This window comes from Escherichia sp. HH41S, from assembly GCF_009820115.1.
GTDB lineage: Bacteria > Pseudomonadota > Gammaproteobacteria > Enterobacterales > Enterobacteriaceae > Escherichia > Escherichia coli_F.
Genome location: NZ_VNXE01000123.1, coordinates 344,200 through 401,870, shown reverse-complemented (window position 1 = coordinate 401,870; position 57,671 = coordinate 344,200). Strand labels below are relative to the sequence as shown.

General features: G+C 48.7%; 57 protein-coding genes and 2 pseudogenes (2 of these 59 only partly in view). 25 read left to right on the top strand and 34 right to left on the bottom strand.

What is annotated here, in order from left to right; translation table 11 throughout:
• The coding region annotated (locus FQZ95_RS26050) for an AIDA repeat-containing protein (protein WP_202384204.1) crosses the window boundary (this coding region is incomplete at its 3' end): on the bottom strand, positions 1–515 show 515 of its 1,162 nt. 647 nt of the annotated region lie to the left of the window's left edge.
• 67 nt (positions 516–582) lie between these two features.
• Positions 583–699: pseudogene (locus tag FQZ95_RS26045) on the bottom strand (ATPase); the annotation flags it as partial.
• Positions 700–964: 265 nt separating this feature from the next.
• On the opposite strand from FQZ95_RS26045, the gene FQZ95_RS26040 reads away from it, so the two are divergent.
• From FQZ95_RS26040 to FQZ95_RS26030, 3 genes are read left to right on the top strand one after another with little or no spacing between them, the layout of a single operon-like run.
• Positions 965–1,117, top strand: coding sequence for a hypothetical protein (locus FQZ95_RS26040; RefSeq protein WP_032183962.1), 153 nt, complete (start codon positions 965–967; stop codon positions 1,115–1,117).
• Between the two features lies 1 nt (position 1,118).
• On the top strand, positions 1,119–1,463 hold the full coding sequence (locus tag FQZ95_RS26035; protein ID WP_000726978.1) for a YMGG-like glycine zipper-containing protein: 345 nt from the start codon (positions 1,119–1,121) through the stop codon (positions 1,461–1,463).
• Positions 1,464–1,466: 3 nt separating this feature from the next.
• The gene (locus FQZ95_RS26030; protein ID WP_000979977.1) at positions 1,467–1,802 is read left to right on the top strand and encodes a YmgD family protein; all 336 of its coding nucleotides are present in this window, start codon (positions 1,467–1,469) and stop codon (positions 1,800–1,802) included.
• Between the two features lie 175 nt (positions 1,803–1,977).
• Here FQZ95_RS26030 and ymgF read toward each other — a convergent pair whose 3' ends face one another.
• The 6 genes from ymgF to ycgZ form a co-directional block, all read right to left on the bottom strand.
• A complete protein-coding gene (gene ymgF / locus FQZ95_RS26025; protein WP_001065863.1) occupies positions 1,978–2,196 on the bottom strand; it encodes a cell division-associated protein YmgF in 219 nt (72 codons plus the stop codon).
• Between the two features lie 131 nt (positions 2,197–2,327).
• Entirely contained in the window at positions 2,328–3,851 is a 1,524-nt protein-coding gene (locus FQZ95_RS26020; protein WP_160530979.1) for an EAL domain-containing protein, read from the bottom strand.
• 333 nt (positions 3,852–4,184) lie between these two features.
• On the bottom strand, positions 4,185–4,433 hold the full coding sequence (ymgC, locus tag FQZ95_RS26015; protein ID WP_001065752.1) for a protein YmgC: 249 nt from the start codon (positions 4,431–4,433) through the stop codon (positions 4,185–4,187).
• Between the two features lie 112 nt (positions 4,434–4,545).
• Positions 4,546–4,812 carry a biofilm/acid-resistance regulator AriR gene (ariR, locus tag FQZ95_RS26010; protein ID WP_000888778.1) on the bottom strand — a complete coding sequence of 89 codons (267 nt, stop codon included), beginning with the start codon at positions 4,810–4,812 and terminating at the stop codon, positions 4,546–4,548.
• Between the two features lie 28 nt (positions 4,813–4,840).
• Positions 4,841–5,113, bottom strand: coding sequence for a hypothetical protein (locus tag FQZ95_RS26005; protein ID WP_032302888.1), 273 nt, complete (start codon positions 5,111–5,113; stop codon positions 4,841–4,843).
• 42 nt (positions 5,114–5,155) lie between these two features.
• Complete coding sequence (ycgZ, locus tag FQZ95_RS26000) at positions 5,156–5,392, bottom strand: regulatory protein YcgZ (protein ID WP_001186982.1); 237 nt, start codon at positions 5,390–5,392, stop codon at positions 5,156–5,158.
• A 313-nt stretch (positions 5,393–5,705) separates the two neighbouring features.
• Here ycgZ and bluF point away from each other — a divergent pair, with 313 nt between their 5' ends.
• The 5 genes from bluF (at position 5,706) to iraM (ending at position 10,140) form a co-directional block, all read left to right on the top strand.
• Complete coding sequence (bluF, locus tag FQZ95_RS25995) at positions 5,706–6,917, top strand: blue light-responsive regulator BluF (RefSeq protein ID WP_160530977.1); 1,212 nt, start codon at positions 5,706–5,708, stop codon at positions 6,915–6,917.
• A 204-nt stretch (positions 6,918–7,121) separates the two neighbouring features.
• On the top strand, positions 7,122–7,853 hold the full coding sequence (gene bluR / locus FQZ95_RS25990; protein WP_000332296.1) for a DNA-binding transcriptional repressor BluR: 732 nt from the start codon (positions 7,122–7,124) through the stop codon (positions 7,851–7,853).
• Positions 7,854–8,073: 220 nt separating this feature from the next.
• Complete coding sequence (locus FQZ95_RS25985; protein ID WP_000373092.1) at positions 8,074–8,478, top strand: DUF1398 domain-containing protein; 405 nt, start codon at positions 8,074–8,076, stop codon at positions 8,476–8,478.
• 830 nt (positions 8,479–9,308) lie between these two features.
• Positions 9,309–9,569 (top strand): biofilm development regulator YmgB/AriR family protein, encoded by a 261-nt coding sequence (locus FQZ95_RS25980; protein ID WP_160530975.1) that lies wholly within the window; start codon positions 9,309–9,311, stop codon positions 9,567–9,569.
• A 247-nt stretch (positions 9,570–9,816) separates the two neighbouring features.
• Positions 9,817–10,140 (top strand): anti-adapter protein IraM, encoded by a 324-nt coding sequence (gene iraM, locus FQZ95_RS25975; protein ID WP_160530973.1) that lies wholly within the window; start codon positions 9,817–9,819, stop codon positions 10,138–10,140.
• A 734-nt stretch (positions 10,141–10,874) separates the two neighbouring features.
• Here the strand turns inward: iraM and trkG are convergent.
• From trkG to icd, 4 genes and pseudogenes are all read right to left on the bottom strand, one after another.
• Positions 10,875–12,332 carry a Trk system potassium transporter TrkG gene (gene trkG, locus FQZ95_RS25970; protein ID WP_160530987.1) on the bottom strand — a complete coding sequence of 486 codons (1,458 nt, stop codon included), beginning with the start codon at positions 12,330–12,332 and terminating at the stop codon, positions 10,875–10,877.
• 250 nt (positions 12,333–12,582) lie between these two features.
• Positions 12,583–12,972, bottom strand: a pseudogene (locus FQZ95_RS26655) (IS5/IS1182 family transposase); the annotation flags it as partial.
• Between the two features lie 312 nt (positions 12,973–13,284).
• A complete protein-coding gene (locus tag FQZ95_RS25965) occupies positions 13,285–14,652 on the bottom strand; it encodes a hypothetical protein (RefSeq protein ID WP_160530971.1) in 1,368 nt (455 codons plus the stop codon).
• Between the two features lie 385 nt (positions 14,653–15,037).
• Positions 15,038–16,288 carry an NADP-dependent isocitrate dehydrogenase gene (gene icd, locus FQZ95_RS25960; RefSeq protein ID WP_000444487.1) on the bottom strand — a complete coding sequence of 417 codons (1,251 nt, stop codon included), beginning with the start codon at positions 16,286–16,288 and terminating at the stop codon, positions 15,038–15,040.
• A gap of 171 nt (positions 16,289–16,459) precedes the next feature.
• Here icd and rluE point away from each other — a divergent pair, with 171 nt between their 5' ends.
• The 8 genes from rluE (at position 16,460) to roxA (ending at position 24,292) form a co-directional block, all read left to right on the top strand.
• Positions 16,460–17,113 carry a 23S rRNA pseudouridine(2457) synthase RluE gene (gene rluE, locus FQZ95_RS25955; protein ID WP_001248686.1) on the top strand — a complete coding sequence of 218 codons (654 nt, stop codon included), beginning with the start codon at positions 16,460–16,462 and terminating at the stop codon, positions 17,111–17,113.
• A 9-nt stretch (positions 17,114–17,122) separates the two neighbouring features.
• Complete coding sequence (gene nudJ, locus FQZ95_RS25950) at positions 17,123–17,584, top strand: phosphatase NudJ (RefSeq protein ID WP_000476093.1); 462 nt, start codon at positions 17,123–17,125, stop codon at positions 17,582–17,584.
• A 53-nt stretch (positions 17,585–17,637) separates the two neighbouring features.
• Positions 17,638–18,744: a tRNA 2-thiouridine(34) synthase MnmA gene (gene mnmA, locus FQZ95_RS25945; protein ID WP_001353282.1), complete on the top strand. Its 1,107-nt coding sequence runs from the start codon at positions 17,638–17,640 to the stop codon at positions 18,742–18,744.
• Positions 18,745–18,779: 35 nt separating this feature from the next.
• Entirely contained in the window at positions 18,780–19,421 is a 642-nt protein-coding gene (gene hflD, locus FQZ95_RS25940; RefSeq protein WP_001297479.1) for a high frequency lysogenization protein HflD, read from the top strand.
• Positions 19,422–19,424: 3 nt separating this feature from the next.
• Positions 19,425–20,795, top strand: a complete 1,371-nt coding sequence (gene purB, locus FQZ95_RS25935) for an adenylosuccinate lyase (RefSeq protein WP_000423751.1) — start codon at positions 19,425–19,427, stop codon at positions 20,793–20,795.
• 168 nt (positions 20,796–20,963) lie between these two features.
• Entirely contained in the window at positions 20,964–21,635 is a 672-nt protein-coding gene (gene phoP, locus FQZ95_RS25930; RefSeq protein ID WP_001265481.1) for a two-component system response regulator PhoP, read from the top strand.
• Complete coding sequence (gene phoQ, locus FQZ95_RS25925) at positions 21,635–23,095, top strand: two-component system sensor histidine kinase PhoQ (protein ID WP_000735420.1); 1,461 nt, start codon at positions 21,635–21,637, stop codon at positions 23,093–23,095. The genes phoP and phoQ overlap by 1 nt, the downstream gene beginning before the upstream one ends.
• 75 nt (positions 23,096–23,170) lie before the next feature.
• Positions 23,171–24,292: a [50S ribosomal protein L16]-arginine 3-hydroxylase gene (gene roxA, locus FQZ95_RS25920; protein ID WP_001295435.1), complete on the top strand. Its 1,122-nt coding sequence runs from the start codon at positions 23,171–23,173 to the stop codon at positions 24,290–24,292.
• A 48-nt stretch (positions 24,293–24,340) separates the two neighbouring features.
• On the opposite strand, the gene pepT is transcribed toward roxA, so the two are convergent.
• Positions 24,341–25,567 carry a peptidase T gene (pepT, locus tag FQZ95_RS25915; RefSeq protein ID WP_032183951.1) on the bottom strand — a complete coding sequence of 409 codons (1,227 nt, stop codon included), beginning with the start codon at positions 25,565–25,567 and terminating at the stop codon, positions 24,341–24,343.
• A 249-nt stretch (positions 25,568–25,816) separates the two neighbouring features.
• On the opposite strand from pepT, the gene potA reads away from it, so the two are divergent.
• From potA to potD, 4 genes are read left to right on the top strand one after another with little or no spacing between them, the layout of a single operon-like run.
• Positions 25,817–26,953, top strand: coding sequence for a spermidine/putrescine ABC transporter ATP-binding protein PotA (gene potA / locus FQZ95_RS25910; protein ID WP_000531596.1), 1,137 nt, complete (start codon positions 25,817–25,819; stop codon positions 26,951–26,953).
• Positions 26,937–27,794, top strand: a complete 858-nt coding sequence (gene potB, locus FQZ95_RS25905) for a spermidine/putrescine ABC transporter permease PotB (protein ID WP_000799401.1) — start codon at positions 26,937–26,939, stop codon at positions 27,792–27,794. The genes potA and potB overlap by 17 nt, the downstream gene beginning before the upstream one ends.
• Positions 27,791–28,585, top strand: coding sequence for a spermidine/putrescine ABC transporter permease PotC (potC, locus tag FQZ95_RS25900; protein ID WP_000580312.1), 795 nt, complete (start codon positions 27,791–27,793; stop codon positions 28,583–28,585). Before potB ends, potC begins: the two co-directional genes overlap by 4 nt.
• Positions 28,582–29,628 carry a spermidine/putrescine ABC transporter substrate-binding protein PotD gene (potD, locus tag FQZ95_RS25895; RefSeq protein ID WP_000759306.1) on the top strand — a complete coding sequence of 349 codons (1,047 nt, stop codon included), beginning with the start codon at positions 28,582–28,584 and terminating at the stop codon, positions 29,626–29,628. The genes potC and potD overlap by 4 nt, the downstream gene beginning before the upstream one ends.
• Positions 29,629–29,841: 213 nt before the next feature.
• Here potD and cobB read toward each other — a convergent pair whose 3' ends face one another.
• From cobB to lolC, 5 genes are read right to left on the bottom strand one after another with little or no spacing between them, the layout of a single operon-like run.
• Positions 29,842–30,663, bottom strand: coding sequence for a Sir2 family NAD+-dependent deacetylase (gene cobB, locus FQZ95_RS25890; RefSeq protein WP_000952736.1), 822 nt, complete (start codon positions 30,661–30,663; stop codon positions 29,842–29,844).
• 15 nt (positions 30,664–30,678) lie between these two features.
• Positions 30,679–31,590 (bottom strand): N-acetylglucosamine kinase, encoded by a 912-nt coding sequence (nagK, locus tag FQZ95_RS25885; protein WP_160530969.1) that lies wholly within the window; start codon positions 31,588–31,590, stop codon positions 30,679–30,681.
• A 28-nt stretch (positions 31,591–31,618) separates the two neighbouring features.
• Positions 31,619–32,863 carry a lipoprotein-releasing ABC transporter permease subunit LolE gene (lolE, locus tag FQZ95_RS25880; RefSeq protein ID WP_001251354.1) on the bottom strand — a complete coding sequence of 415 codons (1,245 nt, stop codon included), beginning with the start codon at positions 32,861–32,863 and terminating at the stop codon, positions 31,619–31,621.
• A complete protein-coding gene (gene lolD / locus FQZ95_RS25875) occupies positions 32,863–33,564 on the bottom strand; it encodes a lipoprotein-releasing ABC transporter ATP-binding protein LolD (RefSeq protein ID WP_001033695.1) in 702 nt (233 codons plus the stop codon). The genes lolE and lolD overlap by 1 nt, the downstream gene beginning before the upstream one ends.
• Complete coding sequence (gene lolC / locus FQZ95_RS25870) at positions 33,557–34,756, bottom strand: lipoprotein-releasing ABC transporter permease subunit LolC (protein WP_000284708.1); 1,200 nt, start codon at positions 34,754–34,756, stop codon at positions 33,557–33,559. The genes lolD and lolC overlap by 8 nt, the downstream gene beginning before the upstream one ends.
• Positions 34,757–35,018: 262 nt before the next feature.
• Here lolC and FQZ95_RS25865 point away from each other — a divergent pair, with 262 nt between their 5' ends.
• The 3 genes from FQZ95_RS25865 to ldtC all read left to right on the top strand — a co-directional run bounded on the left by FQZ95_RS25865 (position 35,019) and on the right by ldtC (position 40,772).
• Positions 35,019–36,092, top strand: coding sequence for an acyltransferase family protein (locus tag FQZ95_RS25865; RefSeq protein WP_160530967.1), 1,074 nt, complete (start codon positions 35,019–35,021; stop codon positions 36,090–36,092).
• Positions 36,093–36,219: 127 nt separating this feature from the next.
• The gene (mfd, locus tag FQZ95_RS25860) at positions 36,220–39,666 is read left to right on the top strand and encodes a transcription-repair coupling factor (protein ID WP_160530966.1); all 3,447 of its coding nucleotides are present in this window, start codon (positions 36,220–36,222) and stop codon (positions 39,664–39,666) included.
• Between the two features lie 143 nt (positions 39,667–39,809).
• Positions 39,810–40,772, top strand: a complete 963-nt coding sequence (gene ldtC / locus FQZ95_RS25855; protein ID WP_160530964.1) for a L,D-transpeptidase LdtC — start codon at positions 39,810–39,812, stop codon at positions 40,770–40,772.
• A gap of 82 nt (positions 40,773–40,854) precedes the next feature.
• Here ldtC and bhsA read toward each other — a convergent pair whose 3' ends face one another.
• Positions 40,855–41,112, bottom strand: coding sequence for a multiple stress resistance protein BhsA (gene bhsA, locus FQZ95_RS25850; RefSeq protein ID WP_000800153.1), 258 nt, complete (start codon positions 41,110–41,112; stop codon positions 40,855–40,857).
• 240 nt (positions 41,113–41,352) lie between these two features.
• On the opposite strand from bhsA, the gene comR reads away from it, so the two are divergent.
• The gene (comR, locus tag FQZ95_RS25845) at positions 41,353–41,985 is read left to right on the top strand and encodes a TetR family copper-responsive transcriptional repressor ComR (protein ID WP_001356845.1); all 633 of its coding nucleotides are present in this window, start codon (positions 41,353–41,355) and stop codon (positions 41,983–41,985) included.
• Positions 41,986–42,047: 62 nt separating this feature from the next.
• Here the strand turns inward: comR and FQZ95_RS25840 are convergent, their stop codons facing one another.
• The 8 genes from FQZ95_RS25840 to hinT form a co-directional block, all read right to left on the bottom strand.
• Complete coding sequence (locus tag FQZ95_RS25840) at positions 42,048–42,587, bottom strand: glycine zipper 2TM domain-containing protein (protein WP_001043462.1); 540 nt, start codon at positions 42,585–42,587, stop codon at positions 42,048–42,050.
• 226 nt (positions 42,588–42,813) lie between these two features.
• The gene (gene ndh, locus FQZ95_RS25835) at positions 42,814–44,118 is read right to left on the bottom strand and encodes an NADH-quinone dehydrogenase (protein ID WP_000211045.1); all 1,305 of its coding nucleotides are present in this window, start codon (positions 44,116–44,118) and stop codon (positions 42,814–42,816) included.
• Between the two features lie 405 nt (positions 44,119–44,523).
• A complete protein-coding gene (ycfP, locus tag FQZ95_RS25830; protein WP_000587933.1) occupies positions 44,524–45,066 on the bottom strand; it encodes an alpha/beta hydrolase YcfP in 543 nt (180 codons plus the stop codon).
• A gap of 22 nt (positions 45,067–45,088) precedes the next feature.
• Positions 45,089–46,114: a beta-N-acetylhexosaminidase gene (nagZ, locus tag FQZ95_RS25825; RefSeq protein ID WP_160530962.1), complete on the bottom strand. Its 1,026-nt coding sequence runs from the start codon at positions 46,112–46,114 to the stop codon at positions 45,089–45,091.
• Between the two features lie 10 nt (positions 46,115–46,124).
• Entirely contained in the window at positions 46,125–46,949 is an 825-nt protein-coding gene (gene thiK / locus FQZ95_RS25820; RefSeq protein ID WP_160530960.1) for a thiamine kinase, read from the bottom strand.
• On the bottom strand, positions 46,930–47,571 hold the full coding sequence (gene lpoB, locus FQZ95_RS25815; protein ID WP_000594311.1) for a penicillin-binding protein activator LpoB: 642 nt from the start codon (positions 47,569–47,571) through the stop codon (positions 46,930–46,932). Before lpoB ends, thiK begins: the two co-directional genes overlap by 20 nt.
• Before the next feature lie 13 nt (positions 47,572–47,584).
• Positions 47,585–47,962: a YcfL family protein gene (locus FQZ95_RS25810; protein ID WP_001225293.1), complete on the bottom strand. Its 378-nt coding sequence runs from the start codon at positions 47,960–47,962 to the stop codon at positions 47,585–47,587.
• Between the two features lie 2 nt (positions 47,963–47,964).
• The gene (gene hinT / locus FQZ95_RS25805) at positions 47,965–48,324 is read right to left on the bottom strand and encodes a purine nucleoside phosphoramidase (protein WP_000807125.1); all 360 of its coding nucleotides are present in this window, start codon (positions 48,322–48,324) and stop codon (positions 47,965–47,967) included.
• A 333-nt stretch (positions 48,325–48,657) separates the two neighbouring features.
• On the opposite strand from hinT, the gene fhuE reads away from it, so the two are divergent.
• Complete coding sequence (gene fhuE, locus FQZ95_RS25800) at positions 48,658–50,847, top strand: ferric-rhodotorulic acid/ferric-coprogen receptor FhuE (protein WP_160530958.1); 2,190 nt, start codon at positions 48,658–48,660, stop codon at positions 50,845–50,847.
• A gap of 59 nt (positions 50,848–50,906) precedes the next feature.
• Here the strand turns inward: fhuE and ptsG are convergent, their stop codons facing one another.
• The 7 genes from ptsG to fabF all read right to left on the bottom strand — a co-directional run.
• Positions 50,907–52,340 (bottom strand): PTS glucose transporter subunit IIBC, encoded by a 1,434-nt coding sequence (gene ptsG / locus FQZ95_RS25795; protein WP_034167088.1) that lies wholly within the window; start codon positions 52,338–52,340, stop codon positions 50,907–50,909.
• A gap of 293 nt (positions 52,341–52,633) precedes the next feature.
• Positions 52,634–53,431 (bottom strand): metal-dependent hydrolase, encoded by a 798-nt coding sequence (locus tag FQZ95_RS25790; protein WP_000480245.1) that lies wholly within the window; start codon positions 53,429–53,431, stop codon positions 52,634–52,636.
• 10 nt (positions 53,432–53,441) lie between these two features.
• Positions 53,442–54,446, bottom strand: coding sequence for a DNA polymerase III subunit delta' (gene holB, locus FQZ95_RS25785; RefSeq protein WP_160530956.1), 1,005 nt, complete (start codon positions 54,444–54,446; stop codon positions 53,442–53,444).
• Positions 54,443–55,084 carry a dTMP kinase gene (gene tmk, locus FQZ95_RS25780; protein WP_001257014.1) on the bottom strand — a complete coding sequence of 214 codons (642 nt, stop codon included), beginning with the start codon at positions 55,082–55,084 and terminating at the stop codon, positions 54,443–54,445. Before tmk ends, holB begins: the two co-directional genes overlap by 4 nt.
• Complete coding sequence (gene yceG / locus FQZ95_RS25775) at positions 55,074–56,096, bottom strand: cell division protein YceG (RefSeq protein WP_160530954.1); 1,023 nt, start codon at positions 56,094–56,096, stop codon at positions 55,074–55,076. Before yceG ends, tmk begins: the two co-directional genes overlap by 11 nt.
• Before the next feature lie 2 nt (positions 56,097–56,098).
• Positions 56,099–56,908: an aminodeoxychorismate lyase gene (pabC, locus tag FQZ95_RS25770; protein WP_160530952.1), complete on the bottom strand. Its 810-nt coding sequence runs from the start codon at positions 56,906–56,908 to the stop codon at positions 56,099–56,101.
• Positions 56,909–57,027: 119 nt separating this feature from the next.
• Positions 57,028–57,671: the 3' portion of a beta-ketoacyl-ACP synthase II gene (gene fabF / locus FQZ95_RS25765; protein ID WP_000044678.1), read on the bottom strand. Its footprint extends 598 nt past the window's final position; the window shows 644 of its 1,242 coding nt (coding positions 599–1,242); its start codon lies off the right edge, out of view — the gene reads right to left on this strand; it ends in the stop codon at positions 57,028–57,030.

The following is a 57,671-nucleotide window of genomic DNA, read 5'->3' as shown; positions in this document are numbered from 1 at the left end:
ACAGTCCCGTTTGCTCTCCCTCCTTCGACGTATGAATTACCATTCTTAATTATCGTGCCATTGCTGTTACCATCCTTATAAATGTACTGATTGCCACCCTCGATTAACGTGCCATTGCTGGTACCACCGTTATAAACTTGCTGATTGCCACTCGCGATTATCGTACCGCTAGAATTCCCACCATTATAAATTACCTGTGTACCCCCATGAAGGATTGTATTATTAGCTTGCCCCTGATAATTGTTATGGTTTGCTACATCTTGTTGTCCACCCATTTCAATAATACTTCCATTAGACACCCCACCAAATACAGTCTGGTGGCCGTGATTAATGATATGAGTATCATTAGTTGTCCCCCGTTCATCTACTATTTGCTCGCCATCCACAGTTTCACCATTTACGATACCAGTAACGATTGATGTGAAAGCAGCCTCTCCAGGCTGGGCATATATCAAGGCAGATATCAATAAGGAAAGTACTGAACGGCGAAAATAATAGCGACTGGTCCTGTTCATAAATTTCATCCTCTGAAAAGTGAATACTGAGTAGCGGGTAAGCGACCTTAGCTCTGCTGCAACATCGGCCCACAGGCACCAGACCAGGGGATTCATCCTTAAGAGACAGCGCAAGTGTATTGTGTTCACCGCTCATCAAAGACATCATGATGAAATGATGATATTCCGCATAAGAAAGAGGCATTTTTAGACGCATCGCGCTGAAGTGTGGTTGAATAAAAATTAATCTTTTCAGATAAGACTGTCGTACGCTTATTCTGCGAAAATAAGGCCGTCGGCAAAGTAAAATGACTCACATAATTGTTTCTGATGAATATCTTCTACTCACATGAATATTACACAATAATATTGATGCATCAGATTATCTTACCTTTACAACATCACGTTAACAGCCAATGACACTTCTTGAATAAAAATATTGTCAATCAAAGAGTTATTTTTTATTTAAGATTATTCTCATTCAAGTAAAAGACATAATTCCTATCATCACAGCCACGCTCATTTTGAATTATCTGAATAATAGCGAGCGTTCTTTAGTTAAGCAGGTCTTAATTGAAGACGAAATTATTGTGTGTGCAACTTACTTAATACCGGACATCTAAGTTGAAGAAAAAAATACTCGCCTTCGGGCTTATCTCAGCATTGCTCTGCTCCGCGCCAGCGATGGCGGATATGAATCGCACCACAAAAGGTGCACTACTTGGTGCAGGCGTTGGTTTACTTACTGGCAATGGCGTTAATGGCGTACTGAAAGGTGCAGCTGTTGGCGCTGGCGTTGGTGCAGTAACAGAAAAAGGCCGCGACGGCAAAAATGCGCGCAAAGGTGCAAAAGTGGGTGCCGCCGTTGGTGCTGTCACTGGCGTTCTGACCGGCAATGGCCTTGAAGGGGCGATTAAAGGTGCCGTAATTGGCGGTACGGGTGGTGCAATTCTGGGTAAAATGAAATAAGGAATGATGATGAAAAAATTTGCTTTACTGGCGGGTCTGTTTGTTTTCGCACCAATGACCTGGGCGCAGGACTACAATATTAAGAACGGTTTGCCGTCAGAAACCTATATTACTTGCGCAGAAGCCAACGAAATGGCAAAAACTGACAGCGCACAAGTTGCAGAAATTGTTGCGGTAATGGGTAATGCCAGCGTTGCCAGCCGTGATTTAAAAATTGAGCAATCTCCGGAACTGAGCGCCAAAGTGGTAGAAAAACTGAACCAGGTTTGCGCTAAAGACCCGCAAATGCTGTTGATCACGGCAATTGATGACACCATGCGTGCTATCGGCAAAAAATAATATTTCGTCTGTTACCGCGTCGATTGATTCGACGCGGTGGTTGTATATAGTTCTACAATGAAACATCACACCCGCCAATACGCCCTCACAACAACAAGCAAAGCAATTTAATCGGCATTAAACCACAAATACAACAATACTTATTACTATATAGCGGCTATAGCATAAAGAAAGATTAGTGCTGATCCCTGTGGCTAACGAGTTTTTCCCTTACTCGATTAACCAGATTGATCGCCAGCCAAACAAGGGCATTCAGCAAATTTATCGTCACAAGCACTTCTCCAAGCCCAGTACTGGGTTTTGCGATAAGGATGACCAGCAAGGTGATCAGCATAAATGCAATGGAAAAGATGATATAGAGAGTGAAATAATCCAGATTATTACTATTGTTCATGCTACTAATGGCAATCCTGTCAAAACTTTCAAACAATTATAGCAAACAAAATAATGAACAATAGTAACAAGACGCAACGAGCTAATTAGCTGTCTATAATTACACCGCACCATGGTCTTAATGATCAATTTTTACTCAATCATAACCTTCACCTTCGGTTTAGAAAGGATAATTTTAACCAGGTCGATGTAGGTTACCGGTTTATAGAAATAATAACCCTGCTGAAATGTGATGTTGTTTTGATTCAGATAATCAAGTTGTTCTTTTGTTTCGACACCTTCAGCGACGATACTGATCGAAAGTTTACGAGCCAGATCCAGTACACAATCCAGAATCCTGGTTGATTCCGGGTCTGCATTGACACGACCAACAAAACTGTGATCAATTTTAATATAATCAATATGCAGATCATGCAGATAAGAAAGCCCTGAATAGCCAGTACCAAAATCATCCAGTGCGATGACAAAACCATTTTCATGCAGAATGTTCAACCGCTGAACCAGACTTTCATCAACATTTAATGATTCACGCTCGGTCACTTCCAGAACGAGGTTTAAATCGCGGCGGGTAAAACTGTCACGGAAAATTAAGCACTCGTCGACAAACGTCGGCGAAATAATATGCGAGGCACTAAAATTAATTCCGATATGAAAACCTTCCGGCAATTTACTCGCGATAGCGTTCATCTGTGTGACAACCTGATTCATCAGACTTTGTGTAAGCGGAACAATTAATCCAGATTTTTCAGCAAGTGGAATAAATGCCGCGGGTGAGATATATTTGCCGTGAGGTTGTTTCCAGCGGGCTAATACCTCAACTCCCCGCAATGTACCTTCCCGACCATTTACCACAGGTTGGTAAAAAGGGACAATCTCACCATTACTTATTGCCCGTCGCAGGACCTCTTCAGGCGTTGCGCTTTTATTAAAATACTTATCAAGCAGGTAGGCTGCGGCGCAGGCAATTAACAGAATGAATATCAAAACCCCTACGCCATTATCGATAAGTCTGTAGAAGCTAAAGAATGGTGGTGGGTTAAAGATAATAGTGAAATGATATCTTGTGGAGTGAACCTTCTCAGTATAAGGATAGTGTCCATTAAGCGTCATCACGTCACCGGTAGGTCCAATAATGTCATCCGCTACGCGTAATGCATACCTTACCCCTTTCAAGGGCACATTAAGCGCTCCACGAATATGCTGATCACTTATCGTGACCAAAATACGCGTGTCTGCAAATTGGCTCTGATAGAGCAGGATAGGCAATCTATTGACGGTGTCGATTGCCGGAGCCAACAATAAATTACTGTCAGGGAAAGCAGGAATACGAGACAGCAGGACTCGATTCCCCGGCAAGGATGTACACCAGACCATTCCGCGTTTGAGAATGATGATTGTGCGCAAGTGAGGTTTCAGAGCTGCTTCGGTGCCAAGCTGATATTGCTCCTCGAGGTCGCATTCCTTACCGGCAATGTTAACCGCCGCTTGAGTCGCCTGTGACGCTTCTTCAAGTATGTGATTGATATTGTTGACAGCATATCTCGCTCCCGTCATATATGCTGCTTTTGCGGAATACCAGAGCTGGATATTCAAAATAGCGACACCGGTTATAAACAAGCATATCGCAACGAGGATGGGTATGAGTGTATTGCGCATTCGCTTGTCCCGGACTAAGGATTTTAATACATGAAAATGATGTTCATTCGCTCGTGCTGGCGTCTAAAGAGAGCATGGTAGAGAGCATAAGAAATATCCACGCCGAAGATAAAATTTTCTCCATCGTCATCTAACCTATTAATTATTGTGCTTAATGTGGGTAAAATTAAGCAAATCTGGCAGGATGTCAGACGTCAAGAATGGAGAACAATAGTTCTCCATTCTTGTTTAAACCCTGATATTCCGGATATATTAAGAAACATAACGACTTAAATTATTACTTTGCACCAGCATATGATACAGCTGATTGTAATTTTAAAACCTTACTCAGTTCTAAGAGAGCACGGATTCCCTGTCATTAATAATGATATCCGTTAGTGTAGTCTTATGCATTTCAATGTACTGCAAGATTTGCAGATAGAGATCAGAAAGAATCACACTAGTTTCATCTTTTAAACGCAAGCGTAAAGCCTGATCAATAATATGACTATCAACATATCCATGCGTCATGAACACCTCCCTCTCGAGATTTTTAAACAAAGCACATTGAAAAATAAATCTCTCTGGGATTGAATTATTCATGTCAGCCTCGTAGGAATAGTGACCCAATAAAATTATGCTGTGTATAGTCTAAAGCGACAGACAAAAATAAGATGACTGAGTTTTCTATAAAATTATACTTAATAATTGAAAGTTACATATCATCAGCTGTGTATCGCAACACGATTTCCAGTGTTTTTCTAATCACATCAGCTTTGAGAATATCACTTGTTGTTTCCAGAGAGTGTATCAGACTTAAGATAATATTTTTATTATTAACATTATCGCCTGAAAGCATTAAATTGGTCACAGCCTGCCCTAACACAGCTGACTCTTCTTCTAACAAATTACCCGAACTGCGAAAGTAGCTTGATAACGCTTTATCAGTTATTGCATTATGAATTGTAGTATCTTCAAGCATGGTAACCTCTCATCTTACTTATGAAATTTTAATGTATTCTGTTTATTTTCTTACCATTGAACATACTTTTATTGTCAGCTATCGCTGTTCTTCTGTTTGGCCCTCCTGTATCACTGTTGCTAAAATCACGAATTATGCTGTCAATTAAATCTCGTCGGAAAGCATTTTCCTCAGCCGATTTCATTACGAGTAATTGCTTAATAAGAGTCTGCAACGAAAAATTTATCTTCATGCGTAATATCTGGAGCACCGCCTGGCCAGTAATTTCATGTTTTATACTTTCATTATCAGATGTCTTCATAACGACTTCATAGTTAATCTGTCAAATAATCAGGCTGTCACATTATTCAAAAAGCAACCCAATTAGTGAATTGTAGTGTTTCTGTTCCTCTTCCCCTGTCGCTTGCTCCAGTCGACAAAGAAGTTTGGTACAAAGCGACTTTCGACTCAGATTACGTCCATCTTTCAAAATTTCAGTCACAATTTCCCCGAGGGTTTCCTGCTGAGTAGGCAAGTTAGCTTTTGCAAAGTAACGAGTAATTGCCCCCGCAGAATCTGAAATCACTGAATTTTGCTGCATGCTACGCCTCTATTAAAAATGTTAAACGTTGTTAAGTGCAGTAACAATAGCAAACTTGTACGAAATATGTGTACAGAATGATAAATTATTTTTTTGCAATTAGTGCTAAAACCTATAAAACAATGAGATACGTAAAAATTATTTGCATCATTTGACTGACAACCTATACAAGATTCCAAACGAACTCATCTTCAAATTTTTCTTTTTTTTATCAATGTAAATAAATAGTTATGTTTTAGTATTAAAAGCAAGACACCAGAAGATATGTCTGTTACCGTCATACTCTCGCCTCGCCCATTACCCTGGACTATTAATGCTTACTACCCTTATTTATCGTAGCCATATACGTGACGACGAACCTGTCAAAAAAATCGAAGAAATGGTTTCGATAGCAAATCGCAGAAACATGCGGTCTGACGTAACAGGGATTTTACTGTTTAATGGTTCACATTTTTTTCAACTTCTGGAAGGTCCGGAAGAACAGGTTCAAATGATTTATCGGGCCATATGCCAGGATCCACGGCACTATAATATTGTTGAGCTGCTGTGCGATTACGCGCCTGCTCGCCGTTTTGGCAAAGCGGGAATGGAATTATTTGATTTGCGCCTGCACGAGCGAGATGACGTTTTACAGGCCGTATTCGACAAAGGCACATCAAAATTTCAGCTAACTTATGATGACAGAGCGCTACAATTTTTTCGTACTTTTGTTCTTTCAACTGAAAAATCAACCTATTTCGAGATTCCTGCCGAAGACTCCTGGCGTTTTATCGCTGACGGACCTGATAAAGAACTTGATTCCTGTACCCTTTCACCAAATATAAACGACCACTTTGCCTTTCATCCTATTGTCGATCCTTTATCGCGGCGGATAATCGCTTTTGAAGCAATTGTTAAAAATAGGGAAGACAGCCCATCAGCCAGAGTGGTTGGGCAAAGCAAAGACGGGGAAATCTACACAGCGGATCTCAAAAGTAAGGCACTTGCATTCGCGATGGCACACGCACTTGAGCTCGGTGATAAAATGATTTCAATCAATCTATTACCTATGACCCTGGTTAACGAGCCTGATGCGGTCTCATTTTTACTTGATGAAATAAAGGCCAATGGTTTGGTGCCTGAACAAATTATCGTGGAATTTACTGAAAGTGAGGTCATATCTCGGTTTGATGAATTTGCCGATGCTGTTAAATCACTTAAGGCTACCGGTATGAGTGTAGCAATTGACCATTTTGGCACAGGTTTTGCCGGTTTGTTACTCCTGTCACGCTTCCAGCCTGACAGAATTAAAATCAGTCAGGAATTGATTACCAATGTTCATAAAAGCGGGCCTCGGCAGGCAATTATTCAGGCGATCATAAAATGCTGTACATCACTTGAAATTCAAGTCTCTGCTATGGGTGTGACAACACCAGAAGAGTGGATGTGGCTTGAATCTGCAGGAATTGAGATGTTTCAGGGAGATCTGTTTGCCAAAGCTAAATTGAATGGTATCCCTTCAGTTGCGTGGCCGGAGAAAAAATAATTTTCAGCACATTATTTCACATGATTTCTGGAAATCATCGTGAAAATGAATACGTTATGTTTTAATTTAATCCACATTAAAAATAATGTTTTATCCAATTTAGCTGAAATCTTATTTATACTTTGTACAATTTTAGCGTATATTGTACAAAGTATTATTGGGTCGTGTACAGGCGACGGAGATTTATGACCGCAAGGAGGAATTGTGGCTTATTACAGCATTGGTGATGTTGCTGAACGTTGCGGGATTAATCCTGTCACTCTCCGGGCCTGGCAACGCCGCTACGGTTTGTTAAAACCACAGCGCAGTGAAGGCGGACACCGACTCTTTGATGAAGAAGACATACAACGCATCGAAGAGATCAAGCGTTGGATAAGTAATGGCGTCCCTGTAGGCAAAGTTAAAGCATTACTGGAAACCACCAGCCAGGATACGGAAGATGACTGGAGCCGCCTGCAAGAAGAGATGATGTCAATTCTTCGTATGGCTAATCCTGCCAAACTACGCGCGAGAATTATTTCACTGGGTCGAGAGTACCCAGTAGATCAATTGATTAATCATGTTTACCTTCCTGTTCGCCAGCGTCTCGTGCTTGATCACAACACCTCCCGCATTATGAGCAGTATATTTGACGGCGCATTAATTGAATACGCAGCAGCCTCACTTTTCGAAACGCGCCGTAAGCCCGGTAAAGAAGCCATTCTGATGGCGTGGAATGTTGAAGAGAGAGCACGATTGTGGCTGGAAGCATGGCGTTTATCATTGTCAGGATGGCATATTTCTGTCCTTGCTGATCCCATTGAATCGCCGCGCCCGGAACTGTTCCCGACGCAAACATTGATTGTCTGGACAGGCATGGCACCAACGAGAAGGCAAAACGAACTTTTACAACACTGGGGTGAGCAAGGTTATAACGTCATCTTTCATGCCCCCTAATTTCACCTTTATCCCGCCCCTTAGACAGAATCTTATAATCTGAACCCACAACAGCGTTTGTACCGGAGCTGATCCGTTGCAAAATGCTCACCGGGAGAATTCAGGTAACCCCCCTTTCACACTTTGTACATATCACAGCCAAAGGACAGACCAGCTTGAAGTGAGAAAACCGATCGTGCACACTACGCACTCTCACAACTAACAAAAGGTTATTATCCTGATGGATCAGGTCGTTGTTTTTCAAAAGATGTTTGAAAAAGTGAGAAAAGAGCAAAACTTTTCCTGGTTTTATTCAGAGTTAAAACATCACCGTATTGTGCATTATATTTATTATCTGGCTACGGATAACATCAGAATTATTACTCACGATGAAACAGTTTTGTTATTAAGAGGAAACCGTAGCCTGTTAAAAGTCAGTACAACCAAAAACCCAGAAAAAATTAAAGAGGCGGCATTGCTTCATATTTCTGGGAACTCTACATTTTGGGAGTATTGTACAACACTGGCAAGTGCTGGCGTTTTCCGCTGGGTAACCGATGTTAATAACAATAAACGCGGCTACTACGCTATTGATAATACACTGTTGTATGTTGAAGATGTGGAAAATAACAAGCCATTAATCTAGCAAAGTTTTAACACATAAGAGATCTATCATAATTCAGTAAAATAACAAAAAAGAGGACTTTCTATGACTTATCAGAACTCCCTTTTTATTGTTATCCATAATTGTTCAGCCGACCAATTCTATAAATCTGACATTTGACACGCCTCCTTTGCCGTTCTGATACGTTACTTTTCTTGCAGTTATCAAACCCACAAATACAACGGGCGTGTTATATGCCCGTTCAGTACTTAATAGGTATAGCGTTAACATATTCTTGATAGCATGTACTGCATACCTCCTGCCTTAGAATTATCTCCGGCTAACTCCACCAAACATGGCTGAACACAGCCAGATAAGAACGCTTGCGCGCATCTGGATATCATACCGCTGCTGGAACTGTTTCTTAATCATCCTACCTTATTCGACCTATTCGTTACTGGCCATTATGAAGGACGCAAAGTAAGCGCTTTTTATGCGTTTTTGCTGAGTTATCATCACGTTACCTTAATATTATCAGGAACGAGTTAACGCTGCTCATAACGGTCAAACCGATACTATAAAGCCCAATAATTGAAACCTTTTCATCATGTCAGGAAGATAGTCATCCTTATGATCTTTATATAAAAAAGCCAACCATGGGGTTGGCAAAGTGGCACAAACCAGCATAAAAGCTATGCTTTGTTTACAAATCTTCTTTGAATTAAATATATATCGTCCTGACTAAACAGAACTAAAACGGAATGAATTATTTAATCATGTTACTAAATTTCATTTTGTTTAGCCTCTGTTGAGATCTCTTGTTTTAAATTTCATTTAGATAAAATTCTTAATTAAATCCTTGGGAGTCAATTATGTCTATGCAAAGTCAAGGAATGAACTTTGAAATGAACCTATACGCATATTTGAATAAATATGATACTCGACTTTCAGAAGAAAAACTTGCAATTGATAAGGCAGTTAGAGATTTATATCTTTACAACGAACACGTGGATAACAAGAGCATTATACTGAAATTGCTCTCATTTTTATCATCTGCTGATGACATTGTTGAAAAAGATATTATCAGGAATGCTTTGGAAGTGGTGCTTCTTTTTACATTAGACGATATTTAAGTCATCTCAGGAGTTTTAATACACGAAGAGTGCCCGGATACTAGCGATTATATTCATATTTAATTATTAGTGCGGGGAAAGAGATTATACATTGGCATATTTCTCTAACGTCCGTGATAGAAAAAAACTTTAAATATAAATAAAGAACAAACCACCTTTGCATTCAACCTCATCTGAGCTGACTATAGTACAAATTATATTGATATTCTTTATCAACATCATTGGAACAGAAGAATAAGGCGAAGAAATGAAGTGTATAGTAATTGATACTGTAATACAACCTTCGTGTGGTATATATTTTTCAGTCATATGGAGCGATATGAAAATGATCATTTGGTATCGTTCAAATATATTTCTCCAACCTGGCAGCATATTTACAGTTATTAAGTCAGGTATTATACTCGAGGATAAAGAATATCCGATCAGTATTTTTAACGTGGCGCTATTCAACAAAAATTTATGGAATTTAATCAAAAATAGTCAAGAGTGTCCTACAGAATCAAACAAAATTACGAATAAATGCCTGCATAAGCATTGCATTATGCAAATATGTCCACATGGTCTCAAGTAATGGGGGTTATTTAACCTTCCCTATATGCTATAGATAAATCTACCAAAAACTGCCCCTTCGTAGAGGGGCGCTATGATTTTGTTTTATTTGAAGGCATGGTGCTGAATGTATTCGTTGAATCCAGATTCAACACCTGAAGCTGCACTTAACCCATAATACTTGTTTCTGGTTCCTCTACCGAGTGGTCAAACAATGATATGTATGTGACGTCAGAGTTTATTTTTTTAGTGTTTAATGCTATTAATTTAACGTAGTTACCTATCTTTTTTCTACCTTCTGAACTAACCTTAGGTTTCAACGTATCCGGCAGGAGGGGCTATCCCCAATCTTAAATTTTGCTGCCCGATTTGCTCAAGCCAAAGTTTTAATTTTACAACCTATAAACCTGAGTTAAATCAACCTCATGGTGCTGTCTGTTCCCGCTGTGGAACAAGACTCACTGCAACATCTTGCATTCCTAAACTTCGCAGAAGGCGATGGGCAAAAACTGTACTGTAATGTTATTTCGATGTCTCTTATGGTAAATAGGAGGCGTCGATGCTAAGTGAGTAGCCTGCTTGCTTCTCAATCCTGGATACTATCAGCATTCACGTCAGATGAAATGATGATATTTCGCGTAAGAAAGAGGCATTTTTTTATCAACTTCACATCGGAGATGGTAATAATCCTATGGGTCCAGTCCATATGAGGGGGTCAACATACTATAAAATTCACAATCATAAATTAACTATATATCAAGAACGCCAAAAAAATCCTGAAAACAGTATAATAACAGGGTAAATTTCAAGTCGACCAAGAATCATAGCAATACACATGAGATATTTTGCAATATCATTAAGAACACCGAATGAGGATGCGGTAGCCCCAAAACCCAGCCCCATATTATTAATGCATGCAGCGACTGTCGCAAATGATGTAAGGAAATCATATCCCATACCGTTTAGCACCAGTATAAAAAACACTGTAAAGAAAGTATAAAGAAAAAAGAAACTCCATACAGACCTCATTACGCGGTCTGTAACAATCTTCCCTCCTACATTTACACTAAGCAATGCTCTGGGATGAGAAAGCTGATTTATTTCGTGTTTACTTTGTTTAAAAAGTATAAGAAATCTAAGTGATTTAATTCCGCCGCACGTTGAGCCTATACATCCCCCAAAAAAACTTGACAGCAGCAAAAAAACTATCGTATGTGTGGGCCAGTTTGAATAATCCTGCGTAGCTAAACCATTATCAGTGAGCATGGAGCTAGCAAGAAAAAACGAATGAACAACACTTCCAGTTAAGTCATACATACCTATATGCCAGACCTGGAAAGAGGTAACAATAATAACACCTGAAGCTATTAACAAAAAGAAACGAAGTTCAACATCTCTGAGTAAGGGTTTTATTGTTTTCCTGCTTATAACAACATACCAAAGAGTGAAGTTGAAAGCCGATAACAGAGAAAAAGAGCCCGCCACCAGTTCAATCAAATAATTATTGAAATAGCCGATACTCTCACTATGAGTTGAAAAACCGCCAAGAGAAACTGTAGAAAGTCCATGACAAATAGCATCAAACAACGGCATTCCTGCAAGTCGATAACAAACAATACAAGCAATGCCTAATAAAGAATAAGTTATCCAAAGTGTCCGCGACGTATCAGCCAGGCGTGGAGTCAGTTTGTCATCCTTAAATGGCCCTGGCATTTCTGACTGATAAAGTTTTGCACCACCAATACCCAATAATGGCAACACAGCAACTGCCAGAACAATAACCCCTAAACCGCCTATAAAATTTAATTGTGACCGGTAGAACAAATATGCCCGAGATAATGAACTGACATCATCAATTACTGTTGCTCCTGTTGTTGTTATTCCGGAAACCCCTTCAAACAGCGCGTCAGCAAACGTTAAATTAAGCTCTGAATCAATCCATAATGGAAATGCGCTAATAATAGAAAATAAAATCCAAAACATTACAATTATAATAAACCCATCACGGGTGCGTAATTGAATGCCAGATTTTTTAGTGGTATACCACGCTCCGCCACCAACACAAAAAAATATAACAAAAGTAATAAAAAAAACGAACAAGCTTTTTTCTTTATAAAACAATGCTACAACCATTGGTGGTAACATTGAAAGACTATAGAGCCAGACCAAGAACCCACACATATGAGTTACAACTCTTACATGAGATGTATTCATATCCAAATGTTCTTTCAATTATAACCACCTTACTGCAATGTCATGATTATACTGTATAAATTTTAACTCTTCTTAGATCTTACTTCACTGGTCCTTATGAAACAATCAGCAAAATGAATCTTATTATAACACTGTTCGGTTATGTATTGTTGAGCCTTCCCGCTGGGCCTGCATCATTACAAGTCGCTCCCTATGGGGCTTTGTCGAATAAATAATTTTTCGGTAAGTATCCCCTGAGCAGGTTGTATCTTCAGGCAGTATGAACACTTTCTGGCATACCTACCTTCGTCATTATGTTCAGCGTATGCACCATGACCAAAGCCTCTGCAACCGGCCTATCATAATCTAGCAGCATCAGAGAACCTCAGAATAACTGTTTTACCCTGTACATTGCCGTTTGCGCTATTGAGCAACGATTGTAATCTTTTGTCCATTTTCACCGGGAATTACCCTCGGTCAATCGCTGATACGCGACTGCACAGTTACGGTCGGCATACTCACCGGGCCAGTAACCCGCTCCTTTTTGGGGTGGGATGAGCGCGCTGATTTTCACACGGCGCAGCTGCTCGTAACAGAGCCGAGAGGCGTAAACTCCGTCTGCTGCTGTCCTGATTTTTTGATGGGTTTGCCGGATTAATCCGGCTACACCTCTACATCCGTTACGCTGAATGCTGAGGTCGCCCTTGGGAAGAAGGCATTGCTGACTTATACCAATCCGAAATCACCTCCTCGTGCAACCAGACAGGGAGGGGCCTCGGTTGATAAGAGCTCTGTTATTGATGTGCCAGTTGGTGATTCTAACTTTTGCTTTGTAACGGGACGAGCCGTGTTGGCAGATGATGTGTGGTCTGATCCTTAAACTCAGTAAAAGTACGATTTATTCAAAAAAGCCCCTCCACTATGATTTCGATTTAAGGGGCTGATGATTATGTAACGCGAATTTACCGGATCCTTACGAACCTTTCTTTATCCTGCTCTTGCCCCTTTCGGTAAGCCCATTCTCTGTCATGTATTTTCTGGCAGTGAATATATTAATGCTGTGGTCAGTACAAAACCCCTTAACACCCTTGATCTTTTCCCGCTGAACCTGGGGCATCTTCGACCATTCCCGGACGAGATTTTTGGTAACTCTGTTCCATTTCTCTGGTTTGTTCAGCTTCGCTCGGCCCACCCAGGTTAATCCGTCCTTGCTCAAATTCAGGTAATGACGTGCTGTGCACGGTCGGATGTTGTGGCTCTCACACCACTTATTGAAATCGACGTTGCACCGCTCATCCGAGGTCATCATCGACCATTTCCGGATAACCTCGTAGGGAATGGGGAGCTTTATGGCAACTTTCGACCTTACCCTGACGCGACGTTGCGGGACTGTCTCATGTTTCGCACTCAGGTTTTCTTCCGACAGTGCGGAGAGGGAGGACCTGAAATCAAGTGATTCTGGCTGGTTATGTGACAACAGTGTCGCGGCAATGGCGTGAAATCGGGTACTATCCACACTTCCACAGACCTTCACACTGCCATCACTGACATCAATATTCACTAATTTGCTATTACTAATAGTTTTCGTGAAGGTGATGGTGTGGCCGGAAAAACAGAAACTAAACTTGAACGGCTCAGTGAAAAGCTTAGTGAGTTGCGGGTCAGCCCCCACCTCCGCCCGGTACGTAAACAGTGCATTCGTCATGGCAACTACCAGTTCGTTAGCCTCGTCCGTATTCTCGATGATTAAATTTTTCATCTGATTCAGAATTTTCTCGCTGCTCTGGAGCAGCAGCAGGGGCCGGGGCAATGTCGCGCCCATGGCGAGGTTGGAGTAGCATGGCGTTAGCATGTAATTCACTCCTTCCCGTTGTTTTTCTTCTGTGATAGAAGGGCTGAAATCATCTATTCCGGGCTGGCGAATGCGTGAGACCAGTGTTGTGACAAAGGCGTTAAACAGATAACAATCAGCATAGCCACAGGCACTCCACCCATCCTTGCTGACCATAATATTCACGCAATTGTCCCCATTAAAATCCATATGCGTGTTGGTGAAGGTAATGGTGTGGTCGGAAAAACTAAAACTGAACGACTCAGGAATTTGCAGACCACGCGCCCTAGGCATGTCTGGATTATCCGGCAGTTTAGCCATCTGATTTGGCTGCAGTGCGGTCGCCATGACATCCGCCAGTTCGTTAATCTGGTCAGAACTCATCGTGCTACAGTCCGTATTTCTGTGAATTAAATTTATCATCTCCCGCAGATGAGTCCTGCAACTTTCCTGGCTCTGCAGGAGCTGGGACAGTGTCACAGCCGCGTTAATGCGGCATGGTGTTACCATATAATACAATCCTTTTTCTCAGGGGGGTTGATATTCCGGATCGTGCCGTGTTTGCCCACGGCTCCCCCTGGAGAGCTGCAGACCTGTTTATTTAACTCGCACAGCGCCGGGGCCTGTCAGCAAACAGGGAGCATAACCGTCGTGCCATTAAACGCCAGACGGGAGATCATTATTATTTTATTAATACAGATCCGTTGCATTCCGGTCTTTACCGCAGTTTAAAAGAAAAGAGAATAGGGACTTAGGCAGTAGAGCAGTCATTGGACAGACCACACTACCCCAAACTAGCAGGGGAGTTTTGATAAAATTTTGATAACCGTTAGCATGCTAACAAAAAACAACGGGCGTGTTATACGCCCGTTTCAATATTTAACACATGTAGTGATTACATATTCTTGATGATCGCGTCACCAAACTCTGAACATTTCAGCAGTTTAGCGCCTTCCATCAGACGTTCGAAGTCATAGGTTACAGTCTTGGCGTTGATCGCGCCTTCCATACCTTTAACAATCAGGTCTGCGGCTTCAGTCCAGCCCATATGGCGCAGCATCATCTCAGCGGAGAGGATGATAGAGCCTGGGTTAACTTTGTCCTGACCAGCATACTTCGGCGCAGTACCGTGGGTGGCTTCAAACAGCGCGCATTCGTCACCGATGTTTGCGCCTGGGGCGATACCGATACCGCCAACCTGCGCTGCCAGAGCATCAGAAATGTAGTCACCGTTGAGGTTCATACAGGCGATAACGTCGTATTCAGCCGGACGCAGCAGGATCTGTTGCAGGAATGCGTCAGCAATCACGTCTTTAATAACGATCTCTTTGCCGGTGTTCGGGTTTTTGACTTTCAGCCACGGGCCGCCGTCGATCAGTTCACCGCCAAACTCTTCACGCGCCAGCTGGTAACCCCAGTCTTTAAACGCGCCTTCGGTGAACTTCATGATGTTACCTTTGTGCACCAGGGTCACAGAGTCACGGTCGTTAGCAATTGCGTATTCGATCGCGGCACGAACCAGACGTTTGGTGCCCTCTTCAGAACACGGCTTAATACCGATACCGCAATGTTCCGGGAAGCGAATTTTCTTCACACCCATCTCTTCACGCAGGAATTTAATCACTTTCTCAGCGTCGGCAGAATCAGCTTTCCATTCGATACCCGCATAAATGTCTTCCGAGTTTTCACGGAAGATAACCATATCGGTCAGTTCAGGATGTTTAACCGGGCTTGGGGTGCCCTGATAGTAACGTACCGGACGCAGGCAGATGTAGAGATCCAGTTCCTGGCGCAGAGCTACGTTGAGAGAACGAATACCGCCGCCAACCGGAGTGGTCAGAGGGCCTTTAATGGCAACGCGATATTCACGAATCAGATCAAGGGTTTCAGCAGGCAGCCAGACGTCCTGACCATAAACCTGTGTGGATTTTTCACCGGTGTAAATTTCCATCCAGGAGATTTTACGCTCGCCTTTATAGGCTTTCTCGACTGCAGCGTCGACCACTTTCAGCATGGCTGGGGTTACATCTACACCGATTCCATCACCTTCAATGTAAGGGATAATCGGATTTTCAGGAACGTTGAGTTTGCCGTTTTGCAGGGTGATCTTCTTGCCTTGTGCCGGAACAACTACTTTACTTTCCATTCACCTCTCCTTCGAGCGCTACTGGTTTGCTCGTCTGCCACCACGTTGCATATGCGTTTGCGTCCTGCGATACGGATGCGTTAGAGCAATTTTTTGTTAATGATTTGTAATTGGCTTGTCAATACTACCCTATTGTTTGCCGTCATGAAAGATGCGCGTTATTAGGCTATAATGCGGCAATTCATAATCTCTGAAAATACCATGCAAAAAACTTCTTTTAGAAATCACCAGGTTAAGCGATTCAGCTCGCAACGTTCTACCAGGCGAAAACCCGAAAACCAGCCCACGCGAGTGATCCTGTTCAATAAACCCTACGATGTTCTTCCGCAGTTCACCGATGAAGCCGGGCGCAAAACATTAAAAGAATTCATCCCGGTTCAGGGCGTTTATGCAGCAGGTCGTCTTGACCGCGATAGCGAAGGGTTACTGGTGCTGACCAATAACGGCGCGTTGCAGGCGCGTTTAACCCAGCCGGGTAAACGTACCGGGAAAATCTATTATGTACAGGTAGAAGGTATTCCCACGGAAGACGCCCTTGAAGCGTTGCGCAATGGCGTAACCTTAAATGATGGCCCTACCCTGCCCGCAGGTGCGGAGATGGTTGAGGAGCCGGAATGGTTATGGCCCCGTAATCCGCCAATTCGTGAACGAAAAAGTATTCCCACCAGCTGGCTTAAGATCACCTTATATGAAGGACGTAATCGCCAGGTGCGCCGCATGACCGCCCATGTTGGTTTTCCCACGCTGCGACTGATTCGCTATGCGATGGGTGATTACTCTTTGGATAATCTTGCCAATGGCGAATGGCGAGAAGCGACAGATTAAGGACGCAAAATGTTTAAACCGCACGTTACCGTTGCCTGCGTGGTGCACGCAGAAGGCAAATTTTTAGTCGTTGAAGAGACGATTAATGGTAAAGCGTTATGGAACCAGCCCGCCGGGCATCTGGAAGCCGATGAAACCTTAGTGGAAGCCGCCGCCCGTGAGCTGTGGGAAGAGACGGGCATCAGCGCGCAACCGCAACATTTTATCCGCATGCATCAGTGGATTGCGCCGGATAAAACGCCGTTTTTGCGCTTCCTGTTTGCCATTGAGCTTGAGCAAATATGCCCGACGCAGCCTCATGACAGCGATATCGACTGCTGCCGTTGGGTCAGCGCCGAAGAAATTTTACAGGCGTCAAATCTTCGTTCGCCGCTGGTGGCGGAAAGTATTCGTTGTTATCAAAGCGGGCAACGCTATCCGCTGGAGATGATTGGCGATTTTAACTGGCCTTTTACAAAGGGTGTCATCTAAAAGGCTGCGTGATAGAATACGCCGCCTTGAAGTTCAATGTCGTGAGTGATCCAATGTCTGAAACCGCAAAAAAAGTAATCGTCGGCATGTCCGGCGGTGTCGATTCCTCCGTTTCTGCCTGGCTGTTGCAACAACAGGGATATCAGGTCGAAGGCCTGTTTATGAAGAACTGGGAAGAAGACGACGGTGAGGAATATTGCACAGCGGCAGCGGATCTGGCTGATGCCCAGGCTGTCTGCGATAAGCTCGGCATTGAACTGCACACCGTTAACTTTGCTGCCGAGTACTGGGACAACGTCTTCGAACTGTTCCTTGCCGAATATAAAGCCGGTCGCACGCCAAACCCGGATATTCTGTGCAACAAAGAGATCAAATTTAAAGCGTTCCTCGAATTTGCCGCCGAAGATTTAGGTGCCGATTATATCGCTACCGGTCATTACGTTCGTCGTGCCGATGTCGATGGCAAAAGCCGCCTGCTGCGTGGTCTGGACAGCAATAAAGACCAGAGCTACTTCCTTTATACGCTCAGCCATGAGCAGATTGCGCAAAGCCTGTTCCCGGTCGGCGAACTGGAAAAACCGCAGGTGCGTAAGATTGCTGAAGATCTCGGTCTGGTCACCGCGAAGAAAAAAGATTCTACCGGTATCTGTTTTATCGGCGAGCGTAAATTCCGCGAGTTCCTGGGCCGTTATCTCCCGGCGCAACCGGGCAAAATCATTACCGTTGACGGCGATGAAATTGGCGAGCACCAGGGGCTGATGTATCACACCCTCGGTCAGCGTAAAGGTCTGGGTATCGGTGGCACCAAAGAAGGCACTGAAGAACCGTGGTATGTGGTCGATAAAGACGTCGAAAACAACATTCTGATTGTTGCGCAGGGCCATGAACACCCGCGTCTGATGTCTGTCGGTTTGATTGCCCAGCAGCTGCACTGGGTCGATCGCGAACCCTTCACCGGCACTATGCGTTGCACGGTAAAAACCCGCTATCGCCAGACCGACATCCCATGCACCGTCAAGGCGCTGGACGATGATCGCATTGAAGTGATTTTTGATGAGCCGGTTGCCGCCGTGACGCCGGGCCAGTCTGCCGTCTTCTATAACGGTGAAGTGTGCCTCGGTGGCGGTATTATTGAGCAGCGTCTGCCGCTGCCGGTCTGATTATTGTCTTTAATTACAACAAGGAAGCAGTGAACGTGGCAAAGAATTACTATGACATCACCCTCGCCCTGGCCGGAATTTGTCAGTCGGCACGCCTGGTGCAACAACTCGCTCACCAGGGGCATTGTGATGCCGATGCGCTACACGTCTCACTCAACAGTATTATCGATATGAACCCCAGCTCCACGCTGGCGGTTTTTGGTGGCAGCGAAGCTAACCTGCGCGTCGGGCTGGAAACATTGCTCGGCGTGCTCAACGCCAGCAGTCGCCAGGGCTTAAATGCTGAGTTAACCCGCTACACCCTTAGCCTGATGGTGCTTGAGCGCAAACTTTCCTCAGCGAAAGGTGCGCTCGACACTCTGGGCAACCGCATCAACGGCCTGCAACGTCAGCTCGAACACTTCGATCTACAGTCCGAAACGCTGATGAGCGCGATGGCCGCTATTTATGTTGATGTGATTAGCCCGCTAGGCCCGCGCATTCAGGTCACCGGATCTCCTGCTGTACTGCAAAGCCCACAGGTGCAGGCGAAAGTCCGCGCCACCCTGCTGGCAGGCATTCGCGCCGCCGTGCTCTGGCACCAGGTCGGCGGCGGACGTCTACAACTGATGTTTTCTCGTAATCGCCTGACCACTCAGGCAAAACAAATTCTTGCTCATTTAACCCCGGAGTTGTGATCTATGGAATTATCCTCACTGACCGCCGTTTCCCCTGTCGATGGACGCTACGGCGATAAAGTCAGCGCGCTGCGCGGGATTTTCAGCGAATATGGTTTGCTGAAATTCCGTGTACAAGTTGAAGTACGTTGGCTGCAAAAACTGGCCGCGCACGCAGCGATCAAGGAAGTTCCTGCTTTTGCTGCCGACGCAATCGGTTACCTTGATACAATTGTCGCCAGTTTCAGCGAAGAAGATGCAGCACGCATCAAAACCATCGAGCGTACCACTAACCACGACGTTAAAGCGGTTGAGTATTTCCTGAAAGAAAAAGTGGCCGATATCCCGGAACTGCACGCAGTTTCTGAATTCATCCACTTTGCCTGTACTTCGGAAGATATCAATAACCTCTCCCACGCGTTGATGCTGAAAACCGCGCGTGATGAAGTGATCCTGCCATACTGGCGTCAACTGATTGATGGCATTAAAGATCTCGCCGTTCAGTATCGCGATATCCCGCTGCTGTCCCGTACCCACGGTCAGCCAGCCACGCCGTCAACCATCGGTAAAGAGATGGCAAACGTTGCCTACCGCATGGAACGTCAGTACCGCCAGCTTAATCAGGTGGAGATCCTCGGCAAAATCAACGGCGCTGTCGGCAACTATAATGCCCACATCGCGGCTTACCCGGAAGTTGACTGGCATCAGTTCAGCGAAGAGTTCGTCACCTCGCTGGGTATTCAGTGGAACCCGTACACCACCCAGATCGAACCACACGACTATATTGCCGAACTGTTTGATTGCGTTGCGCGTTTCAACACCATTCTGATCGACTTCGACCGTGACGTCTGGGGTTATATCGCCCTTAACCACTTCAAACAGAAAACCATTGCTGGTGAGATTGGTTCTTCCACCATGCCGCATAAAGTTAACCCGATTGACTTCGAAAACTCCGAAGGTAACCTGGGGCTTTCCAACGCGGTGTTGCAGCACCTGGCAAGCAAACTGCCGGTTTCCCGCTGGCAGCGTGACCTGACCGACTCCACCGTGCTGCGTAACCTCGGCGTGGGTATCGGTTATGCGCTGATTGCGTATCAATCCACCCTGAAAGGCGTGAGCAAACTGGAAGTGAACCGTGACCATCTGCTGGAGGAACTGGATCACAACTGGGAAGTGCTGGCTGAGCCAATCCAGACAGTTATGCGTCGCTATGGCATCGAAAAACCGTACGAAAAGCTGAAAGAGCTGACTCGCGGTAAGCGAGTTGACGCCGAAGGCATGAAGCAATTTATCGACGGTCTGGCACTGCCAGAAGAAGAAAAAGCCCGCCTGAAAGCGATGACGCCGGCAAACTACATTGGCCGCGCCATCACCATGGTTGATGAACTGAAATAAGCCTCAAATCAGTGCCGGATGGCGATGCTGTCCGGCCTGCTTATTAAGATTATCCGCTTTTTATTTTTTCTCTTTACCTCCCCTCCCCGCTGGTTTATTTAATGTTTACCCCCATAACGACATAATCGCGTTACACTATTTTAATAATTAAAACAGGGAGAATGAAAAATGCGCGTACTGGTTGTTGAAGACAATGCGTTGTTACGTCACCATCTTAAAGTTCAGATTCAGGATGCTGGTCATCAGGTCGATGACGCAGAAGATGCCAAAGAAGCCGATTATTATCTCAATGAGCATTTACCGGATATTGCGATTGTCGATCTCGGTTTGCCTGACGAGGACGGTCTGTCATTGATTCGCCGCTGGCGCAGTAATGATGTTTCACTGCCGATTCTGGTATTAACCGCCCGTGAAAGCTGGCAGGACAAAGTCGAAGTATTAAGTGCTGGCGCTGATGATTACGTGACTAAACCGTTTCATATTGAAGAGGTGATGGCGCGAATGCAGGCATTAATGCGGCGTAATAGCGGTCTGGCTTCCCAGGTAATTTCGCTGCCACCGTTTCAGGTTGATCTCTCCCGCCGTGAGTTATCCATTAATGACGAAGTGATCAAACTGACCGCGTTCGAATACACCATTATGGAAACGTTGATACGCAATAATGGCAAAGTGGTCAGCAAAGATTCGTTAATGCTACAACTCTACCCGGATGCGGAGCTGCGGGAAAGCCATACCATTGATGTACTGATGGGACGTCTGCGCAAAAAAATTCAGGCACAATATCCGCAAGAAGTGATTACCACCGTTCGCGGCCAGGGCTATCTGTTCGAATTGCGCTGATGAAAAAATTACTGCGTCTTTTTTTCCCGCTCTCGCTGCGGGTCCGTTTTCTGTTAGCAACGGCAGCAGTAGTATTGGTGCTTTCGCTTGCCTACGGAATGGTTGCGCTGATCGGTTATAGCGTCAGTTTCGATAAAACCACGTTTCGGCTGTTACGTGGCGAGAGCAATCTGTTCTATACCCTTGCGAAGTGGGAAAATAATAAATTGCATGTCGAGTTACCCGAAAATATCGACAAGCAAAGCCCCACCATGACGCTAATTTATGATGAGAACGGGCAGCTTTTATGGGCGCAACGTGACGTGCCCTGGCTGATGAAAATGATCCAGCCTGACTGGCTGAAATCGAATGGTTTTCATGAAATTGAAGCGGATGTTAACGACACTAGCCTGTTACTGAGTGGAGATCACTCTATGCAGCAACAGTTGCAGGAAGTGCGGGAAGATGATGACGACGCGGAGATGACCCACTCGGTGGCGGTAAACGTCTACCCGGCAACATCGCGGATGCCAAAGTTAACCATTGTAGTGGTGGATACCATTCCGGTGGAGCTAAAAAGTTCCTATATGGTCTGGAGCTGGTTTATCTATGTGCTCTCAGCCAATCTGCTGTTAGTGATCCCACTGCTGTGGGTAGCCGCCTGGTGGAGTTTACGTCCCATCGAGGCCCTGGCAAAAGAAGTCCGCGAACTGGAAGAGCATAACCGCGAATTGCTCAATCCTGCCACAACACGAGAACTGACCAGTCTGGTACGAAACCTGAACCGACTGTTAAAAAGTGAACGCGAACGTTACGATAAATATCGTACGACGCTCACCGACCTGACCCATAGTCTGAAAACGCCACTGGCGGTGCTGCAAAGTACGCTACGTTCTCTGCGTAGTGAGAAGATGAGCGTCAGTGATGCTGAGCCGGTGATGCTGGAGCAAATCAGCCGCATTTCACAGCAAATTGGCTACTACCTGCATCGTGCCAGTATGCGCGGTGGGACATTGCTTAGCCGCGAGCTGCATCCGGTCGCCCCTCTGTTGGACAATCTCACTTCGGCGCTGAACAAAGTGTATCAACGCAAAGGGGTCAATATCTCTCTCGATATTTCACCAGAGATCAGTTTTGTTGGTGAGCAGAACGATTTTGTCGAGGTGATGGGCAACGTGCTGGATAACGCCTGTAAATATTGCCTCGAGTTTGTCGAAATTTCTGCAAGGCAAACCGACGAGCATCTCTATATTGTGGTCGAGGATGATGGCCCCGGTATTCCATTAAGCAAGCGAGAGGTCATTTTCGACCGTGGTCAACGGGTTGATACTTTACGCCCTGGGCAAGGTGTAGGGCTGGCGGTAGCCCGCGAAATCACCGAGCAGTATGAGGGTAAAATCGTCGCCGGAGAGAGCATGCTGGGCGGTGCGCGGATGGAGGTGATTTTTGGTCGCCAGCATTCTGCGCCGAAAGATGAATAAATATGTCCATACTTCACGCATTACGTTAAGCATCCGTTATAATCGGTTGCAGATACCAGCCTGTGGATGCTTAACATGGAATACCAACTCACTCTTAACTGGCCCGATTTTCTTGAACGTCACTGGCAGAAACGCCCGGTGGTGTTAAAACGCGGCTTTAATAATTTTATTGACCCGATCTCTCCAGACGAGTTGGCGGGTCTGGCGATGGAAAGCGAAGTCGACAGTCGACTGGTCAGTCACCAGGATGGCAAATGGCAGGTCAGCCACGGCCCGTTCGAAAGCTACGATCATCTCGGTGAAACCAACTGGTCGTTACTGGTACAGGCAGTGAACCACTGGCATGAGCCGACCGCCGCGCTGATGCGGCCGTTCCGTGAACTACCGGACTGGCGTATTGATGACCTGATGATCTCTTTTTCCGTACCTGGCGGCGGCGTCGGCCCACATCTCGATCAGTACGACGTGTTTATCATTCAGGGTACCGGACGTCGTCGCTGGCGAGTGGGCGAAAAGCTACAAATGAAACAGCACTGCCCGCACCCGGATCTGTTACAGGTCGATCCGTTCGAAGCCATCATCGATGAAGAGCTGGAGCCTGGCGATATCCTTTATATTCCGCCAGGATTCCCGCATGAAGGCTACGCGCTGGAAAATGCGATGAACTATTCCGTGGGTTTTCGCGCGCCAAATACGCGGGAACTGATTAGCGGATTTGCCGATTATGTGCTGCAACGTGAACTGGGCGGCAACTACTACAGCGATCCTGATGTTCCACCTCGCGCTCATCCTGCGGACGTTCTGCCGCAAGAGATGGATAAACTGCGTGAGATGATGCTCGAATTGATCAACCAGCCGGAACACTTTAAGCAATGGTTTGGCGAGTTTATATCCCAGTCACGCCATGAACTGGATATCGCGCCGCCGGAGCCGCCTTATCAGCCGGATGAAATCTACGATGCGCTGAAACAAGGTGATGTGCTGGTGCGCCTGGGTGGTCTGCGCGTATTGCGCATTGGCGACGACGTGTATGCCAATGGTGAGAAGATCGATTCCCCGCACCGTCCGGCACTGGATGCGCTCGCCAGCAACATTGCGCTGACCGCGGAGAATTTTGGCGATGCGCTGGAAGATCCGTCATTCCTCGCGATGCTCGCGGCGCTGGTCAATAGCGGATACTGGTTCTTCGAAGGGTAAGTTTGGATTTAAGCCGGATGCGGCATCACATGCCGCATCCCTTTTCGCTTACTTCCGTTGCGCCGTCAACTCGGCAATACGGACGATCACCTGCACCGCTTTTTCCATACCTTCCAGAGTCACAAACTCATGCTTACCATGATAGTTGTAACCGCCAGTGAACAGGTTCGGGCACGGTAATCCCATAAACGACAACTGCGCGCCGTCGGTACCGCCGCGGATCGGTTTCAGTTCCGGTTCAATATCGCAGTCACGCATCGCCTGCTGGGCGATATCGAGAATATGCGGATGCTCAACCACTTTCTCGCGCATATTGTAGTAACTGTCTTCAATCACCAGTTCAATGTAGCAATCAGGATGTAACCCTTTGCCCACTTTTTTGGCGATCTCCATCATTTTACGTTTACGCGCTTCAAACTGTTTACGGTCGAAATCACGGATGATGTAGTGCATATCGGCCCGTTCAACGGTGCCTTTCATGCTCGCCAGGTGATAGAAACCTTCATAGCCTTCTGTCATTTCCGGGCTTTCATCCGCCGGAACTTCCGCATGAATACGTGCCGCCAGCGACAGCGCATTTACCATCACTCCTTTCGCCGTGCCCGGGTGAACACTGTTACCGACAATTTTGATATTGACCGACGCGGCGTTGAAGTTTTCAAACTCCAGTTCGCCGACGCCACCACCATCAACGGTGTAAGCCCAGCGGGCATCGAAGGCGTCAACATCAAAATGTTTCGCCCCTTTGCCCACTTCTTCATCCGGGGTAAAGGCGACGCGAATATCACCATGCGGAATGTTTTTTTGTTGTAATACCGCCAGCGCGGTCATGATTTCTGCAATACCTGCTTTATCATCGGCACCTAACAAGGTTTTACCATCGGTGGTAATCAGCGTCTGACCCAGTAGCTGATGCAGTACCGGGAACATAACCGGTGATAAAACTTCATCGCCGATACCCAGCGCAATATCGCCACCGCGATAGTTTTCAACAATTTGCGGATTCACATTTTTGCCGCTGCAATCCGGTGAGGTATCCACATGAGAAATAAAGCCAATCGCCGGGATATCGCCAGGGACGTTAGCCGGTAACGTCGCCATCAAAGTGCCCTTCTCACTTAAGGTCACATTGATAAGCCCCATCTCTTCGAGCTGCTCTTTCAGCAGATGCAATAACTTCCATTGGCCTTCCGTGCTGGGAACTTGTCTCACCCCCGCTTTTGATTGGGTATCCAGAGACACGTAGTTCAAAAATCGCTCAAGTAGTTTATCCATGTAGTCACCCTCACTTTTTGTGACAACATTATTAAGAAGCAAGAAAAGACAAATATTGCGTCAGGTCACTTTTACCCCTGCAAGCGGGAATATTTATCAGCATTACCTTAATGAATATAAAGCTAAGCCAGTAATTCACAACAAAGATTGGCGATTCAAGCGGTTTGCCGTAGAATTACCGCCCTCATTAAGAGTCACCAAGGTGGTTAACCACAAACCCCGCATCGGTAAGCCATCCGTTGCGTTTACATGGGACAGAGTAAAAAATTGAATAAACAACCGAGTTCGCTTTCACCGCTGGTGCAATTGGCGGGAATTCGCAAATGCTTTGATGGTAAAGAGGTCATTCCCCAGCTGGATCTGACTATCAACAATGGCGAGTTCCTCACGCTGCTTGGCCCTTCTGGCTGCGGTAAAACAACCGTTCTTCGCCTGATTGCCGGTCTGGAAACTGTTGATTCCGGACGCATCATGCTGGATAACGAGGACATCACCCACGTTCCGGCGGAAAACCGCTATGTGAACACTGTTTTCCAAAGCTACGCACTTTTCCCCCACATGACCGTGTTCGAAAATGTGGCCTTTGGGTTGCGCATGCAAAAAACCCCCGCTGCTGAAATTACGCCCCGCGTGATGGAAGCCCTGCGAATGGTGCAGCTGGAAACCTTCGCTCAACGTAAACCGCATCAGCTTTCTGGTGGTCAACAGCAACGCGTCGCCATTGCTCGCGCGGTGGTTAACAAGCCTCGTCTGTTGTTGCTGGATGAGTCGCTCTCAGCGCTGGATTACAAACTGCGCAAACAGATGCAGAACGAGCTGAAAGCGCTACAGCGTAAGCTTGGCATTACATTCGTCTTCGTGACTCACGACCAGGAAGAAGCACTCACCATGTCGGACAGGATTGTGGTGATGCGCGATGGTCGCATTGAGCAAGACGGCACGCCGCGTGAAATCTACGAAGAGCCGAAAAACCTGTTTGTTGCTGGGTTTATCGGTGAAATCAATATGTTTAATGCCACGGTCATCGAACGTCTCGACGAGCAGCGCGTACGCGCCAACGTTGAAGGCCGCGAGTGTAATATCTACGTTAACTTCGGCGTTGAACCGGGGCAAAAACTGCATGTTCTGCTGCGCCCGGAAGACTTACGTGTTGAAGAGATTAACGACGACAACCACGCTGAAGGGCTGATTGGTTACGTTCGCGAGCGTAACTACAAAGGCATGACGCTGGAGTCGGTTGTTGAACTGGAAAATGGCAAGATGGTGATGGTCAGCGAATTCTTCAATGAAGACGATCCTGACTTTGACCACTCTCTCGACCAAAAAATGGCCATTAATTGGGTAGAAAGCTGGGAGGTCGTACTGGCTGATGAAGAACACAAGTAAGTTCCAGAATGTAGTGATTGTCACTATTGTCGGTTGGCTTGTGTTGTTTGTCTTTCTGCCCAACCTGATGATCATTGGCACCAGCTTTTTGACCCGCGACGACGCCAGTTTCGTCAAAATGGTCTTTACGCTGGATAACTACACGCGACTGCTCGATCCGCTCTATTTTGAAGTGCTATTGCACTCGCTGAATATGGCGCTGATCGCCACCCTCGCCTGCCTGGTGCTGGGCTACCCGTTTGCCTGGTTTCTGGCAAAGCTGCCACACAAGGTGCGTCCGCTGCTGCTGTTTCTGCTGATTGTTCCCTTCTGGACCAACTCATTGATTCGTATCTACGGGCTGAAAATTTTCCTCAGTACCAAAGGCTATCTCAACGAGTTTTTGCTCTGGCTGGGCGTTATCGATACACCAATTCGCATCATGTTCACGCCCAGTGCGGTGATAATCGGTCTGGTATACATTCTGCTGCCGTTTATGGTGATGCCGCTGTACTCCAGTATCGAAAAACTGGATAAGCCGTTGCTGGAGGCGGCGCGCGATCTCGGTGCCAGCAAGTTGCAGACCTTTATCCGCATCATTATCCCACTGACGATGCCGGGGATTATTGCCGGATGTCTGCTGGTGATGCTGCCAGCGATGGGCCTGTTCTATGTGTCCGACCTGATGGGCGGTGCGAAAAACCTACTGATTGGTAACGTCATCAAGGTCCAGTTCCTCAATATTCGTGACTGGCCGTTTGGTGCTGCCACCAGCATTACGCTGACTATCGTAATGGGCCTGATGTTGCTGGTTTACTGGCGCGCTTCTCGTTTGCTGAATAAGAAGGTGGAACTCGAATGATCGGTCGACTGCTTCGCGGCGGTTTTATGACCGCTATCTACGCGTATCTGTATATTCCAATCATTATTTTGATTGTGAATTCCTTTAACAGCTCGCGCTTTGGCATCAACTGGCAGGGTTTTACCACCAAATGGTATAGCCTGCTGATGAACAACGACAGTCTGTTACAGGCAGCGCAGCATTCACTGACGATGGCGGTGTTTTCGGCGACGTTTGCTACGCTTATCGGTTCACTGACGGCAGTTGCGCTGTACCGTTATCGCTTTCGTGGTAAGCCGTTCGTTAGCGGAATGCTGTTTGTGGTGATGATGTCGCCAGATATTGTGATGGCGATTTCGCTGCTGGTGCTGTTTATGCTGCTGGGTATTCAGCTTGGCTTCTGGTCGCTGCTGTTCTCGCATATCACCTTCTGCCTGCCGTTTGTGGTGGTGACGGTGTATTCGCGCCTGAAAGGTTTTGACGTGCGGATGCTGGAAGCGGCGAAAGATCTCGGTGCCAGCGAATTTACCATTCTGCGAAAAATCATTCTGCCACTGGCAATGCCTGCGGTGGCGGCGGGCTGGGTGTTAAGCTTTACCCTGTCGATGGACGATGTAGTAGTTTCTTCGTTCGTCACCGGACCAGGCTATGAAATTCTGCCGTTAAAAATTTATTCGATGGTCAAAGTCGGCGTATCGCCGGAAGTTAACGCGCTGGCAACCATATTACTGGTGCTGTCGCTGGTGATGGTAATTGCCAGCCAGCTTATTGCTCGTGATAAAACGAAAGGTAACACAGGGGACGTTAAATGAAAAAATGGTCACGCCACCTGCTCGCGGCGGGTGCTCTGGCACTGGGCATGAGCGCCGCTCACGCCGATGACAACAACACGCTGTATTTCTACAACTGGACCGAGTACGTGCCGCCAGGACTGCTTGAACAGTTCACCAAAGAAACCGGTATTAAGGTTATCTATTCGACTTACGAGTCGAACGAAACCATGTACGCGAAGCTGAAAACGTACAAAGACGGTGCCTATGACCTGGTGGTTCCTTCAACCTATTACGTCGATAAAATGCGTAAAGAAGGGATGATCCAGAAGATCGATAAGTCGAAGTTAAGCAACTTCAGCAATCTCGATCCAGACATGCTCAACAAGCCGTTTGACCCGAATAACGACTACTCCATTCCGTATATCTGGGGGGCGACGGCGATTGGCGTTAACGGTGATGCGGTTGACCCGAAATCTGTCACCAGCTGGGCCGATCTGTGGAAGCCTGAGTACAAAGGCAGCCTGCTGCTGACCGACGATGCCCGTGAAGTGTTCCAGATGGCGCTGCGCAAACTGGGCTACTCCGGTAACACCACCGATCCGAAAGAGATTGAAGCTGCGTATAACGAGCTGAAAAAACTGATGCCAAACGTCGCGGCGTTTAACTCCGATAACCCGGCGAACCCGTACATGGAAGGCGAAGTTAACCTCGGCATGATCTGGAACGGTTCCGCTTTCGTTGCACGCCAGGCGGGTACGCCAATTGACGTGGTATGGCCGAAAGAAGGCGGCATTTTCTGGATGGACAGCCTGGCGATCCCGGCAAATGCCAAAAACAAAGAGGGCGCGCTGAAATTGATCAACTTCCTGCTGCGCCCGGATGTGGCAAAACAGGTTGCTGAAACTATCGGTTATCCAACGCCAAACCTCGCCGCGCGTAAGCTGTTAAGCCCGGAAATAGCGGACGACAAGACGCTCTACCCGGATGCTGAAACCATTAAAAATGGCGAATGGCAGAATGACGTTGGCGCAGCCAGCAGCATTTATGAAGAGTATTATCAGAAGCTGAAAGCAGGACGTTAATTCAGCAAGCGGGCGGTGGTATTACCGCCCGTTTTTTCATTTAGCAAGGATGTGGCTAATGTTGCTGTTATGGACGAGTAAACGCTAAAAGAGGCAGTAAATATGCCAGATGCGGCGTCAACGCCTTCTCTGGTCTACGACACCCGCAAATTCAATTCATTGCGCCCCATCGTAGGCCTGATAAGCGTAGCGCATCAGGCAATGCTTCCTGCTTTATAAGCCCTTCAGCAACTTTTCAACAAACTCTGGCACCACCTGGCTTGCCGGGCCGTAATATTTCTCGGCAAATTCATTACCGACCTGACTCGGTTCAAGATTGAGTTCCACAGTGTGCGCACCATGCAGTTTCGCTTCGTGAACAAATCCAGCCGCCGGATAAACATGCCCGGAAGTACCAATGGCAATGAAAATATCGGCCATCGACAACGCCATATAAATTTCATCCATGCCGAGTGGCATTTCGCCAAACCAAACGACGTGCGGACGCAAGGGTGCCGGGAACTGGCAACAATGGCATTTATCTTCTGGCGTAACGTCTCCGGTCCAGTCGAGAACCTGACCACTTTGCGAACAGCGAACTTTCAGCAGTTCCCCATGCATATGAATAACATTGGTATTACCTGCGCGTTCATGCAGGTTGTCGATATTCTGCGTCACCAGCAAAAAGCGATCGCCGAGAGCATCTTGCAGTTTAGCTAGCGCAAGATGCGCGGCGTTAGGCTGAATTTCTGGCTGCTGTAGCTGTCGACGACGGGCGTTATAAAACGCTTGCACCAGTTCAGGATCGCGATCGAAACCTTCCGGCGTTGCCACATCTTCAACCCGATGTTCTTCCCACAGGCCATCTGCGGCGCGAAAGGTACGAATACCTGATTCCGCAGAAATCCCTGCCCCTGTCAGTACGAGTACTCTTGGTTTTTCCATTGCTTCCGGCACCACTTTATCTCTGAAAAAAATACGCTGACGCAAACGCTCGCGCAGGCGGCGTTTATTTTTACGAAAACGACTTAACCGATGACCCCGACGCGACAGCATAGCAACCTCTGTTGTTTAATCGGTTAGATGTAGGAAAGCCGCACCACGCATTCCTCCCGCATCACCGTGGCGCGCGCGTTCAATGCGCGGAACACGAGCTACAGGTAAGAGATGACGAGGCAGCCTGTCCGCCAGTTGCGTTGTGATTGCCGGGAAATTCGATAAGCCACCACCAATGACGACCAGGTCAGGGTCAACAATGGTCAGGATATTTCCCAGACAAACCGCTAATAAATCCAGATAACGCTCAACGTGCGCCCTTGCCTGCTCATCGCCTTGATCATAAAGCGCAATAATTTCGGGAGCCTGCAACGGTTGATGATAATAGTGTTGATACAGCCACGCAAAACCGCGACCAGACAGATAATTTTCAATGCAGCCATGCTGACCACAGCCGCAGCGGCGTAACGGGAAATCCAGCCCCATCATGGTTAACGCATCAACCGGCAGACGCATATGGCCAAACTCGCCGGTAATATAGCTTTTACCGGTAATTGGTTTACCGTTGAAAATCAGCCCGCCGCCAACGCCGGTGCCGAGAATCAACCCCATCACCAGTGGATATTGAGTAAATTCATCATCCCAGGCTTCTGAAAGGGCAAAACAGTTGGCATCGTTATCAAGGCGGACATCGCGATCAAGACGTGCGCTCAGATCTGCACGCAGCGATTTACCGCTGGCAGCGGGGACATTGGCGGCATACAGCGTACCATCTTCTGTTTCCGGCATTCCCGGAATACCGATGCCGACAGAACCTTTACAGCCAAAACGTTGGTCAGCTTCGGCTACCAGCTCGCACACTGCATCTAAAAATGCGTCATAGCTGTCACGCGGTGTCGGCACCCGCTTTTCCCACTGCAACTGCCGACCGCTATCAAACACGCCAAGCGCAATTTTTGTTCCACCAATATCAAACCCGTAATACATTGCCGCTCCTTGTTTTAATGTACTGCCTTTACTGGCCGCTAAGGACTCGCGCAGGGTCAATATTACTGGCGCGCCGCGCCGGATACCAACTTGCCAAAAGACTCAGCAACAATGCTGTGACCAGTACGTAGAAGACGTCCAGCCAGTGCAATTCCGATGGCAGGAAGTCAATAAAATAGATATCGCTGGAGAGGAACTGATGACCGATCAGCTTTTCAATCCACTCAATAATCGGGGTAAGTTGCAGTGAAACCACCACGCCGATAATCACTCCACACAGGCTGCCGAACAGCCCTGCCAGTAATCCATACCAGACAAAGATGGCGCGAATTAAACCGTCTTTCGCCCCCAGCGTTCTTAATACGGCGATATCGCCACTCTTGTCTTTCACCGCCATCACTAAGGTAGAGACGATGTTGAAACAGGCCACGCCAATCACCAGTACCATCGCCAGATACATAATGGCGCGGATCATCTGGATATCGCGATACATATAGCCGTAAGTACCAATCCAGCTTTTAATATAAACATAGCTGTTGGTCACTTCACCCGCATCGCGTACCAGCTTATTGGCGTTGAAAACATCCGTCATTTTAAGGGCAATACCTGACACGCTGGAACCCATATCAAGATATTGCTGGGCATCCGCCAGCGGGATCATGGCAAAACTGTGATCGAGTTGGCCACTCAACTGCAAAATACCGGCAACGTGCAAACGCACGCGTTTTGGCTGCATCAGTTTATGCTCGGGATTCGAGTTGGGGATCATAATCGACACCCAATCGCCCTGCTTCACTTTCAGCGCATCCGCCACGCCTTTGCCGATGATAATTTGCTGTTCGCCTGCTTTAAAATTGCTCCACGCATCGTCCTGGACAAACGAGGGTAATGCGCTCAAACGCTGTTCCTGTTGCGGGTTAACGCCCTTGACCTGAATTGCGCGCAGATTGGCACCACTTTCCACCAGCCCGGTGAAATTGATATACGGCGCGGCAGCGGCAATACCCGGCACTTTTTGCACGTTATCCAGAGCTTCTTGCCAGTTAGTCCACGGCTGATCCACCGCCTCAATTTCGCCATGCGGCACCACCGCCAGAATGCGGTTGTTCAGTTCGCGTTCAAAGCCGTTCATCGCGCTTAAGCCGACGATCAATACCGCCACGCCGAGGGCAATGCCAATGGTAGAAATGACGGAGATCAGCGATACCATGCCGCCGCGCCGCCGTCCGCGACTAAAACGCAGGCCAATCAATAACGATAAAGGCATCGCCATTACTCCGCCCCCATCAGGCTCAGTTCCGCCGTCAAACGACCATCACGCATTTCTAACTGGCGGCTCATGCGTTTTGCCAGTTGCAGGTCGTGAGTAACCACCAGGAAGGCAGTGCCCTGCAAGCGATTCAATTCCCCAAGCAACTGGAAGATGCTGTCGGCGTTACGTGCGTCAAGGTTACCGGTAGGTTCATCCGCCAGTACCAGACGCGGGTTATTGACCAGCGCACGGGCAATCGCCACACGCTGGCGCTCACCGCCAGAAAGTTCAGATGGGCGGTGATTCGCACGATGCTCCAGCCCCACCGCTTTTAACATCTCCAGCGCACGGCTGTTGATTTCAGCGGGCTTTTTCTTGCCAATCAGCAGTGGCATAGCCACGTTTTCCAGGGCGGTAAAATCCGGCAGCAGGTGGTGAAACTGATAAATAAAGCCCAGCTTCTGGTTGCGCAGCTCTGCTTTCGCCGCCGAAGACAGTTTGCTCATCGGTTGACCGTTAAAGATCACATCGCCGGAGGTTGGCGTATCCAGCCCGCCCAGCAGGTGCAGCAAGGTACTTTTACCAGAACCAGAGCTACCGACGATCGCCATCATTTCACCTTCGCCGACGCTGAAACTGACATTGTGCAGTACATCGGTTTGCACACTGCCTTCCTGATAGCGTTTGCACAGGTTGTCGCATTGCAACAGGATCTTATTCATAACGTAAAGCCTCAGCGGGTTGAGTGGCGGCAGCGCGCCATGAAGGGTAAAGCGTAGACAGCAGCGCGATAGCCATCGCCACCAGCGCAATAACAATGACCTGTAAAGGTTCGATAGCGACTGGCAGTGCCGCGCCATCAAGCAGGACGCCGATTATCGGCATCAGATTATTCAACTGGCTGGCAAGCAGTGCACCAAGCGCCGCTCCGAGGATCGCACCGATAATCCCGGCGCTGGCCCCTTGCACCATAAAGACCATCATGATTTGTCGCGGAGTTAAGCCTTGCGTTTGCAGGATCGCTACTTCGCCCTGCTTCTCCATCACCATCAGCCCTAGCGAGGTAATAATGTTAAACGCCGCTACGGCAACAATCAGGCTCAGCAGCAAGCCCATCATATTTTTTTCCATGCGTACGGCCTGGAACAGCTCGCCTTTACGATCACGCCAGTCCTGCCATTTGCTGCCTTCAGGCAGTTTTTGCTGGCTTAAAGAATCAACTTTCAGCGGCTCATCCAGCCACAAACGCCAGCCGGTAATATTGCCTGCCGGATAACGCATCAGACGCGAGGCATCCTCAATATTCACCAGCATTTCATAGCCATCGACTTCACTGTTGGCGGCGAAAGTGCCAATCACATTGAACAGGCGCTGGCTTGGAATACGCCCCATCGGCGTGAACTGGCTGGCAGACGGCACCATCACGCGGATTTGATCACCGCGATTGACACCTAACTGTGAGGCAAGTTGTTCGCCGAGAATGACATTATATTTCCCCGGTTCGAGATCAGCTTGTTTCACATTGACCAGATACGGCGTGAGTGGATCTTTTTGCGCCGGATCGATACCCAGCATCACCCCGACCGCCACGCTGCGCGCGCTTTGCAGTACCACATCACCGGTAGTAATAGGTGCGACGCGATTAACGCCGTCCAGTTTGACTGCCGTTTCCGGGAGTTGCTGCGGGTTAAGAGAGCCATGCTCAGAAGAGAGAATTGCCTGTGGCATCAGGCCAAGGATGTTGTTTTGCAGCTCGCGCTCAAAGCCGTTCATCACTGACAATACTGTGACCAGCGCCATCACCCCGAGGGTAATGCCGATGGTAGAAAGCCAGGAGACGAAGCGACCGAAGCGATCCGCTGCACGCCCACGCATGTAACGCAGGCCAATAAATAGAGCGACAGGTTGGTACATGAAATCCGTCTGGTTGCTGTTAGCAAAGACACGAGTATATAAGCGAAAGCAAGATGGGTAAACGTCTGAACTGTAAGTGATCGTCAGGGCTAATCTGAAAAGTCCCCGTAAATCAATCGGCTAAATTGCCATGTTTTATCATCAATCTTGCCGCCTGATCTTAATCTGAAAAATCATCCAATACAGACAGATACCCATTACACCTCGGGTCATAACCCGCAGGATCAACCGCATGTAAATTAAAAAAGAGCGTGTTGTCCTGATGAAACAAAAAGAGCTATGGATTAACCAGATCAAAGGGTTATGTATTTGCCTGGTGGTGATTTATCACTCGGTCATTACCTTTTATCCGCATCTCACCACTTTTCAGCATCCGTTATCGGAAGTCCTGAGCAAATGCTGGATCTATTTCAATCTTTACCTTGCCCCCTTTCGTATGCCGGTTTTTTTCTTTATTTCTGGCTATTTGATTCGCCGCTATATCGACAGCGTACCGTGGGGAAATTGTCTCGATAAACGCATCTGGAACATCTTCTGGGTGCTGGCGCTGTGGGGCGTGGTGCAGTGGCTGGCGTTAAGTGCGCTGAATCAGTGGCTGGCACCTGAGCGCGATTTAAGCAATGCCTCCAATGCCGCTTATGCCGATTCCACCGGTGAGTTCCTGCACGGGATGATCACCGCCAGCACCAGCTTGTGGTATCTGTATGCTTTAATTGTCTATTTCGTGATATGTAAACTTTTTAGCCGTCTGGCGCTGCCACTATTCGCCTTGTTTGTGCTGCTGAGTGTCTCTGTTAATTTCGTTCCCACGCCGTGGTGGGGAATGAACAGCGTGATCCGCAATTTGCCTTATTACAGTCTTGGCGCATGGTTTGGCGCAACATTAATGACCTGTGTTAAAGCGGTGCCGTTGCGCCGCCATCTGCTGATGGCTTCTTTGCTGGCTGTTCTGGCGGTCGGTGCCTGGTTGTTTACTATCTCGCTGATGTTGTCGCTGGTATCGATTGTGGTGATCATGAAACTGTTTTATCAGTACGAGCAACGTTTCGGTATGCGCTCCACCAGCCTGCTGAATGTGATTGGCTCCAACACCATTGCTATCTATACCACCCATCGCATACTGGTAGAAATATTCAGCTTAAGCCTGATTCCGCAAGTGAACGCGGCACGCTGGTCGCCGCAAGTCGAACTGACGCTCCTGCTGGTTTACCCCTTTGTCAGTTTGTTGATTTGTACTGTTGCGGGCTTGCTGGTAAGAAAACTTTCACAGCGCGCATTCAGCGATCTGTTGTTCTCCCCGCCTTCTCTGCCCACAGCCGTCAGTTACTCCCGCTAAGCCATCGCCCCAGCCGGGGCGATTCAATTTGCTAAACCATGTCGATTACGGATAATGAACAGCATTGCTTATCAGAGATATGCCCCCATATGTTGAGGCATATCCTAACGAGAATCTGACAACCGTTATGCCTGAACAATATCGTTATACGCTGCCCGTCAAAGCGGGTGAGCAGCGTCTGCTGGGCGAGTTAACTGGCGCTGCCTGCGCGACGCTGGTAGCGGAAATTGCCGAACGTCACGCCGGTCCGGTGGTACTTATTGCACCAGATATGCAAAATGCTCTGCGTTTGCATGATGAAATCAGCCAGTTTACCGATCAGATGGTGATGAATCTGGCGGACTGGGAAACCCTTCCCTACGACAGTTTTTCGCCTCATCAGGACATTATCTCCTCACGCCTTTCCACTCTTTACCAGCTACCAACGATGCAGCGTGGCGTACTGATTGTTCCGGTGAATACGCTTATGCAGCGCGTTTGCCCGCACAGTTTCCTCCACGGCCACGCGCTGATGATGAAAAAAGGTCAGCGGTTATCTCGTGATGCCTTGCGTACGCAACTGGACAGTGCCGGTTATCGCCATGTTGACCAGGTTATGGAGCACGGCGAATACGCCACGCGCGGCGCGTTGCTGGATCTTTTCCCGATGGGCAGCGACTTGCCTTATCGTCTTGATTTTTTTGATGATGAAATCGATAGCCTGCGCGTATTTGACGTTGACAGCCAGCGCACGCTGGAGGAAGTAGAAGCCATCAATCTGTTGCCCGCGCACGAATTTCCGACCGATAAAGCGGCAATTGAACTGTTCCGCAGTCAGTGGCGTGATACTTTCGAAGTGAAGCGCGATGCGGAACATATTTATCAGCAAGTGAGTAAAGGCACATTGCCTGCCGGGATCGAGTACTGGCAGCCGCTATTCTTCAGCGAACCGCTGCCGCCACTGTTCAGTTATTTCCCTGCCAATACGCTGTTGGTGAATACTGGCGATCTGGAAAACAGTGCCGAACGTTTCCAGGCTGACACGCTGGCGCGTTTTGAAAATCGCGGCGTCGATCCGATGCGCCCGCTATTACCGCCACAATCGCTCTGGCTGCGGGTAGACGAGTTCTTTTCAGAGCTGAAAAACTGGCCGCGCGTACAGCTAAAAACCGAACATTTACCGACAAAAGCAGCGAATACCAATTTAAGTTTTCAGAAGCTGCCAGATCTGGCCGTTCAGGCACAACAAAAAGCACCGCTGGATGCACTGCGTAAGTTCCTCGAGTCTTTCGACGGTCCGGTAGTGTTCTCGGTGGAAAGTGAAGGCCGCCGTGAAGCGCTGGGTGAGTTGCTCGCCCGAATCAAAATCGCCCCACAACGCATTATGCGTCTTGATGAAGCCAGCGACCGCGGGCGTTATCTGATGATTGGCGCTGCCGAACATGGCTTTATCGATACGGTACGTAATCTGGCGCTGATTTGCGAAAGCGATCTGCTCGGTGAACGCGTTGCCCGTCGTCGTCAGGATTCTCGCCGCGCCATCAACCCCGATACACTGATCCGTAACCTTGCGGAGCTGCATATTGGTCAGCCGGTGGTCCATCTGGAGCACGGCGTCGGGCGCTATGCAGGAATGACCACGCTGGAAGCCGGCGGCATTACCGGCGAGTATTTGATGCTCACCTATGCCAACGATGCCAAACTGTATGTTCCGGTGTCGTCACTGCATCTGATTAGCCGGTACGCCGGTGGCGCGGAAGAAAATGCCCCGCTGCATAAACTTGGCGGCGATGCGTGGTCACGCGCGCGGCAGAAAGCGGCGGAAAAAGTGCGTGATGTGGCGGCGGAATTGCTGGATATCTACGCGCAACGCGCCGCCAAAGAGGGCTTCGCGTTTAAACACGATCGTGAGCAGTATCAGTTGTTCTGCGACAGCTTCCCGTTTGAAACCACGCCGGATCAGGCGCAGGCCATTAATGCGGTGCTTAGTGACATGTGTCAGCCGCTGGCAATGGATCGTCTGGTGTGCGGCGATGTTGGCTTTGGGAAAACTGAAGTCGCGATGCGCGCCGCTTTCCTGGCGGTAGATAACCACAAGCAGGTGGCGGTGCTGGTGCCTACCACCCTTCTCGCGCAGCAGCATTACGACAACTTCCGCGACCGTTTCGCCAACTGGCCAGTACGCATCGAAATGATCTCCCGTTTCCGCAGCGCCAAAGAGCAGACGCAAATCCTTGCGGAAGTGGCGGAAGGGAAAATCGATATTCTGATCGGTACGCACAAACTGCTGCAAAATGACGTCAAGTTTAAAGATTTAGGCTTGCTGATTGTCGATGAAGAACACCGCTTCGGGGTGCGTCATAAAGAGCGCATTAAAGCGATGCGGGCGAACGTGGATATTCTGACACTTACCGCAACGCCGATCCCACGTACGCTGAATATGGCGATGAGCGGAATGCGCGATCTGTCGATTATTGCCACGCCGCCAGCCCGTCGTCTGGCAGTTAAAACCTTTGTCCGTGAGTATGACAGTCTGGTGGTCCGAGAGGCGATCCTGCGCGAAATTCTGCGCGGGGGGCAGGTTTATTATCTCTACAATGATGTGGAAAACATTCAGAAAGCCGCCGAACGACTGGCGGAACTGGTGCCAGAGGCGCGGATCGCCATCGGTCACGGGCAGATGCGCGAGCGCGAACTGGAACGGGTGATGAATGATTTCCATCATCAACGTTTCAACGTGCTGGTTTGTACCACCATTATCGAAACCGGGATCGATATCCCGACTGCCAACACCATTATCATTGAACGCGCGGATCACTTCGGTCTGGCACAGCTGCACCAGTTGCGCGGTCGCGTCGGACGTTCGCATCATCAGGCATATGCATGGTTGCTGACGCCGCATCCAAAAGCGATGACCACCGATGCGCAAAAACGTCTTGAAGCGATTGCCTCGCTGGAAGATCTCGGTGCAGGTTTTGCGCTGGCAACGCACGATCTGGAGATTCGCGGCGCAGGTGAACTGCTTGGCGAAGAACAAAGCGGCTCAATGGAAACCATCGGTTTCTCGCTGTATATGGAGTTGCTGGAAAACGCCGTCGATGCGCTGAAAGCCGGACGCGAGCCGTCGCTGGAAGATCTCACTAGCCAGCAAACGGAAGTCGAACTGAGGATGCCGTCGCTATTACCAGATGATTTCATCCCTGACGTGAATACGCGTTTGTCGTTCTATAAACGTATTGCCAGCGCCAAAACGGAAAACGAACTGGAAGAGATCAAAGTTGAGCTTATCGATCGTTTCGGCCTGCTGCCGGATCCGGCACGCACCCTGCTGGATATTGCTCGTTTGCGCCAGCAAGCGCAGAAGCTGGGGATCAGGAAGCTGGAAGGTAATGAGAAAGGTGGGGTGATCGAATTTGCCGAGAAGAATCACGTTAATCCGGCCTGGTTGATTGGTTTGCTGCAAAAACAGCCGCAGCATTATCGCCTCGATGGCCCGACGCGCCTGAAGTTTATTCAGGATTTGAGCGAGCGGAAAACGCGTATCGAATGGATTCGCCAGTTTATGCGTGAACTGGAAGAGAACGCGATCGCTTAATGGTAAATTGGGGGCGTTTCTGCGCCCCCATCTGCAACATTTACAAATTATTTGCACTTCCCTGCACTATCCGACACTGTCACCATCCATAATTCAGGCTTATCTGTTTATTACAATAACCTTATATTTATTATGGATTTTTGGTGATGATCAAAACGCGTTTTTCTCGCTGGCTAACGTTTTTTACGTTCGCCGCTGCCGTGGCGCTGGCGCTACCGGTAAAAGCCAACACCTGGCCGCTGCCGACAACAGGCAGTCGTCTGGTTGGCGAAAACAAATTTCATGTGGTGGAAAATGACGGTGGTTCTCTGGAAGCCATCGCCAAAAAATATAATGTCGGCTTTCTCGCTCTGTTACAGGCTAACCCCGGCGTTGATCCTTACGTGCCGCGCGCGGGTAGCGTGTTAACGATCCCGTTGCAAACCCTACTTCCAGATGCGCCGCGCGAAGGCATTGTGATCAATATTGCGGAACTGCGTCTCTATTACTACCCGCCGGGTAAAAATTCGGTAACCGTGTATCCCATCGGCATTGGTCAGTTGGGTGGTGACACGCTGACACCGACAATGGTGACCACCGTTTCTGACAAGCGTGCAAACCCAACCTGGACGCCAACGGCAAACATTCGCGCGCGGTATAAGGCACAGGGAATTGAGTTGCCTGCGGTAGTTCCGGCTGGACCGGATAACCCAATGGGCCATCATGCGATTCGTCTGGCGGCCTATGGCGGTGTTTATTTGCTTCACGGTACGAACGCCGATTTCGGCATTGGCATGCGGGTAAGTTCTGGCTGTATTCGTCTGCGGGATGACGATATCAAAACACTCTTTAGCCAGGTCACCCCAGGTACCAAAGTGAATATCATCAACACCCCGATTAAAGTCTCTGCCGAACCAAACGGTGCGCGTCTGGTTGAAGTACATCAACCGCTGTCAGAGAAGATTGATGACGATCCGCAGCTGCTGCCAATTACACTGAATAGCGCAATGCAATCATTTAAAGATGCAGCGCAAACTGACGCTGAAGTGATGCAGCATGTGATGGATGTCCGTTCCGGGATGCCGGTGGATGTCCGCCGTCATCAAGTGAGCCCACAAACTTTGTAAATCCTGGATAAAAAAATCCCCGCGACACGGCATGTCGCGGGGAAAAAAATCAGCAGTAGCAGGCATTAATGAGGGTTAATGCTTATTTATAAATTACTGCTGTTCCATGGAGGGTATTCGGACCGGTTACAGAAGTAATACGGAAAGATTTTGCGCCCATCTCATCCGCTTTTTGCGCCAGCTGCTCTTCCAGCGATCCCAGATTTGTCCCCGCGTTAGCACTGATAGTACCGACTTTTTGTTGGCCTTCTGGCGTTGACTGAACTTCGACAGCCGCAAAGCTGGCAAATGACATTGAGCTTAAAATCGCCGCAGCGATGAGGGTTTTTACGTTTTTCATAATAGTGGCCTTATGCAGATGAATGACGTCGCAAGCAATTACTTAACGATCGATAACTAAATGATAGATGTGATCTGGATCACATACAAGATATTTTTTATAACAATCATTAATTAATTTAAAAATCTTTAAATTTCAGTTAAATAGAAAGCAATTATTTTTATGGTTTGTGGACTGGTGAACGGAGGTGATTATTTTTATAATAACCTTTCATTCACAGTCACCAGGTACAACGGCATCATGGCAACTGACTCAACACAATGTGTAAAAAAAAGCCGTGGCCGCCCAAAAGTGTTCGACAGGGATGCCGCGCTTGATAAGGCCATGAAATTGTTCTGGCAGCACGGTTATGAAGCGACTTCTCTTGCGGACCTCGTCGAAGCGACCGGAGCCAAAGCGCCCACGCTATACGCGGAATTTACCAACAAAGAGGGGTTATTCCGCGCCGTACTCGACCGCTATATCGATCGTTTTGCCGCTAAGCATGAAGCACAGCTGTTTTGTGAAGAGAAAAGCGTGGAGTCTGCGCTGGCTGACTATTTTGCTGCCATCGCCAACTGCTTTACCAGCAAAGACACCCCGGCTGGCTGCTTTATGATCAATAACTGCACCACCCTCTCCCCGGATTCCGGAGATATCGCCAATACGCTGAAATCACGCCATGCGATGCAAGAGCGCACTTTGCAGCAGTTTTTATGTCAACGACAAGCGCGCGGGGAAATCCCGACCCACTGTGATGTGACGCATCTGGCTGAATTCCTTAATTGTATTATTCAGGGGATGTCGATCAGCGCACGCGAAGGTGCATCGCTGGAAAAACTGATGCAGATTGCCCGAACGACTTTGCGTTTATGGCCCGAACTGGTGAAATAAGGCGCAAAAAAAAGCCCCTCAGCCTGAGCGAATGGGGGGCTAAATTGCAGAATACAGCCTTGTTATACTTTGTTATTCAAAATCAGTTGCCCGTTGCCATCTAACGGGATCTGCGTACCCGGATCGCGGTCCATGCGGATTTTGCCCTGCTGATCGCCAATCTTATAGGTCACATCATAACCGAGCATTTTTTCTGACTTGTCATACACCGTTTTACAACGCTGTTGCGTAGTCGTGTAAGTATCGCTTTCCTGGAGAGAGCCCTGGATCTGGTTACCGGCATAGCCACCTCCCAGCGCCCCCACAACAGTGGCGACATCTTTACCGCGACCACCGCCAAACTGATGCCCTATCACGCCGCCAGCAACAGCGCCGAGCACCGACCCGGTAATGCGATTTTCATCCTGCACCGGTCGACGATGGGTCACTGTGACGTTGCGACACTCCTGACGCGGTGTTTTAACCGTTTCCTTGATTGGGGTTGCAGAAACAACCTGAGCGTATTGCGGGCCACGTTCAAACACGTTCAGACTGGCCACTGCCGCTACACCCAACGCAGCTGCGACACCAATCCCCATACCCGCCAACATTGATTTATTCACGGGAACACCTCCTTCTTTGCTGTTATGCCAATCATGCAAGTGAAGGAGAAAAGCAGCTATCAGACAGAAGATGAAAAGCGCGGGAATGGCTGGAAATACTTAGGGATTCGGAGGAGTCTGAAGGAATGCCTGATGCGACGCTTAACGCGTCATATCAGGCCTACCGCTCGTACCATTTGTCCAGGGCGGATAAGGCGTTTACGCCACATCCGCCAGTGTACGTCGATTAATGCAACTTCAAACGCGGACGAATAACGCGGTTGATACTACCCACCAGCATCATTAATCCAGTTTTAAAGTAACCATGTAGCGCAATCTGATGCATTCGGTACAGCGAAATATATACAAAGCGCGCGATACGTCCTTCAATCATCATTGAGCCGCGAGTCAGGTTACCCATCAGGCTACCAACGGTGGAGAAATTCGACAACGATACCAGCGAACCGTGATCTTTATACTGATAATTTTTCAGCGGCTTGCCGTTCATCTGCGCCAGAATGTTGTTCATTGCGCAGGTCGCCATTTGGTGTGCGGCCTGAGCACGCGGCGGAACAAAGCCCCCTTCCGGACGTGGGCATGACGCACAGTCGCCAATAGCGTAAATGTCGGGATCGCGTGTGGTTTGCAGCGTCGGTTCCACTACCAGCTGGTTGATACGGTTGGTTTCGAGACCACCAATATCTTTCAGGAAGTCTGGCGCTTTGATCCCGGCTGCCCACACCATCAGATCAGCCTCAATATATTCGCCATCTTTAGTGTGCAGGCCGCCTTCATCAGCACTGGTGACCATGGTTTGCGTCAGCACGCGAACGCCAAGTTTCGTTAACTCATTGTGGGCCGCAGCAGAAATACGTGGCGGCAACGCAGGCAAAATACGTTCGCCCGCTTCTACCAGCGTTACGTTCAGGGCTTCGTTGGTCAGACCTTTATAACCGTAGCTGTGCAGTTGCTTGACCGCGTTGTGCAATTCTGCGGAGAGTTCTACACCCGTCGCGCCGCCGCCGACAATCGCAATGTTCACTTTACCATTCGCGCCCAGGTTGGCGGAGTATTTCAGGAACAGATTCAGCATCTCCTGGTGGAAACGACGCGCCTGATGCGGGTTATCGAGGAAAATGCAGTTCTCTTTGACTCCTGGCGTATTGAAATCGTTAGAGGTGCTGCCCAACGCCATTACCAGGGTGTCATAGGCGATTTTACGTTCCGGAACCAGCAGTTCTCCTTTCTCGTCGCGCAGTTCTGCAATAGTGATTGTTTTCGCTTCACGATCAATATCAATGACGGAACCCAGCTGGAACTGGAAACCATGATTGCGCGCATGGGCCAGATAGCTCAACGCATCGACGCCTTCATCAAGCGAGCCAGTCGCCACTTCGTGCAACAGCGGTTTCCACAAGTGGCTGTGGTTACGATCGACCAGCGTAATTTTGGCTTTTTTCTTGCGTCCCAGCTTATGTCCCAGCTGTGTCGCCATTTCCAGCCCACCAGCACCGCCGCCGACAATCACAATTTTTTTCAATGGCGTAGTCAACGTGACCCCCTTAAATTTATTAACCAATTGTTAACTAATAGTTATTAACATAGCTCTTAATTAACAACAGGTTACAGCAATGAAAATGTTCTTCGTTATTGAGAATAACATGAATGGTGCATTGGTCATACCAAAATTGATGTTAATCAAGTTTTATTGCTGAAAAGATAGGCTGATTTACCGGCTGAGATCAAAAAATACAGCTTATTGTTTATTATTTAAACGAATTCAGGAGGGTGAGACGTATATGGAGGGCGTTTGGTAGGCCTGATAAGACGCGAGCGGCGTCGCATCAGGCACATTGCCAGTGTCGGATGCGGCGTGAACGCCTTATCCGACCTACAGAATTTACAGAATCTGGAACGCATCAGGTATCAGCAAGGTTACCTGATGCGACGAGGGCATTTAACCGAGGGTTTTGAACGCTTTAATGCGCTGCAAATGCGGGGAGATATTCTTGAATTTGTGCGTCTGCTCTTCGTCCCAGACAATCTCGTAATAATGATGCAACTCTTCAGATGTCCGCTGGCTGTTAAGCGCTTCATCGTTACGCGACAAAATCACCAGACAACGATCGCGATTCTTCTCGCGGAAGTTGGTCACACACTTAGTGGCAATATCGGCATACTCTTCCGGGCGATCAATCTTGCCTTCCATGTTCTCATAAGGGAACAAATTAGGGTTGAAGATCACCTGGCGGATATCGCAAAGAAAACCAATCCGTTCCGCCCAGTATCCGCCCAGACCAACGCCGCAAATCAGCGGACGCTCGTCGACGTTCAGTTGCAACATTTTGTCCACTTCTTTGAGCAGATGCTGCATATCATGTTTCGGATGCCGCGTACTGTAGCTTATCAAGCGTACATCCGGGTCAATAAACTGCAATTGTAAGACTTTCTCGTGGTTACCCGGACTGTTAGAGTCAAAACCGTGTAAATAGATAATCATCGCTTCCTCACATAAGCCAGGGTTAGTGACCTGCTTTCTCTTCCTGCCAGCGTTCATATAACTGATTCAGACGGGCGCTGATCTCTTTCCAGCGAGCCGAGTCCATCAGTTCCTGTCGCGAAAATGAACCTTTATGATACAAACGTGTAACACGTTCTGCCTTGATCGGTGACAGATTATCTAACACGCTGACGGCCCCTTTACGATTATTGCAGACCAGGATCATATCGCAACCCGCATCCAGTGATGCCTGCCCGCGTTCGGCATAACTGCCCATAATCGCGGCACCTTCCATCGATAAATCGTCGGAGAAAATCACGCCGTCAAAACCCAGTTCCTGGCGTAAAACGGTTTTCAGCCAGTGGGGAGAACCGCTCGCAGGACGCGGATCGACATCACTGTAGATCACATGCGCAGGCATAATGGCGTCGAGTTTATTTTCACGGATTAATGCGCTGAATACCGACATATCCTTGGCACGAATTTCCGCTTGTGGACGAGGGTCACGCGGCGTCTCTTTGTGTGAGTCTGCCGTTACCGCACCATGCCCAGGGAAGTGTTTACCGGTGGTTTTCATTCCGGCTTCATGCATGCCATCAATAAAGCGGCTGGCCATTGCCAGGGCTTTTTCGGGATCGGCATGATAAGAACGCTCGCCAATCGCCGCGCTTGTGTGCCCGACGTCCAGCACTGGCGCAAAGCTGATATCAATATCCATAGCAATCATTTCGCAGGCCATGAGCCAACCGGCCTCTTGCGCCAGTTTTCCACCTTCTTCCATTCCCAACAGCGCAGCGAATGACTGTGCCGCTGGCAAGCGGGTAAAACCTTCACGAAAACGCTGCACACGCCCACCTTCCTGATCCACCGCCACCACCAGATGATTGCGCGAAGCTGCACGGATCTGGCGCACCAGTTCGCGTAACTGGGCAGGATCGTGATAGTTACGCGTAAAGAGAATCAGCCCTCCTACCAGCGGATGCGCCAGTATTTCACGCTCTTCCGCGTCCAGTTCGTAACCTTCGACATCCAACATTACTGGACCCACACTGCTCTCCTTATTGTTTTATTGATAGCTGCCGCCAGGTGTCATCGGCAAGCCTGATAAATTGTTGATCGCCGGTTTGTCGCCAGCGGTACTCAAACCACCCAGCTTTGAGCATCAGCAGCCAGGGAAACCATCGCCTGACCTGATGCCATAATTGCGCCGGATTAATCTTCGCGCGCGCGGCATAGTCATTAACCAATCGCCGATGCTGGTCAGTATTTTCCACCCACACCGCCGCCAGTTCCAGCGCGATATCACCATCTCCGGCATACTCCCAGTCGATAAGTTTTAATCCTGACGCGCTATGCACTAAATTTCCGGCGTGGATATCCATATGCAATGGACACAAGCGTAAAGGCTGTGGTTCCCGCGCTTTGCGCAGACGTTTTAACATTCGCAGCCAACCCGCTGTCCGCCGCACCGGATCGCTTTGCTGCCAGTACAGTTCCAGTAACGGCAGCAGCGTTATTCGCCAGCCAAAACGCGGCTGTTGATGTAGATAATACAGCAAGCCTGCCAGTTCGTTGGTATCCGGCAAATGCGTTTTTACCTCGCCGGGCAGATAGTCGACCACCATCCAGTCACGGAGATATAAATGCGGCTTCGGTGCAATGCATGCGGGTAGTTGTGATAAAGCCCGATACTGGCGCAAGAACGCGAACCGCGGCGCATCAAGATCGTGCGGCTGACGCACAACAAAACGCTGGCCCTGATGTTCAATGAGAAAACTCCCGCCGCTAAGCCCACTATTAAACGTCGTGACGGGATGAAATTGCGGGAAAAAGCGCGACAGCAATTCGTCGCGCGTGATGGGATTATTGCTGCGAAACGGCACCTTTACCTGACCAGATAATTTCGCCCGTCTGCACCAGCATTAGCTGCATTTGTAGGGTCGGAGCGTTAACGTTGCCAGAGGCGCTGGAGTACAGCACGTAATGAGCACCGACGTTGCGGGCAATGCCTATGGCTTTACTACGGGTACCTAAACTGTCCTGCGGCGACAAACCTAACTGTTGCTTCGCCATCGACAGCTGCTGGGCGGAAACCAGGGTAAATTTACCGTTATTAGCCAGCGCATTTCGCAGCGTTTCGGTCGCTTCTGCGGCATTCAGCGAACCGTTAGTACGGTTGTTAACGCTATCAACCAGAAGGACGCTACCCGCAGTCACCCCGTCAGCCCCAAGCATCTTACTGACCATCGGCTGCATTGCGCCATTCCAGTCATAATGGCGAATATGCGGTGCAGGCGGTGCAGTTTGATCTTCGTGCTCAATTGGCCCTGGCTGCTGCGGGATCGTCGGCACCGAGGGCACTGTGGGGACAGGCTGTTGTGGCTCGGCTGGTTGTTCCGGCGCTGGTTTCACTTCTTCTACCGGTGCAGGTTCACGTTGCCCCACACACCCGGCGAGAAACATCGCCAGCGCGGCAATCAAAGCGTAGCGACTCATTTTTATCATCAAGATTCACCCCTTACAAATATAGATAAAGTCTGACTTTGTGCGCCCCCAGAAAATTGGCGCTGCCGTATAGCGTTACCGCCGAATGTGCGGGAATGGTAACGCTGCGTGGCGTTTCCAGAGGATGCATCTCAAGTCCTCTGGCGTCATACCAGTAAAAACGATAATGAACGGTAACGGGTTCTTGCCTTTCGTTATAAAGCGTTGAGGATGCTGAAGGTTGAATATCAGACGTCGAAAGGACGGGCTTTTCTGCACTGATGCCCGCAGCCAATAAAGATGACTCCATCACCAGCGATTGCTCATCATTCACCGGAATTTCCGGATGTGAACGACAGCCCACCAGCACTAACAACGCCAGAGACACCAGCCCAAAGCATCCTTTTCTCATCGTTACAGACCTTTATGCGCCAGCATTGGTCCCAGCGGACGGCCACCCAACAAGTGCATATGGATGTGATACACCTCTTGTCCGCCATGGCGATTGGTGTTCATGATCAGACGATAGCCATCTTCGGCAATACCTTCTTGCTCAGCAATTTTTGCCGCTACGGTGATCATGCGTCCCAGCGCCTGCTCATGCTCAGCAGACACGTCGTTCACAGTCGGAATGAGGATATTTGGAATGATCAGAATATGCGTTGGCGCTTGCGGCGAAATATCGCGAAACGCCGTTACCAGATCATCCTGGTAGACGATATCGGAGGGGATCTCACGACGAATAATTTTGCTGAATATAGTTTCTTCTGCCACGACATTTTCCTTTTTCAAATAGCCATGCGTTGCGCCATGCTACGCCGCGCCATACTGCGAGTATAGAGTATGGTCGAGTTAAACCTGCTCTTTCAACCTTAACTCACGATTTCTTAAGCAAAAAATCGTTTTACTGCCGTATATATCGTCATTATTCCCATTTCTGCCTGCGAATTCGCTGAAAAGACATTCTCTGTTTGGTTTACACGCCAAATATGAATGCGTATATTTCTCATTTGCATTTACATGCAAAATTATTCGCACACTATATATAACCGCTCATCATCCTCCTCCGGCATGAGCCTGACGACAACATAAACCAAGAGATTTCAAATGCTTTCAACACAATTTAACAGGGATAATCAACATCAAACCACCTCCAAACCGTCACTACTTGCCGGTTGCATAGCACTGGCACTCTTACCTTCCGCCGCTTTTGCTGCACCAGCCACTGAAGAAACGGTGATTGTTGAGGGTTCCGCCACTACTCCAGTTGATGACGAAAATGATTACAGCGTAACGTCTACCTCTGCGGGTACCAAAATGCAGATGACTCAACGTGATATTCCTCAGTCGGTCACTATTGTTAGTCAGCAGCGGATGGAAGATCAGCAGTTACAAACGCTGGGCGAAGTGATGGAAAACACGCTGGGGATCAGCAAAAGTCAGGCGGATTCCGATCGTGCTCTTTATTATTCCCGCGGATTCCAGATCGATAACTATATGGTTGATGGTATCCCCACCTATTTTGAATCGCGCTGGAATCTGGGCGACGCACTTTCTGATATGGCACTGTTTGAACGCGTAGAAGTAGTGCGTGGCGCGACAGGACTCATGACCGGGACGGGGAATCCATCTGCGGCAATTAATATGGTTCGAAAACACGCGACCAGTCGTGAATTTAAAGGCGATGTCTCGGCGGAATACGGTAGCTGGAACAAAGAACGGTATGTGGCGGATTTACAAAGCCCACTCACCGAAGATGGTAAAATCCGCGCGCGAATTGTCGGCGGCTACCAGAATAACGACTCATGGATGGACCGCTACAACAGTGAAAAGACCTTCTTCTCCGGCATTGTTGATGCTGATTTAGGCGATCTTACGACGCTTTCAGCCGGTTACGAATATCAGCGCATTGATGTTAATAGCCCAACGTGGGGCGGTTTACCGCGCTGGAATACTGATGGCAGCAGCAACAGTTACGATCGCGCACGCAGTACCGCACCTGACTGGGCGTACAACGATAAAGAGATCAACAAGGTCTTTATGACCCTGAAGCAGCGGTTTGCTGATACCTGGCAAGCGACACTGAATGCCACCCACTCCGAAGTCGAATTTGACAGCAAAATGATGTATGTCGATGCCTATGTAAACAAAGCGGATGGTATGCTGGTTGGGCCATACAGTAATTATGGACCTGGCTTTGATTATGTCGGCGGCACCGGTTGGAACAGCGGCAAACGTAAAGTTGATGCGCTGGATTTGTTCGCTGACGGTAGTTATGAATTGTTTGGTCGTCAGCACAATCTCATGTTTGGTGGCAGTTACAGCAAACAAAACAATCGTTACTTCAGTTCATGGGCCAACATCTTCCCGGATGAAATTGGCAGTTTCTACAACTTTAATGGCAATTTCCCACAAACCGACTGGTCACCACAGAATCTGGCGCAGGACGATACCACACATATGAAATCGTTATATGCTGCCACTCGTGTCACCCTTGCCGATCCGCTGCATCTGATCCTCGGCGCACGTTATACCAACTGGCGGGTTGATACGCTGACTTACAGCATGGAGAAAAACCACACCACGCCTTATGCTGGTCTGGTGTTTGACATTAATGACAACTGGTCGACCTACGCCAGCTATACCTCTATTTTCCAGCCGCAAAATGATCGTGACAGTTCAGGCAAATATCTGGCTCCAATCACCGGTAACAACTACGAGCTGGGTCTGAAATCGGACTGGATGAATAGCCGTCTGACCACCACGTTAGCCATCTTCCGTATTGAGCAGGATAATGTCGCTCAGTCCACCGGTACACCTATCCCCGGCAGCAACGGCGAAACCGCCTATAAAGCGGTGGATGGGACAGTCAGTAAAGGTGTGGAATTTGAACTCAACGGCGCAATTACCGACAACTGGCAGCTGACGTTTGGCGCAACGCGCTATATTGCAGAAGATAACGAAGGAAACGCCGTTAATCCTAATCTGCCACGCACCACGGTTAAAATGTTCACCAGCTATCGGTTGCCTGTCATGCCAGAGTTGACGGTCGGCGGTGGTGTTAACTGGCAAAATCGCGTGTATACCGACACCGTGACACCGTATGGCACCTTCCGCGCCGAGCAAGGTAGCTACGCGCTGGTGGATCTCTTCACCCGCTACCAGGTGACGAAAAACTTCTCGTTACAGGGGAACGTCAATAACCTGTTCGACAAAACCTACGATACCAACGTGGAAGGTTCTATAGTCTACGGCGCACCGCGTAATTTCAGCATTACCGGCACGTATCAATTCTGAATAACACCTGTAAAAAAGGCAGCCATCTGGCTGCCTTAGTCTCCCCAACGTCTTACGGATTAGTGGTTACGGATGTACTCATCCATCTCGGTTTTCAGGTTATCGGATTTAGTACCGAAAATCGCCTGAACACCAGAACCAGCAACCACTACGCCCGCTGCGCCCAGTTTCTTCAGGCCAGCCTGATCCACTTTAGACACATCAGCAACGCTGACGCGCAGACGGGTAATACATGCGTCGAGGTTAGTGATGTTTTCTTTACCACCAAACGCAGCAACCAGAGCCGGTGCCATTTCGCTGGTACCTGTCGCTTTTGCATCTTCAGTCGCATCTTCACGACCCGGCGTTTTCAGATCCAGTGCTTTAATCAGCACGCGGAAGATGGTGTAGTAAACAATTGCATAACCGATACCGACGATCGGGAACAGCCACAGTTTGCTGCTGTTACCAGACAGAACGATGAAGTCGATCAGACCGTGCGAGAACGACGTACCGTCACGCATCCCCAGAAGAATACAGATTGGGAATGCCAGGCCTGCCAGAATCGCGTGGATGATGTACAGGATCGGCGCAACGAACATGAAGGAGAACTCGATCGGCTCGGTGATACCGGTCAGGAACGAGGTCAGCGCCGCGGAGATCATGATACCGCCCACTTTCGCGCGGTTTTCCGGTTTAGCAGAGTGCCAGATAGCAATTGCGGCAGCTGGCAGACCGTACATTTTGAACAGGAAGCCGCCAGACAGTTTACCCGCAGTCGGGTCACCCGCCATATAACGCGGAATGTCGCCGTGGAAAACCTGACCTGCAGCGTTGGTGTATTCACCAATCTGCATCTGGAAAGGTACGTTCCAGATGTGGTGCAGACCAAACGGTACCAGGCAACGTTCGATGAAACCGTAAATGCCAAACGCAACTACCGGGTTCTGGTAAGCAGCCCACTGAGAGAAGGTCTGGATTGCAGAACCAATAGGCGGCCAAATGAAGGACAGCACAACGCCAGTAAAGATGGCAGCCAGGCCTGAAATGATCGGCACAAAGCGTTTACCGGCAAAGAAGCCAAGATACTCAGGCAGCTTAATACGGTAGAAACGGTTAAACATGTACGCTGCGATCGCACCGGAGATGATCCCCCCGAGTACGCCAGTATCCGCCAGGTGTTTAGCGGCGATTTCTTCAGCAGGTAAATGCAGTACCAGTGGCGCAACCACGGCCATGGTTTTAACCATGATGCCATAGGCAACAACTGCGGCCAGCGCGGATACGCCATCGTTATTGGTAAAGCCGAGGGCGACACCGATCGCAAAAATCAGTGGCATGTTTGCAAAGACGGAACCGCCTGCTTCTGCCATAACATGCGATACAACGGCGGGCAGCCAGCTGAAATTCGCGGAACCGACGCCCAGCAGAATACCTGCGATAGGCAGTACGGATACCGGCAGCATCAGCGATTTACCGACCTTTTGCAGGTTAGCAAATGCATTCTTAAACATAATTGAGAGTGCTCCTGAGTATGGGTGCTTTTTTACGTTCTCACGCGTGGCAAGGGGGGAGAGCCTCGCCGTGTACAGGGCATCTAAGCGCCCTTTATTTATTACACAGAGTAAAATAATTCAGTGCCGATTTGTTTGACGGCTATCACGTTTCAACTTCAGATCATTGGAGAAGTTGCACATTTTGACAAAACATATGTCACAATATTTCAAACGTGGTTATTCACCGCCCAATTTTCGGCGGTGAACTTTACTCGTTTTAGCCATTAATTACGAGCTTTAAAAAAACTCATTCAACGGATGGATTGAAGGCGGGAAGCGTCGATGTGAAACAGACGGGCGAAGTTATCGGTGGTTACCTGCGCCAGTTCTTCAACGGCAACACCTTTCAACACAGCCATGTATTCTGCAACGTCACGAACCATCGCAGGTTGATTCTCTTTTCCTCGATGCGGAACCGGTGCAAGGTAAGGTGAGTCAGTTTCTACCAGTAACCGATCGAGGGGGACATAACGCGCGGCATCGCGCAGTTGCTCCGCATTACGGAAGGTCACAATGCCGGAAAAGGAGATGTAAAATCCGAGATCCAGTAATTTACCCGCCGTTTCTCTGTCCTCTGTAAAACAGTGTAGTACGCCACCGCAATCCGTCACTTTTTCTTCGCGCAGAATTGCCAGCGTATCGGCGCGGGCGTCACGGGTGTGGACGATTACCGGCTTGTTCAGTTCACGACCAATCTGGATATGATGGATGAAGGACTCTTGCTGCCGTACTTTAGTTTCCGGCGTGTAATAATAATCCAACCCGGTTTCACCCAGCGCAACAACGCCCTCTTCTGCCGCCAGACGGCGTAAATCTTCTACATCGTAGGGATCATTCTGGTTGAGTGGATGCACGCCACAAGAAAATACGACGTTGTCACGTTCGCCTACCAGATCCCGCATGTGTAAATAACCCGGTAATGTTGTGGCGACTGCCAGACAAAATTTCACATCGCGTGCGGCGGCTTTCGCCAGAACGTCATCCACGTCCTTATGCAAAGATTCATAATCCAGACCATCGAGATGGCAGTGTGAGTCGACTAAAAACATGATGTCTCTCTTAAAGATGAGGAACCGGTAGCACAACGCCCGGTTGCAGGTAATGCTCAATACGCAGTAAAAGATCGGTGATGAGAAGCTCGCGGTTAATACCTGTGACAGACATTAACTGTTCACGAATGTGGCAAACATCCCCCAGTATAGCCTGCAGACGCGAGGGAGAAAGATGGTTTGCCAGTTCGACGACCAGGCCCGGCACATCAACATTGGTAACCTGCGCAGCGCCATGATGGCGTTTTAGCGCATCCATCAGCAACGTTGCCAACCAGTGTAAACGCGCCGGAGCTTGTTCATGATTAAGGGCCGCTAGCAGCGAATACCAGTCGCCCGATTGCACGCTATATGCCAGCGCCTGACACAATGTTTCACGAGCCTGCCAGATATCTCCCTGAAACAACGCCAGTGCCGCACCAAGCGAACCGGCGCTTAAGCGCAATGCGGCAAGTAGTGCATCCTGTGACATTGTCACTTCGCGTGAAAGCCAGGTCACGGCGTACTGTTCCGGCGGCGGCGCAAGGTAATGTAACCGACAACGACTACGTAATGTTGCCAGTAAACGTTCAGGCTCGCGGGTAGCAAGGAAAAACCAGGTTTCTGCTGGCGGCTCTTCAAGCGTTTTCAGCAATGCGTTAGCCGCGGCGTCAGTCAGTAAGGCAGCATCGGTTACCCAGACAACTTTCGCACCACCTAAGCGTGCGTGCTCATTTAACTTTTCGGTGACTTCACGTACCGCATCAATGCCCAGCGCATTTTTCCCTTTTTCGGGAGCCAGGGTGTAATAATCGGGATGCGTGCCAGCCTGCATCAACTGACATCCACGACAGTGACCGCAACTTTTGTGGCCCTGCGGTTGTTGGCAGAGTAAATAACGGCTCAGGGCGTAGATTAAAGCATCCTCGCCCATACCCGGTAACGCCTGAATGAGTAGCGCATGGTGACCTCTTCCGGCCTGATAGCTGGCTACCAGTTTTTCGAAATCAGGTCGTAACCATGGATACCATCTCATGCGTCCAACTCCTTCACCCAATTGGTCACGGTAGTGCGGATTGCATCCATCACGGACTCCAGCGGCTGGGTGGCATCAATGGTATGAATGCTTTTATCTTGTGCTGCCAGTTCCAGATAGCGGGCGCGGGTGCGATTAAAGAAATCGAAAGACTCTTGCTCAATACGATCCAGCTCGCCGCGCGCACGCGCGCGTTTTAAGCCAACTTCCGGGGTAACATCGAGATAGAGCGTTAAGTCGGGGCGAAAATCCCCGAGAACAGCATCACGCAATGTTGCCAGCATATGTTGGTCAATACCACGTCCGCCGCCCTGATACGCCTGAGTGGAGAGATCGTGGCGATCGCCAATCACCCAGGTGCCGTTAGTCAGCGCAGGTTTGATGACCGTTTCTACCAGTTGAACGCGCGCGGCATAAAACATCAGAACTTCGGCTTTATCGGTAATGACTTCATCGCCTACCGATTTGATATCCAGCACCAGGCTTCTTAACTTTTCGGCAAGTTGCGTACCGCCAGGTTCCCGAGTGAAAACCATGTCGCGGATACCCAGTTGCTCGAGCGTCTCAACCACCACGTTACGCGCGGTAGTTTTGCCTGCGCCTTCCAGCCCCTCAATGACGATATACTTACTGCGCATTTTTTTCCTTAAGCACTTTCAGATAATCCTGCACAGACTTGTTATGACTGGCAAGATTGGTATTAAACGTGTGACCACCTTTACCATCGGCCACAAAATAGAGATAAGGCGTTTTTGCCGGATGCGCAGCAGCCTTCAGCGAATCCGCCCCCGGCGTCGCTATCGCACCTGGCGGCAAACCGGTAATGGTATAGGTGTTATACGCTGTCGGCGTTTCCAGGTCTGCACGAGAAAGTTTGCCATTATAACGCTCTCCCATCCCGTAAATCACGGTCGGGTCGGTCTGCAGGCGCATACCAATGCGTAAACGGTTGATAAATACCGAGGCAACCTGATCGCGTTCGCTGGAAACGGCGGTTTCTTTTTCGATAATTGATGCCATCGTCACCAACTGGTTTTTATCTTTATAAGGCAGACCGTCCGCACGCCCTTCCCAGGCGCTATCGACCGCTTTCACCATTTTCTTGTGTGCACGCTTGAGTAACGCGACATCTGTGGTATTAGCGGTATACATCCAGGTGTCTGGCCAGAACCAACCTTCAATCCACTCCGGGTTTTCCAGTTCAAGTGCCTGCGCCACGGTAGCGTACTTATCATCGCTTAGCGTGTGCTTAATATACGGAGCCTCACGCAATTGTTTGAGGTAATCGCTCAGACGCATCCCTTCTACCAGTCGCAGAGGGAACTGTGCTTCTTTACCGCTTTCCAGCAATTTCAGCATCTCGCGCACGGTCATCTGCGGTGTAAAGCGGTAAGTCCCGGCTTTAAAGTGAGAAAGATCCGGTTCGATACGCAGCAGCCATTGAAAAACCCGTGGGCGATTGATGATCTTATCGGCGTAAAGCTGTTCACCGAGCGCCAGACGTCCGGTCCCTGGCTTCAGGGTAAATATCGTCTCTTCTTTGATAAGCAATTTGCTGTCGGCAAGATGGCGAACCTTCCCGACGCCCACACCAGCGGCGATACCCAGTACCACCAGCAATAACAAGATAATCAATAACACTTTTTTCATGACTAATTCGGGCGCTCACAAAGTGGGGCTAAATATTCATATAACGTTGCTGACGAAAAGGAGACATCGCCACAGGCACGTACGGGCATCACTGGCATTAACGCATTACAAATAACCATCTCATCTGCCTGCAACGCCTCTTCCAGAGTGGCTTGCACTTCGACAAGCTGATAAGAGGATTGTGCCAGTAAACGGATACAGAATTGTCGCATAATGCCGTTAACACCTGCCTGCTCCAGTCGCGGCGTATAAACTACATTGCCCTTCCGCCAGAACAAATTAGCCGCACAGCATTCCGTAACCCACCCTTCGCTGTCAAGGACCAGCGCCTCATCAGCGTTTGTCTGCTCAAGATGAGAGCGGATCAATACTTGTTCAAGCCGATTAAGATGTTTAATACCTGCAAGATGAGGATTGCGCCCCAGCCGCACCGGGCTTAGCGCCAACATCATCCCATCGTTACGCAAACGATCGTAATGTGCAGGATAAGCCGTAACAGAGAGAATCCGCGTTGCCGGTCCGCTGTTCAATGTGCTGTACCCTCGCCCGCCACTACCGCGACTGATCACGACCTTCAGCACACCATTCTGCTGTTCTGCTGCCAGCGTTTTCATCTCTTGTTCAAGCTGAGGCCAGAAGTCACAGGAAATCATCAACTGCTGGCAAGCATCCTGTAGTCGCTGGATATGTGCCGATAACAAACTGACTTTACCGTCGATAACTCTGGCGGTGGTGAAACAACCATCGCCAAACTGCGTAGCCCGATCGCTTGCTGCCAGCGATTCCTGTTTATGACCGTTAATTAAGAACATACCAACTCCTTACCAGAGAATTGTTAGTGTGGCAGCATGTTCACTACGGAACAAGTCGGAATAAAAGCTAAGAAAAAAGGCCCGCAAGCGGACCTTTTATAAGGGTGGGAAATGACAACTTAGATCTTTTTAAAGATCAAAGAACCATTAGTACCACCGAAGCCGAAGGAGTTACACAGCGTGTATTCCATTCCGCTAACCTGACGCGCTTCGTGCGGTACGAAATCCAGATCGCAACCTTCATCCGGATTATCCAGGTTGATGGTTGGCGGAACAGCCTGATCGCGCAGTGCCAGGATGGAGTAGATAGACTCTACTGCACCCGCCGCACCTAACAGGTGACCGGTCATAGATTTCGTGGAGCTCACCAACACACGGCTGGCAGCTTCACCGAAGATGCTTTTAACAGCCTGCGCTTCAGCTTTATCGCCAGCCGGTGTAGAAGTACCGTGCGCGTTAACGTAGCCAATCTGACTCGCTTCAATGCCTGCATCACGCAGAGCATTTGCCATTGCCAGAGCTGCGCCTGCGCCGTTTTCTGGCGGTGACGTCATATGGTAAGCATCGCTGCTCATACCAAAGCCAACGAGTTCAGCGTAAATTTTCGCCCCGCGTTTTTTCGCGTGTTCGTACTCTTCCAGTACCAGCATACCGGCACCATCGCCCAGTACGAAACCATCGCGCTCTTTATCCCACGGGCGGCTCGCCGCTTGCGGGTTATCATTGCGGGTAGATAATGCACGTGCCGCGCCAAAACCACCAA

Excerpts from the sequence above, each read along its gene's own strand:
- FQZ95_RS26030 (WP_000979977.1), top strand. The coding sequence starts at position 1,467 with ATGATGATGAAAAAATTTGCTTTACTGGCGGGTCTGTTTGTTTTCGCA.
- ymgF (WP_001065863.1), bottom strand. The coding sequence starts at position 2,196 with ATGAACAATAGTAATAATCTGGATTATTTCACTCTCTATATCATCTTT.
- FQZ95_RS26020 (WP_160530979.1), bottom strand. The coding sequence starts at position 3,851 with ATGCGCAATACACTCATACCCATCCTCGTTGCGATATGCTTGTTTATA.
- ymgC (WP_001065752.1), bottom strand. The coding sequence starts at position 4,433 with ATGAATAATTCAATCCCAGAGAGATTTATTTTTCAATGTGCTTTGTTT.
- ariR (WP_000888778.1), bottom strand. The coding sequence starts at position 4,812 with ATGCTTGAAGATACTACAATTCATAATGCAATAACTGATAAAGCGTTA.
- FQZ95_RS26005 (WP_032302888.1), bottom strand. The coding sequence starts at position 5,113 with ATGAAGACATCTGATAATGAAAGTATAAAACATGAAATTACTGGCCAG.
- ycgZ (WP_001186982.1), bottom strand. The coding sequence starts at position 5,392 with ATGCAGCAAAATTCAGTGATTTCAGATTCTGCGGGGGCAATTACTCGT.
- bluF (WP_160530977.1), top strand. The coding sequence starts at position 5,706 with ATGCTTACTACCCTTATTTATCGTAGCCATATACGTGACGACGAACCT.
- FQZ95_RS25985 (WP_000373092.1), top strand. The coding sequence starts at position 8,074 with ATGGATCAGGTCGTTGTTTTTCAAAAGATGTTTGAAAAAGTGAGAAAA.
- FQZ95_RS25980 (WP_160530975.1), top strand. The coding sequence starts at position 9,309 with ATGTCTATGCAAAGTCAAGGAATGAACTTTGAAATGAACCTATACGCA.
- iraM (WP_160530973.1), top strand. The coding sequence starts at position 9,817 with ATGAAGTGTATAGTAATTGATACTGTAATACAACCTTCGTGTGGTATA.
- trkG (WP_160530987.1), bottom strand. The coding sequence starts at position 12,332 with ATGAATACATCTCATGTAAGAGTTGTAACTCATATGTGTGGGTTCTTG.
- FQZ95_RS25965 (WP_160530971.1), bottom strand. The coding sequence starts at position 14,652 with ATGGTAACACCATGCCGCATTAACGCGGCTGTGACACTGTCCCAGCTC.
- icd (WP_000444487.1), bottom strand. The coding sequence starts at position 16,288 with ATGGAAAGTAAAGTAGTTGTTCCGGCACAAGGCAAGAAGATCACCCTG.
- rluE (WP_001248686.1), top strand. The coding sequence starts at position 16,460 with ATGCGGCAATTCATAATCTCTGAAAATACCATGCAAAAAACTTCTTTT.
- nudJ (WP_000476093.1), top strand. The coding sequence starts at position 17,123 with ATGTTTAAACCGCACGTTACCGTTGCCTGCGTGGTGCACGCAGAAGGC.
- mnmA (WP_001353282.1), top strand. The coding sequence starts at position 17,638 with ATGTCTGAAACCGCAAAAAAAGTAATCGTCGGCATGTCCGGCGGTGTC.
- purB (WP_000423751.1), top strand. The coding sequence starts at position 19,425 with ATGGAATTATCCTCACTGACCGCCGTTTCCCCTGTCGATGGACGCTAC.
- phoP (WP_001265481.1), top strand. The coding sequence starts at position 20,964 with ATGCGCGTACTGGTTGTTGAAGACAATGCGTTGTTACGTCACCATCTT.
- phoQ (WP_000735420.1), top strand. The coding sequence starts at position 21,635 with ATGAAAAAATTACTGCGTCTTTTTTTCCCGCTCTCGCTGCGGGTCCGT.
- roxA (WP_001295435.1), top strand. The coding sequence starts at position 23,171 with ATGGAATACCAACTCACTCTTAACTGGCCCGATTTTCTTGAACGTCAC.
- pepT (WP_032183951.1), bottom strand. The coding sequence starts at position 25,567 with ATGGATAAACTACTTGAGCGATTTTTGAACTACGTGTCTCTGGATACC.
- potA (WP_000531596.1), top strand. The coding sequence starts at position 25,817 with ATGGGACAGAGTAAAAAATTGAATAAACAACCGAGTTCGCTTTCACCG.
- potB (WP_000799401.1), top strand. The coding sequence starts at position 26,937 with ATGAAGAACACAAGTAAGTTCCAGAATGTAGTGATTGTCACTATTGTC.
- potC (WP_000580312.1), top strand. The coding sequence starts at position 27,791 with ATGATCGGTCGACTGCTTCGCGGCGGTTTTATGACCGCTATCTACGCG.
- potD (WP_000759306.1), top strand. The coding sequence starts at position 28,582 with ATGAAAAAATGGTCACGCCACCTGCTCGCGGCGGGTGCTCTGGCACTG.
- cobB (WP_000952736.1), bottom strand. The coding sequence starts at position 30,663 with ATGCTGTCGCGTCGGGGTCATCGGTTAAGTCGTTTTCGTAAAAATAAA.
- nagK (WP_160530969.1), bottom strand. The coding sequence starts at position 31,590 with ATGTATTACGGGTTTGATATTGGTGGAACAAAAATTGCGCTTGGCGTG.
- lolE (WP_001251354.1), bottom strand. The coding sequence starts at position 32,863 with ATGGCGATGCCTTTATCGTTATTGATTGGCCTGCGTTTTAGTCGCGGA.
- lolD (WP_001033695.1), bottom strand. The coding sequence starts at position 33,564 with ATGAATAAGATCCTGTTGCAATGCGACAACCTGTGCAAACGCTATCAG.
- lolC (WP_000284708.1), bottom strand. The coding sequence starts at position 34,756 with ATGTACCAACCTGTCGCTCTATTTATTGGCCTGCGTTACATGCGTGGG.
- FQZ95_RS25865 (WP_160530967.1), top strand. The coding sequence starts at position 35,019 with ATGAAACAAAAAGAGCTATGGATTAACCAGATCAAAGGGTTATGTATT.
- mfd (WP_160530966.1), top strand. The coding sequence starts at position 36,220 with ATGCCTGAACAATATCGTTATACGCTGCCCGTCAAAGCGGGTGAGCAG.
- bhsA (WP_000800153.1), bottom strand. The coding sequence starts at position 41,112 with ATGAAAAACGTAAAAACCCTCATCGCTGCGGCGATTTTAAGCTCAATG.
- comR (WP_001356845.1), top strand. The coding sequence starts at position 41,353 with ATGGCAACTGACTCAACACAATGTGTAAAAAAAAGCCGTGGCCGCCCA.
- ycfP (WP_000587933.1), bottom strand. The coding sequence starts at position 45,066 with ATGATTATCTATTTACACGGTTTTGACTCTAACAGTCCGGGTAACCAC.
- lpoB (WP_000594311.1), bottom strand. The coding sequence starts at position 47,571 with ATGATAAAAATGAGTCGCTACGCTTTGATTGCCGCGCTGGCGATGTTT.
- FQZ95_RS25810 (WP_001225293.1), bottom strand. The coding sequence starts at position 47,962 with ATGAGAAAAGGATGCTTTGGGCTGGTGTCTCTGGCGTTGTTAGTGCTG.
- fhuE (WP_160530958.1), top strand. The coding sequence starts at position 48,658 with ATGCTTTCAACACAATTTAACAGGGATAATCAACATCAAACCACCTCC.
- ptsG (WP_034167088.1), bottom strand. The coding sequence starts at position 52,340 with ATGTTTAAGAATGCATTTGCTAACCTGCAAAAGGTCGGTAAATCGCTG.
- FQZ95_RS25790 (WP_000480245.1), bottom strand. The coding sequence starts at position 53,431 with ATGTTTTTAGTCGACTCACACTGCCATCTCGATGGTCTGGATTATGAA.
- holB (WP_160530956.1), bottom strand. The coding sequence starts at position 54,446 with ATGAGATGGTATCCATGGTTACGACCTGATTTCGAAAAACTGGTAGCC.
- tmk (WP_001257014.1), bottom strand. The coding sequence starts at position 55,084 with ATGCGCAGTAAGTATATCGTCATTGAGGGGCTGGAAGGCGCAGGCAAA.
- yceG (WP_160530954.1), bottom strand. The coding sequence starts at position 56,096 with ATGAAAAAAGTGTTATTGATTATCTTGTTATTGCTGGTGGTACTGGGT.
- pabC (WP_160530952.1), bottom strand. The coding sequence starts at position 56,908 with ATGTTCTTAATTAACGGTCATAAACAGGAATCGCTGGCAGCAAGCGAT.